The organism is Nocardiopsis alba DSM 43377 (assembly GCF_000341225.1).
GTDB lineage: Bacteria > Actinomycetota > Actinomycetes > Streptosporangiales > Streptosporangiaceae > Nocardiopsis > Nocardiopsis alba.
This window is the reverse complement of record NZ_ANAC01000002.1, coordinates 114,306-162,969: the sequence shown is the minus strand read 5'-3', so window position 1 is coordinate 162,969 and position 48,664 is coordinate 114,306. Positions and strand designations below refer to the sequence as shown.

Here is a 48,664-nt window from a genome sequence, read left to right as displayed (position 1 = left end):
CCACGCCGCCGCCCGTCCCCCCGGCCCGCCGGTCTCCTTCGGGGACCGGCGGGTCCGTGCGTTCCTTCGTCGGGAAAGGGAGACCCGGACGTGACCGTCGACACAGAGCACGGCGATAGGATCGGCCCGTGTCGTATCGGTGGCTGTCGTGGTTCTCCCCCTCCCGACGCCCCACGACGTCGGAGCACCGGGCGAGTGTGGAATTGATGCGTCAGATCCACGCCCTGGGAGCCGACCTTCGTGACGGGTTGCACGGCCGCGGTGTCGGCGCGGCCGCCCGACGCCTGCGCCGCCTCCTGTCCGTGGACGGGGTCCTCCTGGCCGACCTCGACGGACCCGTCACCTCGAACGGGACACGGCCGGACGCGGCCGAGATCGACGGCGTCCTCGCCCAGGTCTTCGAATACGGCGGTGGCGTACGCGCCCGTACGGCCGACGGCTCCTCGATGTGCGCCGTGCCGCTCCACGTCGCCGACGAGCTCGACGGCGCCCTGGTGGCGATCGGCGATCCCGTCGACGCCGACGTCGAGGCCGCCGCCGCCCTGGTGTCGGACAACCTGGACCACGCGGCGCTGCGACGGGCGCGGGCCCGGATCGCCGCCGCCGACCTGCGCACCCTGCGCGCCCAGATCTCCCCGCACTTCGTGCACAACGCCCTCGCCGTGATCGCGGCCCTGGTCCGCACCGATCCGGACCGGTCCCGCCGGCTGCTCTCGGACTTCGCCGACTACCTGCGGTACGGCTTCTCCGACAAGGGCGACTACGCGACGGTCGCCGACGAATTGGAGGCCACCCAGACCTACCTCGAACTCCAGCGGGCCCGTTTCCACGACCGGCTGGACATCACCGTGCGGATGGCCCCGGAGGTGCTGCCCGTGGCCGTCCCCTTCCTGGTGGTGCAGCCGATCGTGGAGAACGCGATCCGGCACGGACTGGAGCGCAAGGAGGGGCGCGGGCACATCAGCGTGTCCGGCTTCGGCGAGGGACCCCTGTGCGTGATCGAGATCGAGGACGACGGGGTGGGGATGCACCCCGAGCTCGCGCGGGCCCTGCTCGCCGGGACCGGGCCGGAGTCGCGCGGCGTCGGTCTGGCCAACGTCGACCAGCGTCTGCGGGCGGTCTACGGACCGGAGTACGGTCTGGTGATCGAGACCGCGCTGGGAGAAGGGACGAAGGTGACCGTGCGCGTACCGAGATTCGCCCCCGGAGTGGTGGTCGGATGAGACCCGAACTCCGTGTCCTGGTGGTGGAGGACGAGTCCTCCACCCGCCAGGAGATGGCGGCCCTGCTGGAGGACATGCCCGAGGTGTCGGAGGTCCTGGTGGCCCCCAACGGGGCCACCGCGGTGCGTCTGCTGGGCACGCGGACCATCGACGCCGCCTTCCTCGACATCCTCATGCCCGGGCTGGACGGCATGGACGTGGCCCGGGTCCTGACCGTCATGTCGGACCCCCCGTCGATCGTGTTCGTGACCGCCTCGGAGGCGCACGCCGTGGAGGCCTTCGGGATCGGGGCGGTGGACTACCTGCTCAAGCCGATCCGACCCGAGCGGCTGGCCGAGGCGGTGGGACGGATCGCCCAGTTGCGCAACCCGAGCGGGCACTCCTCCCCCGCCGAGGACCTGCACGTGGTCCAGATCGACACCGGCCGACGCACCGTGTTCGTCAAACGCGACGACGTGCAGTTCGTGGAGGCCCAGGGCGACTACGTGCGGCTGCACACCGCCGACGGCACCCACCTGATCCGGTTGTCTCTGTCGTACCTGGAGGAGGTGTGGGCCGCCGCCGGGTTCGTCCGGGTCCACCGCGGTTTCCTCATCGCCATCCCCTGGGTCCGGGACCTGCGCGTGACCTCATCCTCCGGGCTGGTCGCCGGGACCCCCGCCGGGGACGTCCCGGTGAGCCGCAGGCACGGACGGCATCTGCGCGCCCGTCTGTTGGAGGCGGCCAAGCGGGACCAGCTCGGCCGTTCGGCGACCGCGCGTCCGTCGGGGACGGCCAAGGAGCAACCGTGAGCCCGCGCCGGGAGAAGCTCACGAGCCCGCAGACGAGGATCGCCCTGGCCCGGGGCAACCGGCCGGTCCAGCACCTGCAACCGGTGCCCGGACCGGTGGACACCCTGGCGGCGCGCACCCTCTTCAAGGCCCAGCGCCGCGCCGCGATACGCACGGTGGTGGCGTTGGGGACCCTGTTGTTCGGGTTGAGCGGGGCCTTCGCCCTGTTCCCGGCGCTCGGCGAGCTCAGGTGGTCGGGGGTCCCGGTCTCCTGGCTGCTGTTGACGGTGGCGATCTATCCGGCCCTGCTCGCCCTGGCCCTGTGGCACGTGCGGTCGGCCGAGGGTCTGGAACGCAGGGCCGAGGAGGAGAAGGGCGACGTCCGACCGGGCGAGGACCCCTCGTACGGGTCGCGCGAGGCCGGGGACGCCGAGGTCGCCTCATGACGGCTGCGGTACCGGCCATCGGTCTGGTGCTCGTCACGAGTCTGATCATCGGGGTCTACGGGGTGCGGGCCGCCCGGTCCACGTCGGACTTCCTGGTGGCCTCCCGTCGGGTGTCCCCCAACTGGAACGCCCTGGCGATCGCGGGCGAGTACCTGTCGGCCGCCTCCGTGCTGGGGTTGGCGGGGCTGCTGCTCAAGAACGGTCTGGGCACCATGTGGTACGCGGTGGGGTTCACCGCCGGCTACGTCGCCGTGGTCGCCCTGGTGGCGGGGCCGATGCGACGTTCGGGCGCCTTCACTGTCCCGGACTTCGCCGAGTACCGCCTGGGCGCGCCCCGGCTGCGCAAGCTGTGCGGCTGCGTGGTCCTGGTGATCATGCTGTTGTACCTGGTGCCCCAGTTCAAGGGCGCGGGTGTGGTGCTGAGCCTGGTCAGCGACACCCCCTACTGGGTGGGCGTGGTGCTGGCGGGGCTGGTGGTGAGCGGATCCATCGCGGCGGGCGGCATGCGCTCGGCCACCTACGTGCAGGCCTTCCACTACGTCGTCAAGCTGATCTTCCTCGCCGTCCCCGCGATCTACCTGGTGGTACAGGCCGGGGCCGACACCCGGGCCGAGGCCCTGCACCCGGAGTGGGGCACCCACTTCCCCGCCGACACCCGGGTCGAGTTCTCCGTCCCCACCGACTTCACCCTCGACGAGCCGGTCACCGTCGTCACGGCCGATGGCGGGGAGCGGGAACTGTCCGCGGGGGCGCACACGGTCGCGCCGGGCACCGAGTACGTCTTCCCCGAGGGCACCGGGATCCCGCACCCGGAGGGACTACCGGAACTGGGCGGGGAACAGTGGAGCACCCCGTTGTTGAGCGTGGGCGGGCGACCTCTGTTCGAGACCTGGTCGACACTGCTGGCCATCACCCTGGGCTGTATGGGCCTTCCGCACGTGATCATGCGCTTCCACACCAGCCCGACCGCGCGTACCGCCCGCCGCGTCGCGGTCGGCGTGATCGCCCTGTTGGGGCTGTTCTACCTCTTCCCCGCCGTCTACGGACTGCTCGGCCGGGTGCTCACCCCCCAACTGGTGATGCTCCAGGGCACCGACACCGTGGCGGTGGTCCTGCCCGCCCAGGCCGCCCCGGGCGCGGTGGGCACCCTCCTGACCGCGCTGGTCGCCGCGGGCGCCTTCGGAGCGTTCCTGTCGACCTCCTCCGGACTGTTGCTGGCCCTGGCCGGAGGGCTCTCGCACGACCTCTTCCAGGGCAGTGTGCCCCGGCTACGGCTGGCGGTGGTGATCGGCGCCTGTGTCTCGGTGCTCCTGGCGCTGCCCGCCCGGACCATCGACATCAACGTCCTGGTGGTGTGGGCGTTCACCGTGGCCGCGTCGACCTTCTGCCCCCTCTTGGTGCTGGGCATCTGGTGGCGTCGTCTGACCCTGCCGGGGGCCGCCGCCGGCCTGATCGTGGGCGGGGTGACCGCCACGGGCGCCGTGGGCTGGTCGATCCTGTTCTCCACCCCGCCCGGATGGGTCACGGTGCTGTTGGCCCAGCCCGCCGCCTGGACCATTCCACTGGCCTTTCTGACGATGATGGTCGTCTCCCGTCTCACCCGTCCCCCGGAGTGGGCCGAGCACGCGGTCCTGCGCCTGCACTCCCCCTAGGACCGGCTCGATTCCGTCTTGGGGGAGCGCCCCCGCCCCGTAGCATCACCGTGTGAACAGACAGAAGCACGAGGAGTCACGACCCCCCTCCTCTCCCCCCGCATCGCACCGGAACCGCCCCTTGAGGAAACGGACCCCCGCCACCCGCCGTCGCGTCTCGGCCCTCGTCTGCCTGGCGGCGGGAGCGCTCGCGATCACGGCCGGCCCCGTGTCGGCCTTCGTCGAACGGGCCGCCCCCGCCACGCGGGTCATGCCGTCGGAGACGGACACCGACGCCGGCGCCTCACAGGTGGACGTGGACCCCTCCGGCACCCAGGTGGAGACCCCGAACGCGTACGTCGACATCCGGCCCGGCCCGCACGTCGTGGTGTGCGCCAACGGCACCCACGTGGTCATCCACACGGATCGGGCTCCGATGTGCACGCCACCGCCTCCGCCGCCCCCGTCTCCAGAGCCGCCCGCCCCGGAGGAGCCGCCCCGGGAGGAGCCCGTGCCGGAGGAACCGGCGCCGCCGCCCGACTCGGAGGCGCCGCGTGTGCCCCCCGGCGAGCCGGAGGAGCCCGAGGCGGACGAGCCCGGCCCGGAGGTCTCGGAGGCACCGCCCGAGTCGGCCCCGCCCTCCGAAGAGGACCCGTTCGAGACGCCGGCGGAGGAGCCCGAAGCGCCCGCGGACCTTCCGCCCCCGGTCCAGGAGGCGCTCCTTCCGGACACCGGTACGTCCGCTTCGGCCGAGTCCTCCGAGGCGTTCACCCCGATGCGCACGATGGTCGTCGTCGCGATCGTCGCCGTGGGCGCGGCCGTCGGCGGCGGTCGCGCCGTGGCGGCCGGCGCGGTCGGATGACGAAGGGCCCGTCCCGCCGTGGCACGGCGGGACGGGCCCGGGTCACGCGGCGACGATCACGGTCGCTCCAAGGTCAGGTCGGCGCGATCGAACCCCTCCACGGCGTCCTCGATCGCCCCCGGATCATTGGCCAGGACCCCGTTGTAGGGGTTGCCCATGAACAGCAGCAGCACGACCGTTCCGAACAGGAACGCCAGGTTCACCCCGGCCCAGAAGTAGGCGGTCCTGGTCCCCTTCTGGATCATGGCGAACGGCAGTACCGCGATGACCACGGCCGACAGCACGGTGATGGCCATCAGGGCCACGGGGATCCCGTCCTCGGCCGCGTCGGCGCGCTGGGCGCGCGCGTCGCTGAGCTTGGTGAGCTCCTGGCGGGCGGTCAACCGGTCCAGCCCGTCGCCGGTGTCGGAGACCGAGAGGGTCCGCACCGAGGCGGACAGCATGGCGAGGTCGTCGTCGCCACCGGGGCTCAGCTCCCCGCTCGACTCCATCAGCGGCCAGTCGTCCTCCACCACCGTCGACAGGTAGGCGCGCAGGTGACCGCGGACGGCCTCGCCCTCCTCGCCGGGGAACGCGGTGCTGCTCCAGTACAGGGCCTGGGCCGCGCCGGCCTCGGCGATCATGTCGTCCTCGGCCGACTTGTAGTCCTCCCATCCGATGACCACGGCCATGGCCGCGGCCACGAGGTACAGGGACAGGACGCAGGGCGCGATGACGACGCCCACGGCACCACCGGAGAGGTCTCCGGAGATCCGGTGGCGCCGGGCGACCAGCACGGCACCACCGACCATGGCTACCAGGACGGCGATGACGACGAACGACGTGAGCATGAGGGTTTCCCGGGGGTTCTCGGCAGAGGACGGACCATCCTTAGCACGCCGTACGGCACCGCCCGGGTGGAAAAGGGGAAAGCGTCATCGGGCCGTGCCCACGCTCGGACCTGCGGTTTCCCCCATGTCATGATCTGCCCGGACACATCACCCGATGCCCCGGGGGAGCGCCGAGCACCGGCCGGACACACGAACGGGGCGCGGACACCGTGCGGTGTCCGCGCCCCGTGGTCGGTCGGCCCCGTGCGCGGAAGCGGGGCCGATCATGGAGGCGCTACTTCTCCAGACGGTCGAGCAGCGCGTGGTACTCGTCCCACAGCTCGGCGGGAAGGTGGTCGCCGAAGGTCTTGAAGAACTCGGGGACCAGGGCGGCCTCCTGCTTCCAGATCTCACGGTCGACGTCGAGGACGAAGCGCATGTCCTCGTCCGAGATGTCCAGACCCTCGGTGTCGATGGCGTCGGCGGTCGGAACGTACCCGATGGGGGTCTCCACGGCGGAGGCCTTGCCCTCGAGGCGCTCGATGATCCACTTGATGACGCGGCTGTTCTCACCGAAGCCGGGCCACACGATCCGACCGTCGGTGTCCTTCTTGAACCAGTTGACGTAGAAGATCTTCGGCAGTTTGGTCTCGTCGGCGCTCTGGCCCAGCTTCACCCAGTGGGCGAAGTAGTCGCCCATGTTGTAGCCGCAGAACGGCAGCATCGCGAAGGGGTCGCGGCGCAGCTCGCCGACGGAACCCTCCTGGGCGGCGGTCTTCTCGGAGGAGACGTTGGCGCCCATGTAGACGCCGTGCTGCCAGCTGAAGGACTCGTTGACCAGCGGGACCGCGGTGGCGCGACGGCCGCCGAAGAGGATGGCCGAGATCGGCACGCCCGCCGGGTCCTCCCACTCGTCGGCGATGGTCGGAGCCTGACCGGCCGGGGTGGTGAAGCGGGAGTTCGGGTGCGCGGCGGGCTCACCGGACTCGGGGGTCCAGGGGCGGCCCTTCCAGTCGGTGAGACCGGCCGGGGCCTCCTCGGTGAGGCCCTCCCACCACACGTCGCCGTCCTCGGTCAGCGCGACGTTGGTGAAGATGCTGTTGCCCCACAGCGTCTCGATCGCGTTGGCGTTGGTCTTCTCGCCGGTGCCGGGGGCGACGCCGAAGAAGCCGGCCTCCGGGTTGATGGCGCGCAGACGGCCCTCGGAGTCGAAGCGCATCCAGGCGATGTCGTCGCCGACGGTCTCGACCTTCCAGCCGGGGATGGTCGGCTGGAGCATGGCCAGGTTGGTCTTGCCGCAGGCGCTCGGGAAGGCGGCGGCGACGTAGTGCGAGGCGCCCTCGGGCGAGGTGACCTTGAGGATCAGCATGTGCTCGGCGAGCCAGCCCTCGTCGCGGGCCATGACCGAGGCGATGCGCAGCGCGTAGCACTTCTTGCCCAGCAGGGCGTTGCCGCCGTAGCCGGAGCCGTAGGACCAGATCTCACGGGTCTCGGGGAAGTGCGAGATGTACTTGGTGGAGTTGCAGGGCCAGGCGACGTCCTCCTGGCCGGGCTCCAGCGGGGCGCCGACGGAGTGGACGGCCTTGACGAAGTCGCCGCGCTCCTCGATCAGACGCAGGGCGGCCTCGCCCATGCGGGCCATGATGCGCATGGAGACGACGACGTAGGGGGAGTCGGTGATCTCGACGCCGAGCTGGGAGATGTCGCCGCCGAGGGGGCCCATGCAGAACGGCACCACGTACATGGTGCGGCCGCGCATCGAGCCCTTGAAGACCTCGCCGAAGGTGGCGCGCATCTCGTCGGGGGCGATCCAGTTGTTGGTGGGACCCGCGTCCTCTTCACGCTCGGAGCAGATGAAGGTGCGGTCCTCGACACGGGCGACGTCCGTCGGGTCGGACGTGCAGTAGAAGCTGTTGGGGCGCTTCTCCGGGTTGAGGCGGGTGAACGTGCCCTGCTCGACGAGCAGGTCCGTCAGTCGCGTCCACTCCTCCTCGGACCCGTCACACCACACGACCTCGTCCGGCCTGGTGAGCTCGGCGACCTCGCGAACCCAGGCGACGAGCTCCTCGTTCTTGGTCGGGACTACGCCCAGATCGATACCCACGTCAGCGGTCACAACGACTCCTCTTCGAATTACGAGATCCCTCGCATCATGAACGACGAGTGGCAACACTGACCAATTGGTCTAGGCCAGTGGTCTAAACTTGGGTCGCGAAAACCCCCGATCCCACTGCACAGCAGGCGATTCGGTCACGCGAGTCCGTGCACCGAAGCAGGGACGAACGCTCCCCTCTCGATGCTGATCGGAGGCGGTTTCCCCCACCACACGGGGAAAACGCCCGGTCGACACCGACACTCGGTGCTGTTCGTCACATACCCGATCTCACCCGCCGGCATCGCGAATAGACCTGTGCGACGGCCCCGGCGCGACACCCTGCGACGTCGCGCCCGGCCCCCTGACCGCGAACGACGCCGGGGACGGGCTCAGCGCAATATGGCGACCGGACCCCGCGCCCCGTGCAGGACGGCGTGGCTCACCGACCCCAGGAGCAGGCCGCGGAACCCGCCACGCCCCCGGGAGCCCACCACGATCAGATCCGCCGGAGTGGCCTCCTCCAGCAGGGCGACCACCGGATGGGCCCGCACCACGCGCGTGCTCACCCGGACGTTCGGCCGGAGCAGGCTCGGCTCCGCGAGTTCCTCTTCCAAGGCCTGGCGCGCCGCCTCGGCCGCGGTGGCGTCGTCGAACAACTCGGGCGGGATCGGCCCGGTCGCCGCGGCGAAGGCCACCAGCGGCTGCCAGGCGCTGACCGCCACCAGCTCGGTGTCGGCGAACTCCGCCTGGGCGAACGCGAACTCCAACGCCCGACGGCCGGGTTCGGACCCGTCCACACCCACGATGACCCGGCTGCGCACCCCGTAGGCGGCGGCGTGGTCCCGGGGCAGCACGATCACGGGGACCGGAGCGCGGGCCGCGAGCTCGATCCCCACCGACCCCACGAACGCGGCGGCGATCCCGCTCAACCCTCGCGAACCCACCACGACCGCGGCCACCCCGGGTTCGGAGGCGGCCGAGACCAGGGCACGGGCCGGACGGTCGAACGACAATCGGGTCCGCACGGCCAGTTCGGGGAAGAGCCGCGAGACCCAGTCCTGGGCGTGGTCGAGCAACCGCCCGGCCCCGGCCCCCTCGTCCCCGCCCTCGGGCGGTTCCGTCTCGGGCCAGACCTCGAACCCGTCGGTCGTCAACGGGCGCGCCGCGGCCACGATCAGCACCCCCAGACCGCGGAGCGAGGCCTGGTGGGCCGACCACTCCAGCGCGTGTCTGCTGGAATCGCTGCCGTCCACCCCCACGACCATCCATCGTGTCGTGGATGCGCCGTTCATCCCATGCGCCCTTCCGTCGGTCGTCGATGGCCTTCTCCGGTTCCGGCCCGACCGGTGTTCCCGTGATGTTCCACGATGATGCCGCTCGAACACGCACCCGTGGGTAACGGTGCCGCCGCGAGTCGGGTGACGTAGGGTCCCAGAACGGCCGGTGTCCGCACGGGGATGGAACCGTACGGGTGTTTCGAAGCGTCCGAGAGGTATAGAAGAGTCATCGGCGGATTGGGGACGCGATGCCTTACTCGAACACCAGCACCCTGCACTGGGACTACCGGGACGGGCGAGTGGCCGCGGTCATGGCCGCCCTCGTCTACAGCCTGTGGACACTGGAGATCGTCTTCGTCGGGAGCCCGGACTCCACGAGCGGGGCGCTCGCCGATCCCGATTCCTCCTTCGGCCGTTTCCTGGACAGCGCGCATCGGACCGCCGCGATCCTGGTGATGCTCGCCGCGGGCCTGGGCCTGACCCTGGGGGCCACGCGCCCCCGCCGACTCCTGACGATCGCCTGGTGGTCGATGGCCGTGTTCGGCGCGGCCTCGCTGGCCGCCTCCCTGCTGCCCGGACGGTGCGTGGTCTCCACGGACGCGGCGTGCGCCGTGGAGACCCTGGTCGAGGGGGTCGACGGCGCGACGGCCGTCCAGCCCCCGATCGCCGTGATCTCCATCCTCGCGGCGCTGGTGTCGGCGATCGCGCTCACCCTGGACCGGCGTCGGGCCGGGGAGCGCGCCTGGCCGGTCCTGGCGCTGATCACCGCTGCGCAGGCCGTGGCGGTGGTGGTCGTGCTGGTACTCGCGTCCCTGCTGTACGCCTCGGCCGGAGACGGTTCCCCCGGCGTCGCGCTCGGTCTCGCCGAACGTCTCCACCTGGTGACGGTCGCCCTGTGGCTGTTGGCGGTGGGCCTGGTGCCCGGACAGTGGAAGCGGACCCGCCGGGCCCGCCGGATCCCCGAACGCGCGGCCTAGACCGGTCACGCGGGGCGCCGCTCCGGCCGCTCCGGGGCCCCCTCTCTACCGACGACGAACCCCAGCCACTCGGTGTAGGCCTCCAGGGCCGCCCGGGTGCCGGGGGCGTCGGTCCCCAGCGCCCGTACGCACCCGTGGTACAGCTCGCCGAGCTCCTCGAGCGCGGTGGGCTCGTCCTCGTCCATGGTGATGAGCAGCGCCCGGAACATCACCGTCAGCCCGTGGTCGGGCCCCAGCGACCGGGCGAACTCCTCGTACAGCCCGTCGAGGCGCCCTCGGTCGGGCTCCCCCGACGACTCCTCCGCGGTGGCCAGCCGCAACCGGACCACCAGGGTGTTGGGGTGGGTCGGCCCCAACAGCCTCTCCCATTCACGGAGCAGCTCCCGTTGGACGTCGAGCGCGGCGGGATCGCCCCGGCCCTCCATGACCTGCGAGCGGACGAACAGGGTCGCGTAGTGGCGGTCGCCGTGACGGCGACTCAGCCTCGGCAGGAGCGCCTCCGCCTCGTCGAGGGCCTCCCCCGCGTCGCCGGTGGTGACGCGCGAGGCCACCAGGAGGAAGCCGGCCTCCAGCACGTGTTCGTGATCCTCCCCCACCACCCGCTCCAGGTCGGGGAGGATCGCGGTCAGCTCCGCCCCGGTCGTCTCGGTCTCCCCGAGGAGGAAGAGCAGACGCGCGCGGCCGAACCGGGTGAGCAGGGTGATCCGGTGATCCGCGGGCAGAAGACGGGCCAGGTCGGTGAGCAGTTCCTCGTAGTCCCGTTCGGCGCGCAACGGGTCGCCCGAGGAGACACGGTGGTGGGCGAGCGTCCGACGGGTGTTGAGGACCTCGCGCTCGTCGGGACCCTGGGTCATCAGCCGGGCCCGGAGCAGCCCCTCACAGGCCCGGACGGCGCCCGCCGGGTCGTGGGCCGCCTCATAGGAACGCACCAGCCGCGACCGAGCGGCCAGGGTGTCGGGGTGGCCCGCGCCCCGCACCCGTTCGTAGGCGGCCACCTCGTCCTCGCCGCACCGGGCCGCCCCGACCGGGTCCCCCGCCGCCAGACGCCACCGCACGAGCTCGGTCCGGGTCTCCAACACCTCGGGGTGGTTGGGCCCCAGGGCCCGACGTCGCCGGTCGAGCAGGTCGTCGTAGGCCTCCGCCGTCGCCTCGGGGCGGTCGGTCTTCCCCGTCCACCAGGCGAAGCGCTCACGGGCGGCGAGCGTCCCCGGGTCGTCGGCGCCGCGCGCCTGCTCGAGCAGGCGGGCCAGTCGCTCGTAGCTGTCCGCGGCCAGGTCGACGAGATCGGACTCGCCCCACAGGCGGGCGATCTCCGCGCGCAACGCCAGCATGTGCGGGTGCAGGGGACCGATGTCCTCCGACAGCTCCCCCACCAGACCGCTGAGGTCGATGGCGGCGCCCACCGGGTCGTCCTTGCGTTCCAGACACAACGCCATGTGGACACGGACCGTCAGCGCCTCGGGGTGGCCGGCCCCCACCCGTTCCACCACCTCCCGGTGCAGGTCGCGCAGGTCCTCGACGGCCCGTTCGGGATCGATGGTCCCCACGCCCTCCATCGCCCGCCACAGTCGCCGGTCCAGCCCCGGGTCCCCCGTACCGGAGGGCCTCCTGAGATCGTCGAGGACCACGCCCCTCATACCGTTCCCCCTTCTCGCGTGTCCGTCGCACCCGGTCCGACGTGGAAAACCGCTGTGAGGTTTCATACGATTCTCCGGCGAGCGCGCCGGACCCCCCGAAAGAGGCCAGACGTGTCCGGGGGGATCGGTCAGACGAGCTGCTCCGGGAGGGGGCGGGCGTGGACCACGTGCAGGGAACCCACCGCGCGGGTGAGCACCACGTACAGCCGGTTGGCCCCGCGTTCCTCGGCCTCGACGATCTCGGCGGGTTCGGAGACCACCACCGCGTCGAACTCCAGACCCTTGGCCAGGCTCGCGGGGACGGCGACCAGACGGGCGCCGTCCAGACCGACCTCGCCGATCGGGGGTGCCTCCACCCCCTCCGCCGCCAAGGCCTCGCACAGCGCGGGGAGTCGGTCGTCGGCGGCGATCAGCCCCACCGAGCCGTCGCCTTCGAGCGCCTCACGACAGGCCCGGGCCAGGTCGGCGGTCCGCTCCTCCTCGGTGGTCGGTACGACCCGCAACGAGCCGGGAGAGCGGCGCACCGCGACGGGGGCGCCGAGGCCCGGGGCGATGGTCGGCAGCAGCCCGGCAGCGAAGTCGATGATCTGAGCGGGGACCCGGTAGCCCCGGTCCAGGACGTGCAGGTGTCCATCGGGCCTGCCCAGGTGCTCCAGCAGGGTCGACCAGTGACGCGCCGCCGACGGGTCGGTCCCCTGGGCGATGTCGCCCAGCACCGTGAACGAACCGGAACCACCGCGCCGGCCGACCGCCCGACACCGCATCGGGCTCAGGTCCTGTGCCTCGTCCACGACCACGTGCCCCATACCGGAGGGCCGTTCGATCAGTGAGGCGGCCTCGTCCACCAGGGTCAGGTCCTCCTCCGACCATCGGGCGGACTTGGGCCCCCGGGGTTTGCCCGGCAGCAGTAGAGCGGCCTGTTCCTCGGGGGCGAGCAGCCCCTCGGCCGCCCGGGCCAGCCGTTCGGGGTCGGTGAGCAGACCGAAGACCATCCTGAGCGGGTCGACCTTGGGCCACAGGGCGGTGACCGCCGCACGCACCGCCGGATCCCGACGGACCCTGGTGTGGGTGCGGTCGTCGCAGACCTCCCCCTCGGCCTCCATCAGGGTGAGGAGTACGTGCGCCATGCGGTGCGAGAGCAGTTCGCGGCCGGAACCGTAGGAGATCCCTCGTTCGGCCAGTTCGGTGAGGAGCGGACGCACGTCCTCGGGGTAGAGGCGCCATCGGCGCGCTCCCCTGCGGACCACGATCGTCTCCTCCGGTGAGCGCAGGTGGGACCACAGGTCGCGACGGAGGATCTCGGCCATCACCGCCGAACCCTTGATCCGCGCCGCGCTCGGGGTCTCCGTGCGTCCGACCCACCCCTTGGCGGGACGGGAGCGTTCGGGAAGATCCCGGGTGATGAGCTCCAGGACGGTGGTCTGGTGGACGTCCACCTCGCCCAGGGCGGGGAGCACGTCGCGGATGTAGGAGAGGAAGGAGCGGTTGGGTCCGATGATCGCCACCCCGGAACGGGACAGGCGCGCGCGTTCGGTGTAGAGCAGGTACGCGATGCGGTGCAGGCCCACGGCGGTCTTACCGGTGCCCGGAGCGCCCTGGACGCACAGGGTGGTCTCCAGCGGGGCGCGGACCAGGTCGTCCTGCTCGGGCTGGATGGTGGCGACGATGTCGCGCATGGGACCGGTGCGGGGGCGTTCGATCTCCGCGTCGAGGAGCGTTCCGCCGACGCCGTCGCCCTGCCCTCCCCCGAGGAGGTCCTCGTCCTCGAAGGCGGTCAGGTGGCTCTCGGGCTCTCCGCCGGGGCCGGTCGTGGTGGTGAAGCCGTAGCGACGCCGGGAACGCGTGAGCATCCGGTCGGCGGGGGTGGCCCGGTAGTAGGCGATGCTGATCGGCGCCCGCCAGTCCAGGACCATGGGGCGGCCCTCGGGGTCGTGCACGTGGCGGCGGCCGATGTGGATCCGGTCGTACTCCTCGTCCGGCCTCACGTCCTCCTCCAGGAAGACGGTGCCCTGGTCGAAGTCCAGGCGACCGAAGTACAGGGGCGCGTCGGGGATGTCGGACAGCGCGGCGAGGCGGCGTTCCCGACCGCGGCGCAGGGCGGCGTCGGTGACCTTGTCCTTGACGACGTCGCCGAAGAGCAGCTCGGTGGCGTCGACCTCCTCGCGCATACGGCGAAGGGCGGCTCGCGCGGCGGCCAGATGACGGCGTTCGGCGACGAGTTCGGGGTTTTCGGGCGCGATCGTGGGATCGGTGGCGGTCATGAAGGACCTCGGATGTCGGCGGGACAGGACGCGGCTTCGCGCGTACGCGCGGTCCCGCCCCGGTCGCCGTGAAGGCCCGGTTCGTTCCGATCCATGAGCGCGTACAAGACCCCGTGGGGTGACGAGGCCGAAGGAGGAAGCCTACCCGAACGGGCGGGGGCCGCCCGTTTCGTCGCCTTCGTCGCCCTCTGGTCAGGTCTTGCGCAGACGGACCCGGCTGACCCGGTGGTCCTCCCCCTTGAACAGGACCAGTGTGGCCCGGCCCCGGGTGGGTCGGATGTTCTCCACGAGGTTGACCTCGTTGATGGTGCGCCAGGTATCGGAGGCGAACCCCAGCGCCTCCTCCTCGCCGATCGTCGTGGCCATGTGGTGGAAGTAGGAGCGGGGGTCGGAGAAGGCGGTGCGGCGGAGTTCGAGGAAGCGGTCCAGGTACCAGTTGCGGACGTTCTCGACCTTGGCGTCGACGTAGATGGAGTAGTCGAAGAAGTCGGCGACGGCCAGGCGTCCGGCCGTCGCGGGCTGGAGGACGTTGATGCCCTCGACGATGAGGATGTCGGGGCGGTGCACGGTCTGACGCTCGTCGGGGACGATGTCGTAGTGCAGATGGGAGTAGACGGGGATGTCCATCCGGTCGGCGCCGGCCTTCATCTCCGAGACGAAGCGGACCAGGGCCCGCCGGTCGTAGCTCTCGGGGAAGCCCTTGCGGCGCATGAGGCCGCGCGACTTCAGGACCGCGTTGGGGTACAGGAAGTTGTCGGTGCTGACCAGCTCGACGTCGGGGTGGTTGGGCCACTGGGCGAGCAGTGAGCGCAGGAGCCGGGCCGTGGTCGACTTGCCCACGGCGACACTGCCCGCGACCCCGATGATGAACGGGGAGGGCCGCCCGGTCTCCCCGAGGAAGGCGCGCACGGCGGCGTGTCGCTGTTGGGTGGCGCCCACGTAGAGGTTGAGCAGCCGTGACAGCGGCAGGTAGATGTCCCTCACCTCCTCCAGGGAGGTGGGGTCCTTGGTCCCGCGAAGCTCGTTGAGGTCGGCTTCGGTGAGGGATAGGGGCGTGGAGGCGCGGAGCGCGGCCCAGGCTGTGCGGTCCAACTCCACGTAGGGCGAGGAGAAGCCGTTCTTCGTCGCGTGAGACACGGTTGACCACCCTAGACGAGCCGCCCTCCCACTCCGGGCGGACGGTCCCCCATTTTCCCGACTGAAGCCGGAACGTGCCCGAAACCACATGTTCGTCCGCATGTCGGCGAAGGTTTTTTCGCCCGCGCCGAGCCGGGTAGAACCGGTTCCACTCGTGGTCTCGACCAGCGGCCCCACCTGCGTGGTCTACCCCCCATACACCAAATGGTCTATACCGTTACCTGGGAAAACAAGCAGTGGTATGACACGCTGGTTGGTCGATTCGCCCACCCTTTTCGCTTACGCTGTCGGCCATGTGCGGAATCGTTGGCTACGTCGGGCCGCAACCGGCGCTCGAGGTCGTCGTGGACGGCCTGGCAAGGTTGGAGTACCGCGGATATGACTCCGCGGGTGTGGCCGTCCTGGGCGACGGCGCCCTGAGCACCGAGAAGAGGGCGGGCAAGCTCGCCAACCTTCGGAAGGCCCTGGAAGAGAACCCCGTGACCGGCGAGGGCGCCGGCATCGGGCATACCCGTTGGGCCACCCACGGTGCCCCCAACGACGTGAACGCCCATCCTCACGTCGACAACGGCAACCGTGTGGCGATCGTCCACAACGGCATCATCGAGAACTTCGCCGCCCTCCGGCAGGAGCTGGAGGAGGAAGGCTGCAAGTTCCTCTCCGACACCGACACCGAGGTCGCCTCGCACCTGCTCTCCGTGGAGCTGGGACGCCGGGGCGACGGTGACCTGGCCGGCGCCATGCGCGATGTGTGCAAGCGTCTGGAGGGCGCCTTCACCCTGGTCGCCGTCTCCACCGACGACCCCGACCTGGTGGTCGCCGCCCGCCGCAACTCGCCGCTGGTCGTCGGCCGAGGCCAGGGTGAGAACTTCCTGGCCAGCGACGTCGCCGCGTTCATCGCCCATACCCGCGACGCCATCGAACTGGGCCAGGACCAGGTCGTGGAGCTGCGCGCCGACTCCGTGGTCGTCACCGACTACGACGGCACGCCCGTCGAGGTGAACGAGTACCACGTCGACTGGGACGCCTCCGCCGCCGAGAAGGGCGGCTACGACTACTTCATGCTCAAGGAGATCGTCGAGCAGCCGCGCGCGGTCGCCGACACCCTCCTGGGCCGCGTCTCGACCGACGGCCGGCTCACCCTCGACGAGATGCGTCTGACCCCGGAGGAGCTGCGCACGGTCGAGAAGATCGTCATCATCGCGTGCGGCACCTCCTACCACGCGGGCCTGATCGCCAAGTACGCGATCGAGCACTGGTGCCGGGTCCCGTGCGAGGTGGAGGTAGCCAGCGAGTTCCGCTACCGCGACCCGATCCTGGACCAGCAGACCCTGGTCATCGCGATCTCCCAGTCCGGCGAGAGCATGGACACCCTGATGGCGGTCCGCTACGCCCGGGAGCAGCGCGCCAAGGTCCTGTCCATCTGCAACGTCAACGGTTCGACCATCCCGCGCGAGTCCGACGGTGTGCTGTACACGCACGCCGGCCCGGAGGTCGGGGTGGCCGCCACCAAGACGTTCCTCACCCAGCTCGCCGCCTGCTACCTCGTCGGCCTCTACCTGGCCCAGGTCCGCGGGCTGAAGTTCGGCGACGAGATCAACGCCGTCATCGCCCAGCTCGCCACCATGCCCGAGCAGATCGAGAAGGTCCTGGACACGGTCGAGCCCGTCCGTGAACTGGCCCGTTCCCTCGCCGACGCGAGCACGGTGCTCTTCCTCGGACGCCACGTGGGCCACCCGGTCGCCATGGAGGGCGCGCTCAAGCTCAAGGAGCTGGCGTACATGCACGCCGAGGCGTTCGCGGCCGGCGAGCTCAAGCACGGTCCGATCGCGCTGATCGAGGACGACCTCCCGGTCGTCGTCGTGGTCCCCTCCCCGAAGGGGCGCGGGGTGCTGCACGACAAGATCGTGTCGAACATCCAGGAGGTGCGCGCCCGCGGCGCCCGCACCATCGTGATCGCGGAGGAGGGCGACGAGGCGGTGCGTCCGTACTCCGACGTGCTCATCGAGATCCCGGCGGTGCCGACCCTGCTCCAGCCGATCGTCGCGACGATCCCGATGCAGGTGTTCGCCTGTGAACTGGCCCTGGCCAAGGGCAACGACGTGGACCAGCCGCGCAACCTCGCCAAGAGCGTGACCGTGGAGTAGGGCTCACGTCCTCGAGGGGGCGGGGCGTGTCGGGCGGTACTCCGCCGGGCGCGCCCCGTCGTCGTTCGGCCCCTCTCGGAAGGCCGTTCAGGACAGCGCGTGGGTGACGTGCGTGGCCCGGGCGGCCTCGGCGTCGGGGTGGGTCGGTAGGAGGTCGTTGAGGTCGAGGACGTCCAGGATCCGACGGAGCTGCCCGGGAGGTCCGGCCACGAGGAGGTGACGACCCAGGCCGGTGGCCAGACGCGTCGCCCCGACCAGGGCGTTGACCCCGGAGGCGTCGATGAACCCGACCTCGGACAGGTCGACGACCGTACAGCTCTCCAGGACCGCCTCGCGCAGACGGACGTAGGCGTCCTCGGCCGTGGCGATGTCGATCTCGCCCTCCAAGCGCACGACGGCGAGACCATCGCACGGGAAGCGCTCCCGGTCCGAGTCCAGTACGGCCACGCCTTACTCCCGCTGTTCGGGGTCTGTGGGGATCCTCTGTCGCTGTCGGGCAAATACCGACATGCACCGACAGCCTACTCGGGTCGAAGGCCCGAGCCGTGGATCCCCGCCCCCGAGCGCGCTCCGTTCCCTGGGGAGGGGTGTTCCCGGTCAGCGTGGTTCGGAACCGCAGATCGCCCAGACGACCTTGCCCTGTCCCGCGACGGTGCTCCAACCCCATTCTCGACTGAACGCGGCGACCAGGCCGAGCCCTCGTCCGGATTCGGCGAACCGGTCCGTCGGCGCCTGGGCGGGCCCTCGGGTCTCGGGGTCGGAGACCATGCAAACGACGGCGTCGATGGAGGGGAGCGGACGGAGCTGGAGGAGGACGCGTGTGCGTGAGGGGATCCGGCCGGTGACCGCGTGGCGGCAGGCGTTGCCGACGAGTTCGGAGACGATGAGGCCGAGGTCGTCGGCGGCCGCGGGCATCCCCCATTCGGCCAGACAGGCGACCGCGAAGCGACGGGCCCGGCTCACCGAGGTCGGGACCGCGGCGTAGGCGTGACCGGCCATGCCGACCCCGAGGGTGCCCTCGTCGATCCGCAGGTTCCCGAGTGAGGGATCCCACCAACCTCCCGGGACCGCCTTGGAGGCCTCCGCCGGGGAGGGGGGGTCCCAGGATGCCCCGGCGGCCGGTTCCAGGGGCATCAGCTCTACGTTCATCACTGTCCTCACGGGTGATGTCGGTTCACGCGTCCACCGCCTCCGTGCCCCTGCGTGCCTTACAGACGTAAGACACAGATGCACGTGCAGCTCAACGTTCGGCAACCCTATAGGACGAACTCCCCCCATCGGTAGGGGGCGACTCGAAGAATTCACCTCCGTTACCGGAGATGCGAAGAAGGGGACCTTGGACCTTCGGTGAAACGGGTCCGAGTACCGTTCGAGAGGGAACTCCGTAGGTATACTGAGCCGCCGCTCACGCCAATACCGCTCTAGGGAGGCGAAGTGGTAGCCGATCCGATACAGAACCACCAGGTCACACAGGATTTTCTGGCCAATTCCAGTGGTGGCCCGACCGTTCTGCGCATTCTGCTGGGCACCCAGCTCAGGCGGTTGCGCCAGGAGAAGGGTATTTCCCGGCACGACGCCGGTTACGCGATCCGCGCCTCCCACGCCAAGATCAGTCGAATGGAGTTGGGCCAGGTCAGTTTCAAACATCGCGATGTCGATGACCTGCTGAAACTCTATGGAGTGGATGATCGCGAACAGCGAGAGGCACTTCTCGGGCTGATCTCCAGCGCCAATGCCCAGGGCTGGTGGCACCAGTACGGCGACGTACTGCCCCACTGGTTCGGGGTCTACGTCGGCCTGGAGGAGGCCGCCTCGATGATCCGCACCTACGAGGTGCAGTTCGTCCCCGGCCTGCTCCAGAGCGAGGACTACGCGCGCGCCGTCATACGGCTCTCCCGCACGGCCACCTCCGACGAGGACGTCGACAGTCGAGTGCACATGCGCATGCATCGCCAGCGCCGCCTGACGATCGAGAACGACGCCGAGAACACCGCCCCTCGGCTGTGGGCCGTGATCGACGAGGCGGTCCTGCACCGCCCCTACGGGAACGCCCGGGTGATGCGCGGCCAGATCGAGCACCTCATCGAGATGTCCCGCCGCCCCAACGTCACGATCCAGATCGCCACCTTCGCCATGGGCGGCCACCCGGCGGCCGGCGGCCCCTTCAGCATCCTGCGCTTCCCCACACCGCAGCTCCCCGACGTGGTCTATCTGGAGCAGTTGAACAGCGCGCTGTACTTCGACAAGTTCGACGACACCAGCGGCTACGCGCAGACCATGGACCACCTCGCCACCCAGGCCCCGCGCCCCTCCGACACCCAGGGCATCCTCGAGCGCTTCCTGGAGCTCCACCGGGACTGATCCTCCCGACACCGCGATCCCCACGGCCCCGGCTCCGACCGGGGCCTTTCGTCGCACAGAGGTCGACACCTTCTGTGATCGTTCGATCACCCTGAGCTCTGGACATCGACTTTCACCGTGTCCACCTTTGGCCACGAGTGGAGAACGATCCGAGAACACCCGGCCATTCTCGCAACACGAAAACCCGCGATGACCTGGCCTTTCACCCTGTCTCCCCTTATGGGGTGCACATGAGTTTTTACTGATGCAATCACGGATGCACGTGCATGAGCTACGCTGTGGGCTCGGAAGGAGACAGAGGACCACCCTGGAAGAAGCGGACCGATTCTCGGACGAGACGTCCGGCCATGGTGGCCCGGCCCTGACGGGCACGGCGTGCTGGAGCCATCGTGGACACCCGCTCACCAGTCCCCCGAAGTTCCAGGAGGTTGAGGATGCACCCGATCTACAACGGCGTTCCCGCCGACCGGCTGCAGGTCACATGGACCAAGAGCAGTTGGAGCAACCCGGACGGGAACTGCGTCGAGATCGCCACCCTCCCCGACGGGGACATCGCGGTCCGAAACTCCCGCGACCCCGAGGGCCCCGCGCTCGTCTACACCTCCGCCGAGATAGAGGCCTTCGTACGAGGGGCCAAGACGGGCGACTTCGACGCCCTCCTGGGCTGACCTCGTACGAACCACAGACCACAACGGAAAAAACGTGTGTGCGCCGCCGGCCGCGCGGTCCACTCCCGTCCTGCGACGGCCACCTTCCGTCCACGGCGCTCACACGCAACGGGGCCCGGCACCAACCAGGTGCCGGGCCCCGTCTGTTCTCCATGGCCCGCGCCCAAGGGGCGGCGCGGGAACGGCCCCGGCCGCCGTAAGGGGCGGCGGACGGGACCTCGGACCCGGCCTACAGGCGAGTGGGGTCCACCAGGCCGTTGTCTCCGACCGGGGCGTTCTCCCACGGGAAGTGGGTGGCGCCCAGGGCCGGCTGAAGGTCGAACAGCCAGGCCGCCTTCTCGTCGTACTTGGCGAAGAAGGGCTTACCCACCAGCTCCGGGTCGCGCGCCTGGATGAAGTGGAGGACGAAGACCTTCTCTCCCGCGATCTCCGTCACGCCGTCCACGCACACCTTGCCCGGGGTCGCCGACATCGACGGGCCTCGGACGGTCCGGGCCAGGCCCGAGACCTTCTGGTAGGCACCGCGGAAGATGTCGTAGGCCTCGGCCAGCGGCACCGCGAAGTAGTCCTGCGGGCCGGTGTCGCGCTCCACGAACATGTAGTAGGGCACCATGCCGTGACGCAGGTGCGTGCGCCACATGCTCTCCCAGGTCGCCGAGTCGTCGTTGATCGTACGGATCAGCGGCGCCTGGGTGCGGATGACGGCGCCCGTGGCGCGGATCCGACGCACGGCCTCCTGCACGAGCTCCGGACGCATCTCGTTCGGGTGCGAGAAGTGGGCCATGAACGCGAGGTTCTTGCCCGACGCCACGACCTTCTCGAACAGACGGAGCGTGTCCTCCGCGTCCGGGTCGGTCGTGAAGCGCTGCGGCCAGTAGGCCAGCGCCTTGGTCCCGATACGGATGGCCTCGAGGTGCTCGATCTCCAGCAGCGGCTCGATGTAGCGGGAGATGACCCCCTCGCCCATGATCATCGGGTCGCCACCGGTGAACAGAACACTGGTGACCTCGGGGTGCGAACGCACGTACTCGACCATCTGGTCGATCTCGCCCGACGCGAACTTCAGGTCGGCGTCGCCGACGAACTGCGCCCAGCGGAAGCAGTAGGTGCAGTACGCGTGACACGTCTGCCCCTGCTTCGGGAAGAAGAGCACCGTCTCCTTGTACTTGTGCTGGATCCCCGGGATGGGCTCCTCGTTGCCCAGCGTGGGCACGTTGAGGTCCATCTGGCCCGCGGGGTGCGGGTTCAGCTTGGCGCGCACCTGGTTGGCGGCCTCGTTGAGCTCCTTGCGCCCGGCGCCGGAGGTCAGCAGGTCGGCGATCCTGGAGACGTCCTCGTGGGGCAGCATGTCCGCCTGCGGGAAGACCAGGCGGTAGATCGGGTCGTCCGGAGCGGCGTCCCAGTCGATGAGCTCGTCGATGACGTAGCTGTTGACGCGGAACGGCAGCACATGCGCCACCGCCTTGACCGCGAGCCGCTCATCGGCGGGGAGCCCGGCTCGCGCCGTGAACTCGTCGAGGTGTTTCGTCGTGTAGGCACGAAACCGACGTCCGGCGGACGGGCCCTGTGCCACGTCTGGCGTAACGCTCACGCCTCTCCTCTCCTGCGGTAGACAGGGGCCCTCCGGAGAAGGAGGGCAGCCCTGATCCGGGGACGCCGGCATACGGGTACCGGGCCACCCGGGGATGGAAATTCGGTTATGTCCTGTGCACGGAGTAGCCCGAACACCGGAACCAGCGAGCGGATATACCCCGACTAGGGGATTTGTACCCATCTCACGCAAAGTCCAGCTCTGACCTGGACATACTGGAAGTATCCTCGCATGAGTGTACGAACGCGCCACACACGGACGTGACGAGGGCGACGCGATAACGTGGCGACACCCCACTCGAAGGCACCCTGGAAAGGGAGCGCGCGGCCCGTGCCCACGCCCCCTCCGAGCCGCGTGAACGGGTGTCCCGTCACCTTCCCCGGACCACCGATCCACCCTGTGAGAAAGCGACCGAGATGAGTGGCACATCCGACCCGGACCTCCCCGCTCCGCTCACGTCGTCGCCGATCATCGCGGTGGACGCCATGGGCGGCGACAACGCGCCCGACGAGATCGTGCGGGGGGCCGTGACCGCCGTCCGCGAACACGGCCTGAAGGTCCTGCTGGTGGGCAGACGCACCGAGATCGCCGCCCTGCTCGCCGAGGAGGGCGCCCTGCGCGACGTCCCGGTGGTGCACGCCGAGGACGAGCTCGCGATGCACGAGGGGGCCCTGGCGAGCTGGAGACGCCCCCGTTCCAGCGCCGCGGTCGCCTGTCGTCTCATCCGACGCGGCGACGCCGACGCCCTGGTCTCGGCCGGGTCCACCGGGGGCATCGTGGCCACCTCGACGGTGCGCCTGCGGACCCTGCCCGGCGTACTGCGCCCCGCCCTCGCGGTGACCCTTCCCACCCTCCCCACCCCCACGATCCTGGTGGACGCCGGCGCCAACGCCGACGCCAAACCGGAGATGCTCGTCCAGTTCGCCCACCTGGGCTGCGCCTACGCGCGGACCGCTTTCGGGATCGACGCCCCCCGTGTGGGCGTGCTGACCATCGGCTCGGAACCCGGCAAGGGCAACAAGCTGATCCGACGCACCGTCGAACTGCTCTCCGCCGCCGCCGAGGGGCCGGAGGGCATGGACTTCCGGGGCAACGTCGAGGGACACGACCTGCTCGCCGGACGCGTGGACGTGGTGGTGACCGACGGGCACACCGGCAACGTGGCGCTCAAGACCGTCGAGGGCACCGCCGAGTTCACCCTGAACGCCGTGAAGGAGGCGCTGACCTCCTCCCCCCTGGCCAAGGCGGGGACGGTCCTCCAGCGCGGCGCCCTGCGCAGGATGCGCGACCGCTTCGACAGCGAGACCTACGGCGGAGCCGCCCTGCTGGGCCTGAACGGCACGGTGGTGATCGCCCACGGGGACAGCCACCCCACCGGTATCGCCCAGGCCTGCCGGCTCGCCCACGACCTGGCGCGGGGCCGGGTCGACGAACAGGTCCGCCGGCGTGTGCAGCACCGCGCCCCGAACTGGCTCCACCGCCGCGGCCAGTCGGAGTGACCACCGACCGTTCCGGCCCGCCTCAGCCCTCGAAGGCCCTCACGTAGGCCTCCTGCTCGGGGGTCTCCACGGCCGCCGCCGAGTAGTGTTCGCGCACGTAGGCGACCGCCTCCTCCGCGGGCACTCCGTCGAGGACGGCCAGGTGGGCCAGCGCCGTACCGGTACGCCCCCTCCCGCCCAGGCAGGCCACCTCGACGCGCTCCGTGCCCGCCCGCTCCAGGGCCTCCCGGAATCGGGCCGCGGCGTCACGATCGTCGAAGGGCAGTCCGAAGTCCTCCCAGCGCACCCACCGGGACACCCAGGGGACCGTCGGCGGTTCCTGGTCCAGCAGATACAGCGCGAACCCCGGGCGCGGCCCCTCGGGGAGCGGGAGGGCCAACGCCCGACCTCGCACCAGCCGCCCCGAGGGCAACGTCATCACCCCGGGAGCGTCCGGATCCCAGTGTTCCTCCATGGACTCTCCCTTCTTCGGCCCTCCCCTGTTCCGGGGCGGGGGATCGCGGCCTCCATCCCTCGTGGAGTCCGCATCGTGTCCTCCCTCATATCAGTAGGGACAGGTGTTGCCGGTCGGTAGGCTTAGAGGTATGGCCGACCCGCAGGAAGTACTCTCGCGACGGGTCCAGTCCGCCCTCGGCGCCGCCTTCGGCCCCGAGTTCGCCGACACCGACCCCGTCATCCGCCCGTCCCAGTTCGCCGACTATCAGGCGAACGCGGCACTCGCGCTCGCCAAGCGCCTGGGCCGTAAGCCCCGCGAGGTCTCCGCGGCGATCATGGAACATCTGGACGTGTCCGACGTCTGCCGTGACGTCGAGGTCAGCGGTCCGGGTTTCATCAACCTGACGCTCCGCGAGGACTGGATCGCCGAGCAGGCCGGTCGCCTCCTCACCGACGACCGTCTCGGCGTGCCCGAGCAGGAGCGCCTGAACATCCCGATCGACTACTCCGCGCCCAACGTGGCCAAGGAGATGCACGTCGGTCACCTGCGCACCACCGTGGTCGGCGACTCCCTCGCCCGTACCCTGGAGTTCCTGGGCCACAACGTCGTCCGGCAGAACCACATCGGTGACTGGGGCACCCCCTTCGGCATGCTCATCGAGCACCTGTTGGAGGTCGGCGAGGCCTCCGACGAGGCCGACCTGCTCACCACCGACCCCAACGCCTTCTACCAGGCGGCCCGCAACAAGTTCGACGCCTCGGGCGAGGGCCAGGACGACTTCGCCGCCCGTGCCCGGCGCCGGGTGGTCGCCCTCCAGGGCGGCGACGAGGAGACGCTGCGTCTGTGGCGCAAGCTCGTGGGTCTGTCCAAGGTCTACTTCAACCGGGTCTACACGAAGCTGGGCGTGACCCTCACCGACGAGGACCTCGCCGGTGAGAGCGGCTACAACGCCATGCTCGCCGACGTGTGCGACGAGTTGGAGAGCAAGGGCATCGCCGAGATCAGCGACGGCGCCCTGTGCGTGTTCCTCGACGGCTTCACCGGCCGTGAGGACAAGCCGGTGCCGCTGATCATCCGCAAGAGCGACGGCGGCTACGGCTACGCGACCACGGACCTGGCCACCGTCCGCTATCGGGTGGACGACCTCAAGGCCGACCGCATCCTGTACGTGGTGGGCGCCCCGCAGGCCATGCACTTCAAGATGGTCTGGGCCACGGCCCGCAAGGCCGGCTGGCTGCCCGAGAGCGTGGAGACCACGCACGTGCAGATCGGCAACGTGCTCGGGAGCGACGGCAAGATCCTGCGTACCCGCAGCGGCGCCCCGGTCCGGCTCATGCAGCTCTTGGAGGAGGCGGTCGAGCGGGCCGCCGCGGTGGTCGCCGAGAACCGTCCCGACCTGGACGCCGAGAGCCGGGCGGAGATCGCCCGCAAGGTCGGCATCGGCGCGGTGAAGTACGCGGACCTGTCGGTCTCGCACGACACCGAGTACGTGTTCGACTTCGACCGGATGCTGGCGCTGACCGGCAACACCGGCCCCTACCTTCAGTACGCCCAGGCCCGGATCCGTTCCATCTTCCGTAAGGGAGAGGTGGACCCGGCCCGGATCGAGGGTCCGATCACGGTCTCCGAGCGCGCCGAGCGCGACCTGGCCCTCAAGCTGCTGGGCTTCGGCGCCGTGGTGGAGCAGGTCGGCGACCTCCTCCAGCCGCACCGCCTGTCCACGTACCTGTTCGAGCTGGCGCAGACGCTCACCGCGTTCTACGAGCACTGCCCGGTGCTGACCGCCGAGACCGACGCCGAGCGGGAGTCGCGGCTGGCCCTGGTCGCCGTGGCCCTGCGGGTGCTGGTCCGGGGTCTGGACCTGCTCGGTGTGGAGGCCCCCGAGTACATGTGACCGAGGTCACCATTGGAAGGGTCGGGGCGTTCGCTCCGGCCCTTCCGGCCGTCCGGAGAGGCTCCGGAGGGTGTTCGAGGCGAGTCGAATGTCTCGCGAACGACCGGTCGGAACCAGATCGACCGGTGGGACATCGCACCTAAGGTATGTGGACGAAACACGCATACCAGACAAATAGGGAGCATTCGCCAATGGCATCCACCCCTGCGGCCTTCGGCCCCGGACCGGGTACGTGGTACCTGGACCCGTTGCACTCCAGCCTCATCTTCGTCGCCCACTACCTGCGCTTCGGCCGGGTCCAGGGGACCTTCGGACAGGCTCACGGACGGATCCACGTGGCCGACGACCCCACGCTGTCCTCCGTCGAGGTCGAGATCGAGACCGCCAGTCTCAACACCGGGGTGAACGCCCGCGACGCGCACCTGCGCTCCGCCGACTTCCTCGACGTGGAGAACCACCCGAGCCTGTACTTCACCTCCACCGGGGTGGAGCCGGACCGCCGCCGCAACTCCTTCCGCCTCCACGGGGACCTGGAACTGCACGGCGTGGTCCGCCCCGTCACCCTGAGCACCGAATGGGTCGGCGAGGCCCCCGACTACGGCGACCCCGAGGGCACCTACGGCCACTTCTTCTCGGCCACCACCCGGCTCTCCCTCTCCGACTTCGAGGTCGGAGACGGCGGACCGCTCCCCTGGGGCGGCCGGATGGTCGGCGACAACGTGGACATCGTGCTGGAGGTCCGGATCCAGGACCAGGACCCCGACGACTTCCTGCGTCAGATCGGGCACATCTCCTGAGCCGTTCCGGGTGCCGTCCCCACCCGGAGCCGTAGGAATCCCCGCCCGAAACGAACGAGGCCCCGAAGGGCCCCGTCGTCATCCGCGCAGCAGCGCCTCGACCTCGTCCCGCGACGCCATCGAGGCACCGGCTCCGCGCCGGCCCACCGAGATCGCGGCCGCCGCCGCGGCGAACTCCATCGCCTCACGCGGGGAACGTCCCTCCGCGCGCGCGATCGCGAAGGAACCACAGAAGGTGTCGCCCGCGGCCGTGGTGTCCACCGCCGTCACCCGACGCGCCGGAACCGCCACCGGCTCCTCCCCGCGACGGCCGTAGAGGGAACCGTCCTCGCCCAACGTCAACAACACCTCGGGCACCCGCTCCAGCAGCGCGGCCAGCGCCGCGCGCGGTTCGTCGTACCCGGTGATCGCGGCGGCCTCGTGCTGGTTGGGCACCAGGACGTCCACGTGCGCCAGCAGCTCGTCCGGCAGCTCCCGCGCCGGAGCCGGCGTCAGGTAGACCGGCACACCCTTCTCACGGCCGAGCCGCGCGCCCGCCGTCACCGCCTCCATCGGCAGTTCGAGCTGGAGCAACAGGGCGTCGACCCCCTCCAACAGCGACCGGTGCTCCTCGGGGACCCCGGTGACCTCGCCGTTGGCCCCGGGGACCACGATGATGCGGTTGCCGCCGCGCCCGTCCACGACGATGTGCGCCACCCCCGACACCCCGGGCACGGTGCGCAGACCCGTGACGTCGATGTCCTTCTCCCTCAGATCGGCGCGCAGCTCCGCGCCGAAGAGGTCGTCGCCCACCGCGCCGAGGAAGGCCACCCGGGCGCCCGCCCGCGCGGCCGCCACCGCCTGGTTGGCGCCCTTGCCCCCGGGGACCTGACGGAAGTCGGTCCCGGTGACGGTCTCGCCGCCGCCCGGCACCTCGTCCACGTAGGCGACCAGGTCCATGTTGACGCTGCCGAGCACCGCCACCGCGGGCGTTCTCGACTCCGTGTTCGCGTTCACCGTCGTCCTCACTACTTCTTCTGCCGGTCGACCGGCCGGTCATCGGCCCCGTCGAGGGCCACGATGACGGGGGCGTGGTCGGAGGCCCCCTTGCCCTTGCGCTCCTCGCGGTCGATGGAGGCCCCGGTCACCCGGGCCCGCAGCGCGGGCGAGGCGAGCACGAAGTCGATCCGCATGCCCCTGCGCTTGGGGAAGGCCAACCCCTTGTAGTCCCAATAGGTGTACACGCCCGGACCCGGCGTGTGCTCGCGCACGACCTCGTCGAACCCCGCGTCGATCAGGGCCTGGAAGGCCGACCGCTCCGGCTCGGTGATGTGGGTGAGGCCCTCGAAGGCGGCCATGTCCCACACGTCGTCGTCCTGAGGGGCGATGTTGAAGTCGCCGACGTAGGCGATCTGCGCCTCGGGGTCCTCCGCCAACCGGGCGACGCCCGCCTCGCGCAGAGCCTCCAACCAGCGCAGTTTGTAGGCGTAGTGGGGGTGGTCGACCTCACGCCCGTTGGGCACGTACAGGCTCCACACCTGGACGCCCGCGCAGGTGGCGGCGATGGCCCGGGCCTCGCGCTCCTCGGGGTCGCCGTAACCGGGCTGGCCGGGGAACCCGATCCGCACGTCGTCGAGCCCCACCCGCGAGGCGATCGCGACCCCGTTCCACTGCGAGAGCCCGTGGTGGGCGACCTCATAGCCGCGGTCGGTGAAGACCGAGGCGGGGAACTGGTCGTCACGGGCCTTGGTCTCCTGGATGGCGACGACGTCGATGTCGCTCCGGTCCAGCCAGTCGCCGATCCGTTCGGCCCTGGCGCGGGCACTGTTCACATTCCATGTCGCGATACGCACAGCCAAAGGCTAGATCATCGCGCCGACGTCCCGCTCTGACCTGCGCTCGGACCTCCGCGACGGCGTCATCGAGCGTTGCTCGGTGGGCGGATACGGAAAGACCCCGGTGCGGCCGTCCTCCGCACCGGGGTCACGCGACTCCCGGCACATGATCGGTCCGTTTCCGTCGCGTTGCGTTGGACGGGCCCTCGCCCCCTCCGGTTCGCATCGTGCACAAGGTTTTTTCGAGGAAGTGGAGGAATCCGACGTCATAGCGACTTCCCAACCCCCCTTGGTGGGGATTCAGCCTTCCAGAGCCCCCTTTCGGACACCCTAAATGGAGAAAAGCTCTCTTCCGTAGAGAGGTGCCGAGAAATGTCGTCGGCACGGACTAGGTTGACGGCATGGCCGAACCCCATCCTCGTCGCGACGCCGAACTCTCCCTGCCCCAGGCCCGACGGATCGCCCTGGCCGCCCAGGGCTTCGCCGACCCGCGCCCCAGGGCGGAACCGACCCTCGCCCACCTGGCCCGGGTCCTGGGCCGGATCGGGATCCTCCAGATCGACAGCGTGAACGTCCTGGCCCGCAGCCAGTACCTGCCGATCTTCGCCAGACTCGGCGGCTACGACACCGCCCTGCTGGACCGGGCCGCCACCTCCACCGTCGGTTCCGGTCGGGCCCGCCTGGTCGAGTGCTGGGCCCACGAGGCGAGCCTGGTACCGCCCTCGACCCACCTGCTGATGCGCCACCGGATGGAACGCAACCGCGCCCAGGAACGGGTCGGGTGGTTGAACGGGATCCGCGAGGAGCGGCCGGAACTGCTCACCGCGGTGCGCGAGGAGGTCGCCCGGATCGGTCCGGCCACCGCCCGCGAGGTCGAGGCGGCCCTGGCGCACGACGCCCCGCGCCGCAAGGACCACTGGGGCTGGAACTGGTCCGAGGTGAAGAAGTGCCTGGAGTACCTGTTCTGGATCGGCGATCTCACCTCCAATGGACGCAACATCCAGTTCGAACGCCGCTACGACCTGCCCGAACGCGCGCTCCCCGCCGAGATCCACACCGCGCCCCTCCCCACCCCGGAGGAGTCCCATCGTGGGCTGGTCTCCATCGCGGCCCGCGCGCACGGCGTGGCCACCGAGCCCGACCTGCGCGACTACTTCCGACTCAAGGCGGTCGAGTCCCGCAAGGCCGTCGCCGACCTGGTGGACGCCGGAGAGCTGATCCCGGTCACCGTCCAGGGCTGGGAGCGCCCCGCCTACCTGCATCGGGACGCCCGCGTACCCCGCAAGGTGGAGGCCCGTGCGCTGCTGAGCCCGTTCGACTCACTGGTGTGGACCCGCGATCGGGCCGAGGAGTTGTTCGGCTTCCGCTACCGGCTGGAGATCTACGTGCCGGCCGCCAAGCGGGTGCACGGCTACTACGTCCTGCCGTTCCTGCTGGGCGACGATCTGGTGGCCCGGGTGGACCTCAAGGCCGACCGCGCCTCGGGCACCCTGCTCGCCCGCCGGGTCACCCTGGAGCCGGACGCCCCCGCCGACACCATGCCCGAGCTGGTGGAACAGTTGAAGGAGATGGCCGTCTGGCTCGGTCTGGAGAACGGCGTGGCCGGGGAGGGCCTTTCCTCTCCGGCATCGATGCGGTGAAGGTCGGGGGTCCCTGGCAGGATTCGTCACCTGACCACCGGGGGCGCCGTGGACGACAGGGAGTACTCACCGGTCCCGGCCGATGGCGACTACGCCTGGTACGTACCCGACGAGATCCCCGAGTGGTCGGCCCGCGAGCCCGGCGACGACTCGCAGGGCTTCCAGTTCAACGGTTGCAGTGTCACGCTCGCCCACACCGAGGGGCAGGCCGCCCGGTTCGACTCCGAGGAGGAGGCCGCCGGGTACTGGACGGACATGGTGGCCGTACAGATCGGCGGGAACGTCGCCGACGCCACCGTCACCACGATCGATCCGGTCGAGCTCGCGACCGACACCGGCGAGACCGTCGAGCTCACCAGCATGGAGGTCTTCGACGAGGCCCAGGACGCCGGCGCCCGGGTCGGGGTCCACTGGCAGGGCGATGACGAGTTGCACTACGTCTTCAAGTGCTCCGAACCCTTCGGCTCCTGGTCGGAGGGTGAAGGAGAGCTGGAGGCCTTCTTCGAGAACATCAAGGTGGTCCTGCCCTGAACCGGCGGACGGGGCCGCGTCCCGGGATGGGAGGCGGCCCCGTCGAGGCGTGGGGTCAGACCCGTTCGATGATGGTGACGTTGGCCTGGCCACCGCCCTCGCACATGGTCTGGAGGCCGTAACGGCCGCCGGTGCGGTGCAGTTCGTTGACCAGCTTGGTCATGAGGATCGAACCGGTGGCGCCCAGCGGGTGGCCCAGGGCGATGGCGCCGCCGTTGGGGTTCACCTTGGCCGGGTCGGCGCCCAGCTCGTCGATCCACGACATCGGGACCGGGGCGAAGGCCTCGTTGATCTCGGTGACGTCGATGTCGTCGATGCCCAGACCCGCCTTCTCCAAGGCGATCCTGGTCGCCGGGATCGGAGCGGTGAGCATGTAGACCGGGTCGTCGCCGACCAGCGAGAGCTGGACGATCCGGGCCAGCGGGGTCAGACCGTGCCGCTCGACGGCCCGCTCGGAGGCGATGAGCAGGGCGCCGGCGCCGACGGAGATCTGGCTGGCCACGGCGGCGGTCAGCTCCCAGCCCTCGCGCAGCGGCTTGAGGCCGGCCATCTTCTCCATGGTGGTGTCGGCACGCACGCCCTCGTCCCGGGAGACCCCGGCGATCGGGGCGATCTGGGAGTCGAAGCGGCCCTCCTCCAAGGCGACGGCGGCGCGTCGGTGGCTCTCCAGGGCGAAGCGCTCCAGCTGTTCGCGCTTGTAGCCCCACTTCTCGCACATGAGCTGGGCGCCGCGGAACTGGGAGATCTCCTGGAAGCCGTAACGCTCGATCCACCCCTCGCCGTACAGCGGGAGGTCGTTGTCGATGGCGAACTGGACGTTGGCGCCCATGGGCACCATGCCCATGTTCTCCACTCCACTCGCCACGACGAGGTCCTGGGTGCCGGACATGACGCCCTGGGCGGCGAAGTGGACGGCCTGCTGGGAGGAGCCGCACTGGCGGTCCAGGGTGACGCCGGGGACGGTCTCGGGCAGCCCGGCCGACAGCCAGGCGGTACGGGCCAGATCGAGGGCCTGGGGGCCGGCCTGACTGACGACGCCCATGATGACGTCCTCGACGGCGGACGGGTCGACCCCGGTGCGCTCGACGAGTTCCTTGAGGACGTGGGCTCCCAGGTCGGCCGGGTGCACGGCTGCCAGCGCGCCCTTCCTGGTGCCGACGGGGGTACGTACTGCGCCGACGATGTATGCCTCGGCCACGGGGTCCTCCAAAGGGCGTGGATGTGACGTCCTGATAAACCGAACTGTATTCGGTTTCACCGGGCCGGCAAGACCCCGCCCCCCGCTTTCCATCCGATCCGACCGCGTGAGGCCGTCCGCGTCAGGAGGACTCCCCCGAACGCCCCAGGCCACCGATGTCGTTCTCGGCGCTCAGAGTGCCCCCGGTGACCCGTTCCAGGACCTCGAACACGTCGGGATGTTCGTCCGGCCCGAAGTCGGCGAGCAGGGAACGCAGAGCCGTGCGCTGCGCCTCGTACAGGCTTCGGACCGCGTCCTCCCCGCGCCAGTTCAACTCCCACGGCTCCTCCTCGGACACCAGGTATCCGGCCTCCAGCAGCTCTCGATGCGCGACCTCCCACCGGGAATCGTGCAGTCCGGACATCCGGGCCAGCTCGGCAGCGGTCATCGGCCCCTTGACGCCCAGATGGCTGAGCGCCCAGCAGGCCTCGATGGAGAGGTCCAGCCCCGCGGCCTCGCGCAGACGCCCGTACATCGTCTCGGCGCCCTCCGCCCCGCAGGCCCGGTAGATCTCGTTCTCGACCTGTTCGATCGCCGTGCGACTCGGGGTGGCGACCGGGGCGACGGTCTCGTCCAGGTCCGGGGTGCCGATCGTGGTCCGCAGCGGGATCTGCTTCAGGAAGATCGCCAGGACGAACCCGACCAGGGCCACCGGGACCGCGCAGAGGAAGACGGTGTCGATGGCGTCGGCGTAGGCCTCCAGGAAACCGGCCTGGGTCGCCGGGGAGAGGGAGTCCAGCGCCCTCGGGTCGCTCTCCAGACGAGCGGGGTCCACCCCCGGCGGAAGGTCGAGCGCGCCGGCCCGTGCCGCCAGATTCCCGGCGAGCTGTCCGGCGAAGACCGCGCCGAACACCGCCGTGCCGAACGAGCCGCCGATCGAGCGGAAGAAGGTCGCGGCGGAGGTGGAGACCCCCAGGTTGTCGTAGGAGGCGGCGTTCTGCACGACCACGACCACCACCTGCATCACCAGTCCCAGACCGGCGCCCAGGACGAAGAAGTACAGCCCCATCTCCACCAGGGAGGTCTCCGGGCCCATCCGGGACATCAGGAACAGGCCGAGCGAGGTGAGCGCCATGCCCGCGATCGGGTACGGCTTGTACACGCCGGTACGGGTGACCAGGCGTCCACTGGTGATCGAGGTGAGGAACATGCCCAGCACCATGGGCAGCAGGTGCAGCCCGGAGGCCGTGGGCGACAGACCGTGGACGATCTGGAGGAACAGCGGCAGGAACGCCATCGAACCCATCATGGCGAAGCCCACGCACAGGCTGATGCCCATGGAGACGACGATGGTGGGGTCGCGGAACAGGCCGAGCGGCATGACCGGGTCCGGGGCCCTTCGGGCCGTGAACCACCATCCGATCCCGAAGATCACTCCGGCCGCGGACAGGCCGATGATCTGCCACGACAGCCAGGAGTGGACACTGCCGCCCCAGGAGGCGACGAGGGTGAGGCACACGGCGGTCGCCGCGATCAGGACGATGCCCGCGTAGTCGATGTTCTGCCGTCCGACGGGGCTCCGGCTCGGCAGCACCCACAGCACCGTCAGGAAGGCCAGCAGCCCCAGCGGCAGGTTGATGTAGAAGACCCAGCGCCAGGACAGGTGGTCGACGAACAGGCCACCGAGCAACGGCCCGGCGACGCTGGAGACCCCGAAGACCGCGCCGAAGAGTCCCTGGTACTTGCCCCGTTCGCGCGGAGAGACCACGTCGCCGATGATCGCGGAGGCCAGCACCATCAACCCGCCGCCGCCGATGCCCTGGAAGCCGCGGGCCAGCACCAGTTGCAGCATGTCCTGGGCGGCCCCGCACAACGCCGACCCGGCGAGGAACACCGCGATACAGGTCAGGAACAGGCGTTTGCGGCCGAACTGGTCGCCGAGCTTGCCCCACAGCGGGGTGCAGGCGGTGACGGCGAGGAGATAGGCCGTGATCACCCAGGACAGGTGGTTGAGCCCGCCCAACTCGGACACGATGGTCGGCAGCGCGGTGGAGACGATGGTCTGGTCCAGCGCGGAGAGCAGGACGGTGAGCATCAGGGAGGTCATGATCAGCGCGATGCGACCGCCGCGCCGGCCGTCCCGTTCCCCTCGGTCGGCGGTGCCGGCGCGTGCCATCGAATCGTCTCCCCCGGTCCGGCGGGCCGCCCCGGACGGCGGCCCCGCTGCGGCCAGAGTAGGAACCCGTTCCTCCCCTTCTCAGGGGAACCGCCCACGCGGACGGGAACTTTGCCCCGGCTTGCCTCTCGCACTTCAAAACCGAATCTGATTCGGTTAACGTGTGGGAACAACGTGACCCCCGACACCCTCTGGAGCAGAGCATGAAACGGGAACTCTTCGACGCCGACCACGACCTCTTCCGAGAAACCGTCGCCGAGTTCCTCAAGAGGGAGGTCGTCCCGTTCCACGACCAGTGGGAGAAGGACGGCATCGTGCCCCGATCCGTATGGGTCAGGGCCGGTGAGGTCGGGCTGCTCGGGCACGGGGTCCCCGAGGAGTACGGGGGCACCGGCCTCGACGACTTCCGGTACAACCAGATCGTCAACGAGGAGATCTGTCGAGCCCACGCCAGCGGCCTCGGCATCACCTTGCAGAACGACGTCATGGCCCCGTACATGGTGGGCCTGACCACCGAGGAGCAGAAGCGCCGCTGGCTCCCCGGATTCGCCTCCGGAGAGCTGATCACCGCCATCGCGATGACCGAGCCCGGCACCGGCAGCGACCTCCAGGGGATCACCACCTCCGCCGTACGCGACGGGGACGACTTCGTCCTCAACGGCGGCAAGACCTTCATCACCAACGGCATCAACGCGGACCTGGTCATCGTGGTCGCCCAGACCGATCCGGAGGCGGGGGCCCAGGGTTTCTCCCTGATCGCCGTCGAACGCGACATGCCCGGCTTCACCCGGGGTCGCAACCTCGACAAGATCGGCATGAAGGCGCAGGACACCGCCGAGCTGTCCTTCGACGACGTACGGGTCCCCGTCTCGAACCTGATCGGGACCGAGGGGCAGGGGTTCATCCACCTGATGGAGAACCTCCCTCAGGAGCGGCTCTCCATCGCCACCTGCGCGGTGGCCTCCGCCGACTTCGTACTGAGGCATACGATCGAGTACTGCCGGGACCGCACCGCCTTCGGCCGCCCGATCGGACGCTTCCAGAACTCACGTTTCGTCCTGGCCGAGTCGGCCACCGAGGTGGATCTGGCCCGAACCTACGTGGACCGCGGGGTCGAGCTGCTCAACCGGGGTGAACTGACCGTCGAGGACGCCGCCAAGGCCAAGTGGTGGACCACCGAGATGTGCAACCGGGTCATCGACCGGTGCCTTCAGCTTCACGGCGGGTACGGGTACATGATGGAATACCCCGTGGCACGGGCCTGGCAGGACGCGCGAGTCCAGACGATCTACGGTGGCACCACCGAGATCATGAAGGAGATCGTCGGCCGAGGCCTGGGCCTGTAGAACCCCCGTCCGAAAGGGTCCCGGTCATGAGCGGAGCGTGGGACGGCCTCATCGTGATGGGGCTGTTGGCAGTACTGCTGATCATCGGCGTCCGCAGGCTTCGCAGGAAGGTCCACGTCCCCTGGTCGACCCCCGGGATCGTGGTGGTCTTCATGTTCGTCTGCCTGCTGCTGTGGGCCTGGTCCTGGCGCTGAGCCGCACCCCTCACCCGACATCGAACGATCCGTGGACCCGCCACCCGAGGGTGGCGGGTCCACGGCGTTCGGACGACCGGCGAGGCACGAACGGACGATCCCGTAGGCGGGTGGGGACCGGCCGCCCGGGCCTCGGTCTCGATGGCGTCGACGTGTGCTCCGGCGAGACCCCCTCAGACGACGGCCACGACCGTGTCCTCCCTCGGGGAGGGGCCACCGAGAGGGGGCCTCTCCCTTCGGGAGAAGGGGGCCGCGCTTTCGACCGCGCCCATGGGACCAGGTCCCGAATGGCGCGCGACCACATCCCCGAGAGTCCGGGGATTCTCGCGACGAGAACGGTTCGAGACCCCTTCGACGGTGGAACGGGTCGACGGTGCGATGACCTTCGGGGAAATGGGAGAGCCCCCGAAACCCTTCGACCGACACCCGACAAACCCTGCGACATAGCCGATTCGGGAAACCGAGAAGGTCCCGCGACCCCGGCGGGACCGGGAACCCGAGCCCTCTCCAGAGAAGCGGCGACCACTTTCGAACGACCGAATGACAATGCCTCCAGGGCCTTTCCAGGGCACACGACAACCGTTTACCACTGAATAAAGTAACCAGACGACTACGGATAAACAAGGTCGCGCGGGTCATTTTTTGGTGGCCTGAAAAAGGTTTAGGGCGCCAGGTGTCCCGACCAGCGGGAGCGAACGGTTTCAAACCCCCGCCGCACAGAAAGCCACTGGAAGGACACCGTACGCGCCCGAGGGTGCCCCCGCCGAGAACGCGAAAGGGGGACCGGAGAGTCCTCCGGTCCCCCTCGCGACACGTCGGTCACCTCTCGGCGGCCCGCTCCGGTTCCTCTCGGGCGTCCCCGTCGGTGCCCTCGGAGCCGTCGGCGTGCATGGGCATCTCGAACCACACGGCCTTGCCGTCCGGGGTCGGACGCGAACCCCATCGGCTGGCGAGCTGCTCCACCAGGTACAGTCCTCGACCGCCCTCGTCATCGGCGGCCGCGCTACGGATCCGGGGCAGCCTCAGGTCGTGGTCGAAGACCTCCACCCAGATCGCGTTGGCCCCCCGGCGCAGTCGGAGCAGGAACTCCTTCTCGGCCGGATCCTCGCTGGACTCGTCCTCCTCGGCGACGGCCTCCAGAAGGTCGCTCCAGTCCTCGTCGAACTCGTCGGCCCCACCGCCGTTCGAGGACAGGGGACTCTCCGAGTCCAGCACCCCGGCGCCGGTGAACTCCCGGTGTACCGGGTGCGGGGTGGCGTGGATGACCACGTTGGTGACGATCTCCGAGACCAGCAGACAGGCCAGCTCGGCCTGGTCCCGGTCCACGCCCCATTCCTTGAAGGTGTCGGCCGCCAGATGACGGGCGGCGCCCACCGTGGAGGCCTCCGAGGGGAACCAGCCCTCGCGCAGCGCCAGCTCCTCCGAGTGCGTGCGCACGACCAGCAGCGCGGTGTCGTCCTCCAGTTCGCCCGGCACGCTGTACACGGCCGCCTCGGCGATCTGTTCCACGTCCTTGTCGGCGACCTCGGAGACCCGCTCCTTCAGCCGCACAAGAGCGCCCTCGGGGTCGGGTTCCCCGCCGACGGGTCTGCGGTCCACCAGACCATCGGTGTACATGACCAGGGTCGCGCCGATGGGCAGCCGCAGATCGGCCTGGTGGTAGACGATGTCCTCGCCAGAACCGCCCTTGGCCCGCACGCCCAGCATGCGGTCGGTGACCTCCAGGTCCAGGGTCTCCACGGAGTCGGAGGTGACGAGCAGTGGCGGAGCGTGCCCGGCGTTGGCGTAGGACAGCTCCCGGGACCAGGCGTCGTAGACCATGTACAGGCAGCTGACGCTGGGGATCCAGACCCCGCCGTTACCGTCGGGGACGCCCAGTCGACGCACCCACTCGTCCAGCTCGCGCAGGATGTCGGCGGGCTCCCGGTCGGCCTGGGCGAAGGCGCGCAGGGCGGCCCTCAGCTGCCCCATGACGGCCGCCGCGTGCGGGCCCCGTCCCTCCACGTCGCCGATGACCAGGCCCACGCGCCCGGCCGACAGCGGAATGGCGTCGTAGAAGTCGCCGCCCACCTGGGCCTGGAGACCGCGACCGTTGATCGGTCCGGCCGGCAGGTAGCGGTGGGCGAGGGTCAACCCGTCCAGGGTCGGAAAGTCGCTGGGGAGCAGGCTCTTCTGGAAGGCCAGAGCGGTGCCGCGCTCCTCCTCGTACAGGCGGGCGTTGTCGATGGCCAGGGCGACGCGGGAGGCGATGGCGCCGACCAGATCCCGATCGAAACCGCCGTAGCTGCTCTTCTGTCTCGGGGACAGTCCGGACAGGGCCAGGGTCAGCACGCCCAGGACCTCGCCCCGGGCGCGCAGGGGGGCGGCGATGGCGGAGGTGACCCCGACCTGGCGGGACACCCGGTCGGAACGGTCGTTGGGAGAGCTCTCGTAGAGGTGTTCGCTGCTGACCACGGTCTCCAGTCGACGCAGCGACTGAGTGACGAAGTGGCGTTCGGGGTAGCGGACCTCGTCGCCGACCTCGTACCAGGTACGGGGCGGGGGCTCCCACCCTTCGGCGTGCACCGACACCTGTCTGACCAGGCGTTCGTGGTCATAGAGGTCGATGAAGCAGTGGTCGGCGAACTGGGGCACCAGGATGCCCGCCACGCCCTTGACCGTGGAGTCCAGTTCGAGGGAGCCGGCCAACCGGCTCCCGATCCGCTCCAGCAGTCCGTACTGCTCCTCGACCCGGCCGCTGCGCAACGCCTCGCGGGCGATGAGGGCGATGCCGTCGACCTCGCCCGCCTCGTCGAGCATGGGCACCGCCTGGGCACGGACGTGGATCCAGGTCGCGTCGCCCTTGAGCACGGCGAACGTGCCCTCCCAGGGCTCTCCGCGCAGGACGCGGCGCGCCAGCTGGGAGGCGTGTTCGCGGTCGGACTCGTGGATGCCGATGTCGAGCAGGGACATGCCGACGTAGTCGCGCCCGTCGACGAATCCGAAGAGTTCGCGCGCGTAGGGATTCCAGTACCGCAGGAGACTGAACCGGTCGATGACGACGATGGCGATCTGCGCCTGGTCGACGACTTCGGCCGTGGCGAGCGCATCGCTCTCCCGGAAGGGCTCACCCCACCGTGTCATCTAGCCGCCACCTCGCCGTCATGAGCTGCATACATGCCCGCTCCGGGTACCCCGAACGACCGCACCTTGGGGCGAGCGTAGCAACACCGTCAACGTTCCCGCAGCGCAATGGGACAATCCCGATGAGCAACCGATCAACGTGTACGAACGTTTCACGGCTTGGCGACGAAGATGTGTCCGGCGACGCCCTCGGGCAGGTCGGTGTGCCCGTTCTCGCCGATGACGCGCACCCCGCCGTCCGCGGCACGAAGCACCACTTCCTGTCCCGGTTGTACCCCGGATTCGCGCAAAGTGAGCATGATGTCGGCGTCCGGCTGAAGCTGCTCACTGATGCGACGCACGGTGACGGTGATGTCGGTGTTGGAAACGACGTCCGCCATCGGGACGATGGAGTCGTCGGTGAACGGCTCGGGGGCGTAACCCTCGAGGCCCAGTTCGTCCAGGCCGGGGATGGGGTTGCCGTGCGGACACACCGAGGGGGCGTTGAGCAGCGTCACCAGGCGCTCCTCCACCGCCTCGGAGATGACGTGCTCCCAGCGGCAGGCCTCGATGTGGACGTCCTCCCAGGGGAGGCCGATCACGTCGACGAGCAGGCGCTCGGCGAGGCGGTGCTTGCGCATGACGTGGGTGGCCAGTCGGCGTCCCTCGGCGGTCATCACGAGGTGCCGGTCGTTCTCGACCCGGAGGAGACCGTCACGCTCCATGCGGGCGACCGTCTGGCTCACCGTGGGTCCGCTCTGGCGCAGGCGCTCGGCGATGCGGGCCCGAAGCGGGACGATGCCCTCCTCCTCGAGCTCGAAGACCGTACGGAGGTACATCTCCGTGGTGTCGATCAGCCCGTGTGCGGTCAAGACTCCCCTCCCAAGGCTCTGCGCCCGACGCACGGTCACGGCGGGTACGGCGGGTCTGGCACAACACGGGCCGGGACCGAGTGATTCCCAAGGGGCCGAGTGGGGACCGGGACGTCCGCAGGACCGCGCGAGCGACCACCGATGATTCCAGCATATCGTGACGTGCCGAGCATGGTTTTCGACGATGTCTCACGATGCGGACACGGTCGTTCCATGTGATCTCCGCCTCGCAAGGGCCTGAGGTCACAGGTGTGCAGAGTACCCCGTCCCCGGCCCGAGCGGTCCTTCGACCCCGCCGATCTCCGAACCCGTGTACGAAGCGACCGACATCACGCCCGACGGCCCCTCGGCCTAGGGGGCAAGGCGATCGATGCCCCAGGCACCGTTCTCGTGGAGCAGGTAACGGAAACGGTCGTGCATACGGTCCTGTCCGCCCTGCCAGAACTCCACCTCGTGGGGGACGAGGCGGTAGCCGCCCCAGTAGGCGGGTCTGGGGATCGGGTCGTCCAGACCCCACACCGTGTCGAAGCCGTGGAAGAGCCGATCGAGTTCCTCACGGTCGTCCACCGGCTGAGACTGACGTTCGCTCGCCCAGGCCCCCAGGCGGGAACCGCGAGGCCGCGAGGCGAAGTAGCGGTCGTTCTCCTCGTCGTCGAGACGCTCCACCGTGCCCGCGAACAGCACCTGACGGCGGATCGCGTGCCAGGGGAAGACCACCGACGCCCGCGGGTCGGCGTCCAGTGCCCGCCCTTTGCGCGAGGTGTAGTTGGTGAAGAAACGCAGCCCGGAACCGTCGTAGCCCTTCATCAGGACGGTGCGGGACCGGGGGAAGCCGGACGGCTCCACCGACGACAACACCATCGCGTTGGGTTCGGCCAGGCCCGACTCATAGGCCTCGCCGAACCACAGGTGGAACTGGGTCATCGGCAGTTCGGCCAGGTCGGATCGGCGCAAGGGTTCACCCATGTACGGTTTCCGCAGTTCGGCGGGGTTCTGGTCGTCCACAGAAGGCATGATCTCGCGCCGGGGCCTCTGGGAGCCAATCGCCCCCGCGGCCCGGCGCGCGCCCCTTACACCACACGGCGCTCAGTCGCCCCTCTGAAGCTCCACAGGCACGCACTGCTCACCCTCTTCGGGTTTGTCGGCGTTGCGCAGACCGCATCTTTGGATCACGTGCTGGCGCTGCCCACGTTCGGTGTCCTCGTTGTACCTCTCCGCGCCGGCCAGCACCAACTGCACCATCCGCCCGCCGAGCCAGTTCCCCCTGTTGCCCTCTTCACCCCCTTCATCTCCTTCATCCTCTTGGCCCGAACCGAACGCGATGTAGCCGGAGACCCCGGTGAACTCGGTGCCCCGGATCTCTCTGTAAAGTTCGTTCCGTTCCTTCTCGTATCCCTCGTCGGAGTTCAGGAAGGCGGAGCGATCCATCCCTACTCCTCTCAGGAGTTTTCGGGCCCATGACACGTTTCCTTCGGAACCCACCGACGACAGAGACCATTTGACCACGTTCAGGGCGTCGTAGCCCACGACGGCGTGTGCGTAAGAGGGCGCCTTCTTGTTGCCCCCTCCTCCTTGGCGCTCGCCTTCGGATCCTCTTCGGTGGTCTCCTCTTCGCCCTCCTCCGGCTCCTTCTTCACTCCCTGGGACTCTGCAACCAGCCCCCGGACCTCGTCGTAGAACTCCTCGTCATCGGTCCCGGCGTTCTCATCACCGTTCTCGACGCTCTCATCATCGGCCCCGGAGCCCTCCTCAGCCTGGACGCCCCAGGAATCACTGGGCGCCAACGGCGTGTAGAACACCCGATGACGCTCGGAATTGCCCTCGATCAGCACTTCCTCATCGGAAATGAACTTGGAGACGTCGTCGCCCCCCAGGATGGTCATCTCCCCTCTATGACAGGCCTCCCACGCGGACTTCCGGAACTCCTCGTAGAACGCTTTGAAGTCCTGAGCACGCCCCGCGTAGTAGAGCAGTTCCGGTGGCTCCTTCGGGGCGCATACCTTCTTCACCACCTCACGAAGTGTGGGCCCGTCCCCCTCACGCTCCTCCTGGTAGAGCAGAACGCCCGCCTGCTCGGACTCGCCCAAGCCCTCGGAACCCCTCCACGGCTCTCCGTCGAAGCCCTCGAAGAAGTCCATGAACCTCTCGGCCAGGTGTGGGCCGTACTGCTCGTGTTCCTTCTCGCCCCCCGGGGGAGGCGGGTTGTGGGCGATGGCCACCGCGGTCGCGTGGGCGGGCAGGCCCTCCTCCGAGTCGCCGTCCTTCCAGGAGGCCCCGTGCCGGGCCCAGTAGGCGGCCTGCTCGGCGATCCGGCTGTTGGAGGGCGCGATCGGGAAGTAGAACCCGCTGTGCCCCCAGGGCTCGGACAAGGCCACGTCGTCGTAGGTCGCGGTGGTCCCCACGATCGGGATGAAGGCCTCCGAGATCTTCTGTATGGCGGTGCCGTTGGGGACCAGGCTCTGCCCGAAACCGACCGCCGCGATGGGACGGTCCATACCCGACCGTTCGTTCCTCGCCCTTCTGACGATCTCCTCCGCCGTGGTCTCGGCGTGTGCCCAACCCTCACCCGCGTTGCCCAGGAGCAGCTTGATCATGGGCCTGTCCCCGGGGTCCTCGTTGTGCTCTCTCTGCGCCAGGGCCATCCCGAAAAGTTCCCCTTGGACCCCGGCGAGGGCGTAGTCTTCCTTGCCTTCCTTGCCTTCCTTGGTCGAAGCGCTCATGTCCGCCATGTGAGCGATCGTGACGTAGGATTCTCCGCTCTTGTCGACCTCCTCGTTCTGCTCCCGGATGAGTTCGATGACACCGTCCAGCCGACCATGGAACCTGACTTCGCCATAGGTCACCCCGACGCATTCCTTGGCGCCCGGACCACCCGATGAACGGTCGACCCTGAAGATGCCCCGTGGTTTGGTCACCCCTTCACCGACGCAGAATCCCATCTTCGTCTGAAGGGGGTTCACGACCTCCTGAGAGAAGAGCACGAGCGCGACGACCACGGCACATCCTCCGAGCGCACGGGTCGCCCAGGCGGATCGGGTCGGGACCCAGGCGGGCGGGGTGTGCCATCTCCGCTCCCGGGCCTCCCGGGCCAGAGGCGCGACCTTCGTCGTCAGAACCCGGGAGACACCGAGCGTTCCGGCCAGATGGCGATCGCGAAGCCACGCGCGGACCTCTCGTGAGGTCTTGGCGGACCCGTCGTACTCGGGCAGGTGACCGTACCTGGCACTCTCGATCGACTCCGAGACCAGCGCGGGGCGCTCACCGTCACGGATCTGGACCAGCAGTAGAGGGTCGGGAAGCGCACGCCGCAGACGCTCGTCCTCGATCAGGCGGACGAGGTAACGACCGACCGGGCCGAGCTCACGCTGGTCGTAGATCAGCACCGGACGCGCGTCCCGCGCACCACCTCGCCACAGCGATGAGGCCCCGTAGAGGCGGTGAAGGTCGTCGAGCAGAGCACTCACGGCGATCCGGTGGGCGGGGGGAGGAAGCGTCCCCTTCTCCCCCCTGCCGGCTCCGAGCCTTCCCGTATCACGGTCGGGGTGGTGAAGTTCGTTGAAGAGGTGAAGGCCCAGGACCCGGGAACGGCCGAGACGACCCGTCCCGGTTCCGTCCGAGCTCTTGCGCGCCCCCTCGTCCAACGTGCTCCGGTAGTCGCCGAGCCACAGGTAGGGGCGCCAGGGGAGGAAGAAGAAGAACACGGTGAGCAGGTACACGGCGGCCAGGAGGAACCCGGACGCCAGGGAGACGAGGTCGTTGAACCGCTGGGCGACTTCGTTGAGCCGCTGGGCCGCCAGGCCGAGGAAGGCGAAGGGGGTGGCGGCCACGATGAGGGAGACCAGGAACGAGAGTGGGGTGAGGAGCTTCTCGTCGAGCAGGCCGAAGGTCGCCTTCTCGGACACCCGTGTCACCCACCGGGAGACGGCCGTGGCGCTCCACGCCGCCCTGCGCCAGTGCACCAGGGCGCGTTTGTACAGGAGCGTCCAACGTCGCCCCCTCCCGTCGTCGGTGGACGAGGAGGCCTCCTCCAAGGCCCGGTCCCGCTGTTCGACGGCGGCCTCCAGGCGCGTCTCGCGCAGCCTGCCGATCACCTCGATCTGTGAGCGGCTGTCATTCTCCAACCGACGGTCCGGGACTCCCCGGCCACCGTCGTCCTCGTTCGAGCCGAGGCCGCAACGGTGCAGCCACAGGAGGGAGTGCAGCCGGGGCAGCCGGGGTGAGGGCGGGAAACGACGGCGCCGTGGCGGGACGAGCTCCTTCCGGCCCTCCTCGCTCCGCGTCCAGGCGAAGCCGCCGTCCACCAGGCTCCCGATCAGCTCGTAGAGCTGGTCGGTGGTGACGTCGGCCTCGGGACCCTCCCTCTCTCCGGGAGGAGGGGCGAGGGCCGGACGAACGACCTCGTCCGGCGCGGGTCGAGACCACCGGGACAGCAGACGCGACCGCCGGAGGGAGGCTCTCTTCGCGGGTCGAGACCGGGAGGGGTTCTCCGCGCCCTCTTCGTCCTTCTCCTCGACCTCGGTGTCGGCGGTCGGACCCCCCAGGGGCAGGGTCCAGACCGGACCGACCGCACAGCTCTCCACGAGCATGCTCTGGACCCTCGCGCGGTCGGAGTCCCGGTCGAGGACCAGGTCGAGCACGGGAGGGGGCTCGGCGAGGTCGCCGCGTTGGAGGGCGCCACGCTCCGGAACGTGACGACGGGTCGCGCGGGAGGCCATCCTGCGCAGGGCCCGGTCGCGGCTCCGGGACGGACGCCTGCGCAGTTCGTCGAAGATCTGAAGGAAACGAGGCCTGTCCTTCGAGGCCCCCAGGGTCCTCACGGGACTCCGCTCATCGGACTTCCGGTCGGTCACGTCACACCCCCTCCTCCGCGATCGTGGCGCTCGTCACCTTCAGCGGAGGCCTTATTAGACAGCAGGGGTGCCCGATTCGCACCTAATGGACATGAATAACCATTGGCCTATATCGGCCAGAGCCATCGATTGTGACGATCCCTTACATCGGTCACGTTTTCTCACGCCCCTGATCCCCGCCCTGACCGGCGGTATCACCCGCCCCACCACTACCCTGATCGGTGTGACCGAGATTCAGATTCCCGCGAACCTGCTGCCCGCCGACGGCCGTTTCGGGAGCGGCCCCTCCAAAGTCCGCGCCGCCCAACTCGATGCCCTCGCCTCCTCCGGAACCCACTACCTGGGCACCTCTCACCGGCAGAAGCCGGTGAAGTCCCTCGTGGGTCGGGTCCGCGCCGGCGTGCGCGACCTCTTCTCCCTCCCCGACGGCTACGAGGTGGTGCTCGGCAACGGCGGCACCACCGCCTTCTGGGACATCGCCGCCCACGGCCTACTGCGGTCCAGGTCCCAGCACCTGGCCTTCGGCGAGTTCTCCTCCAAGTTCGCGAAGGTCGCCGGAGGCGCCCCCTGGCTGGAGGAGCCCACGGTCATCTCCACCGACCCCGGCAGCCACGGCGAGGCCGTCGCCGAGGCCGGTGTGGACGTGTACGCGCTCACCCACAACGAGACCTCCACCGGTGTGGCCGCGCCCATCAAGCGGGTCGCCGGCGCCGACGAGGACGCCCTCGTGCTCGTGGACGCCACCAGTGGCGCGGGCGGTCTGCCCGTCGACATCACCGAGACCGACGTCTACTACTTCGCCCCGCAGAAGAGCTTCGCCGCCGACGGCGGCCTGTGGATCGCGATCATGTCGCCCAAGGCGCTGGCCCGGGTCGAGGAGATCGCCGCGAGCGGTCGCTACATCCCCGAGTTCTTCTCGCTGACCACGGCGGTCGCCAACTCCGCCAAGGACCAGACCTACAACACCCCGGCCGTGGCCACCCTGCTGCTCCTGGCCGAGCAGCTGGAGTGGATGAACGACCAGGGCGGGCTGAAGTGGACCGTGGCGCGCACCCACGAGTCCTCCTCCATCCTCTACAACTGGGCCGACCGCACCCCGGTCACGTCGCCGTTCGTCACCGACCCGGCCAAGCGTTCCCAGGTGGTCGGCACCATCGACTTCTCCGACGAGGTCGACGCCGCCGAGATCGCGCGGGTCCTGCGCGCCAACGGCGTCGTGGACACCGAGCCCTACCGCAAGCTGGGCCGCAACCAGCTGCGCGTGGCCATGTTCCCGGCGGTCGAGCCCAGTGACGTCAACGCCCTCACCGAGTGCGTCGACCACGTCCTGACCAGGCTGTCCTGAACCGGTCCCACACCATTGGAGAATGGAGGCCGACCCGCCGCACGTGGGTCGGCCTCCTCATCTCACTTCCGCTCATCGCTTGTCTGGACGGTTCGACTGTGCGCAGGAACAAGAAGGAACCCCCCATCAAGATCATCTCCCACCGGGGCGCCTCGGGTCATCGGCCCGAGCACACCCTGGCCTCCTACGAACTGGGGGCGAGGCACGGTGGCGACTTCATCGAGATGGACCTGGTGGCCACCAAGGACGGTCACCTGATCTGCCGCCACGAGCAGGAGATCGGCGACACCACGGACGTGGCCGACCGTCCCGAGTTCGCCGACCGGCGCACCACCCGGACCATCGACGGCCACACGGTGGAGGGTTTCTTCGCCCAGGACTTCACCCTCGCGGAGATCAAGACCCTGCGCGCGATCGAGCGCATGGGGAAGATCCGCCCCGAGAACGCGGTCATGAACGGCGTCTACGAGATCCCGACGCTCCAAGAGGTCATCGAGCTGGCCTTCTCCCTCACCAAGGAGCTGGGGCGCCCGATCGGGATCTACCCCGAGACCAAGCACCCCGCCTACCACGTGTCCCAGGGCCTGGACCTGGAGCCGCCGCTGATCGCGGCGCTGCGCGAGGCGGAGCTGGTCGGCGAGGAGCCGAAGGTGCCGGTCTTCCTCCAGTCCTTCGAGGCCGAGAGCCTGCGCCGGCTCGCCGAGACCGGGGTCCCCCTCGTGTACCTGATGGGCACCGAGGAGCACTGGCTGCACTACACGACGCCGGACGGTCTGGCCGAGGTGGCGACCTTCGCGCACGCCATCGGCCCGCACAAGAGCCTGATCGTCCCCACCGACGAGGAGGGCGCTCTGGGCGAGCCCACCGACCTGGTGGAGAACGCCCACGCGGCCGGTCTGCTGGTGCACCCCTACACCTTCCGCAGCGAGAACCACTTCCTGCCCACCGACCTGCGCTCGGACGGCGACCCCAAGGACTACGGGGGTTTCGCCGCCGAGTACGAGATCTTCTTCGAGGTCGGCGTGGACGGGGTGTTCACCGACTTCTCCCGGCACGCCTTCCTGTGCCGCGAACACTTCCTGGACCCCCAGCCCGTCGACTAGCTCGCCCGGGGAGGTCCCCCGGGGCCGGAGTCGGCCCCGGGGGACCTCATCGGGCGTCACTGCACGTCGAACTCGTTGCCCTCGGGGTCCCGCATGGTCACGTGCGAGGCCCCGGGCTCCTCGACCTCGGCGACCACGGTGGCGCCCAACGCCTCCAACCGGGCCACCTCCTCCGCGCGCCGTTCCGGCCCCACGCGCAGGTCCAGGTGCACGCGATTCTTCACCGTCTTGGGCTCCGGCACGCGCTGGAAGAGGACGCGTCGCCCCAGCCCGGCCCCGGTGAACCCGTGCACCGGGTCGTCCGGGTGCCGGATCACCGAGATCGCGACCCAGGCCTTGCGCCCGTCGAGGAGCGTGTAGTCGTCCTCCCCGGCCAGCCCTTGGGCCACCACGTGGTCGATGAGGGCGCTGTTGTCCTCGCGTTCGTAGCCGAGAGCCTCGGCCCAGAACCCCGCGAGCGCGATCGGGTCGGCGCAGTCCATGACGATCTGGTAGTCGAGTGCCATCGTTTCTCCCGCGATACGTGAGCGACGGATGCGCCGCTCCCTCGCCCCCGTCCTACCCGGAGGCACCGACGTTCCGGGCTCAGCCGCGCCGGGCCAGCACCACGATGCCGCCGATCAGCACGACGGCCACGGCCGCGCCGCCCAGGATGAGCGGAAGGGCCCCGATCGAGGTCCCGGCCCCGGCGCTCTCCGGCTCCTCGGCCTCGTCGCTCGCGGCGGCCTCCTCCTCGACGGCGACCATCTCGGGGAGCTTTCTCCCTTCCAAGGGCACCCGCCAGACCGGGGAGTTCATCCCTTCGGTACCCGCCATCAGCGCCGTCCCGTCCGGGGTGAAGGCCACCGACTCGCCCTGTTCCATCTCCGGCAGGTCGAAGGAGCCCAGGGAGGACCCAGGGACCCCGTCGGAGGCGTCGTAGATCGTCACGCCCCAGTAGGTGCGGATCGCGTAGCGGGTGCCGTCGGGGCTGAACGCGGCGTCGGTGGCGAACAGCGGGGCCGAGTCGATCCGGGACAGGACGTTCCCACCCTCGGGGTCCAGGTTCTCGGGTGCCGCGTACACACCGCCCGCGAACTCCTTGGACACCACGTAGAGCCGGCCGTCGCGCGGGTCGATCATCATCCCCTCGGCGTCGCGGCCGCCGTCCTCGTAGGTGAAGGTCAGCACCGACGGGTCCAGGGTCACGTCGGCCAGGACCTCGGGTTCGACGAAGTGGTACACGCGGACCTCGGTCCAGCCGCCCGCGAAGTTGTCGCCGATGTCGCCCACGAACACCTCGGGCTCCCCGCCCGGGCCTTGGGCCAGACTGATCGCCTCCCAGTCCCGCAACTCCACGTTCAGGGTGACGGTGGCGAGGGTCTCCCCCTCCTCGTTCACCGCGAACACCTCGGGCAGGAAGTCCCCGCTGTCGTTGTGGGTCCACCACACGCCCTCATGGCGAAGCGAGGGGGCGATCCCACTGGACTCGGCGATGCGCTCGTCCTGGAACTCGAAGGCGATCTCCGACCCCTCCGGGCCCTCGCCTCCACGCGGGTAGTCCAGGCCGCCGGTCCCGTCGTCGGGGGCCTCCGGATCGGCCGAGGCGGGGGCTGCGGGCGCGAGGGCGAACAGGGCCGCCGCGGCGAGGGCGAGAGGTCTTCTCATGCCCGCCATCCTGCCAGGGGATCCGACGGGGGGCTTGTACCCGGGTGCGAACGGGCACATTCGCTTACAGAGCACCGTAAGGAGAGACTCCATGAGGATCGTCGCCTGTCTCAACGGTGATCGCCGGCCGGGCGCCCACCCCTCGCTGCCCGTGTCCGTCGACCAGATCGTGGCCGACGCCCACGCCGTGGTGGAGGCGGGCGCGACCGCGATCCACGTCCATCCGCGCGATCCCGAAGGGGCCGAGTCACTGGAACCATCGGTGGTGTCCGCGCTGATGGAGCGGCTGCGCGCCGACGGTCCGGACGTCCCGGTGTCGTTGACCACGGCGTTGTCGGCCGAATCGGAC

General features: G+C 69.7%; 40 protein-coding genes (1 of these 40 running past the window's edge). 19 read left to right on the top strand and 21 right to left on the bottom strand.

Features of this window, described 5'->3' with window-relative positions:
- Positions 1–206 precede the first annotated feature (206 nt).
- The 5 genes from D451_RS0102350 (at position 207) to D451_RS27655 (ending at position 4,932) form a co-directional block, all read left to right on the top strand.
- Positions 207–1,223: a sensor histidine kinase gene (locus tag D451_RS0102350; protein WP_026124762.1), complete on the top strand. Its 1,017-nt coding sequence runs from the start codon at positions 207–209 to the stop codon at positions 1,221–1,223.
- Positions 1,220–2,014: a LytR/AlgR family response regulator transcription factor gene (locus D451_RS0102345; protein ID WP_017533280.1), complete on the top strand. Its 795-nt coding sequence runs from the start codon at positions 1,220–1,222 to the stop codon at positions 2,012–2,014. Before D451_RS0102350 ends, D451_RS0102345 begins: the two co-directional genes overlap by 4 nt.
- Entirely contained in the window at positions 2,011–2,439 is a 429-nt protein-coding gene (locus D451_RS0102340; RefSeq protein WP_017533279.1) for a hypothetical protein, read from the top strand. The genes D451_RS0102345 and D451_RS0102340 overlap by 4 nt, the downstream gene beginning before the upstream one ends.
- Positions 2,436–4,091 carry a sodium/solute symporter gene (locus D451_RS0102335; RefSeq protein WP_017533278.1) on the top strand — a complete coding sequence of 552 codons (1,656 nt, stop codon included), beginning with the start codon at positions 2,436–2,438 and terminating at the stop codon, positions 4,089–4,091. Before D451_RS0102340 ends, D451_RS0102335 begins: the two co-directional genes overlap by 4 nt.
- 121 nt (positions 4,092–4,212) lie before the next feature.
- A complete protein-coding gene (locus D451_RS27655) occupies positions 4,213–4,932 on the top strand; it encodes a hypothetical protein (protein ID WP_026124761.1) in 720 nt (239 codons plus the stop codon).
- 56 nt (positions 4,933–4,988) lie between these two features.
- On the opposite strand, the gene D451_RS0102325 is transcribed toward D451_RS27655, so the two are convergent.
- The 3 genes from D451_RS0102325 to D451_RS0102315 all read right to left on the bottom strand — a co-directional run bounded on the left by D451_RS0102325 (position 4,989) and on the right by D451_RS0102315 (position 9,128).
- Positions 4,989–5,762 carry a bestrophin-like domain gene (locus D451_RS0102325; RefSeq protein WP_017533277.1) on the bottom strand — a complete coding sequence of 258 codons (774 nt, stop codon included), beginning with the start codon at positions 5,760–5,762 and terminating at the stop codon, positions 4,989–4,991.
- A gap of 274 nt (positions 5,763–6,036) precedes the next feature.
- Positions 6,037–7,833, bottom strand: coding sequence for a phosphoenolpyruvate carboxykinase (GTP) (locus D451_RS0102320; protein ID WP_026124760.1), 1,797 nt, complete (start codon positions 7,831–7,833; stop codon positions 6,037–6,039).
- A 392-nt stretch (positions 7,834–8,225) separates the two neighbouring features.
- The gene (locus D451_RS0102315) at positions 8,226–9,128 is read right to left on the bottom strand and encodes a universal stress protein (RefSeq protein WP_014909643.1); all 903 of its coding nucleotides are present in this window, start codon (positions 9,126–9,128) and stop codon (positions 8,226–8,228) included.
- A 233-nt stretch (positions 9,129–9,361) separates the two neighbouring features.
- On the opposite strand from D451_RS0102315, the gene D451_RS0102310 reads away from it, so the two are divergent.
- Positions 9,362–10,090, top strand: a complete 729-nt coding sequence (locus tag D451_RS0102310; protein ID WP_017533275.1) for a DUF998 domain-containing protein — start codon at positions 9,362–9,364, stop codon at positions 10,088–10,090.
- Positions 10,091–10,095: 5 nt separating this feature from the next.
- Here D451_RS0102310 and D451_RS0102305 read toward each other — a convergent pair whose 3' ends face one another.
- The 3 genes from D451_RS0102305 to coaA form a co-directional block, all read right to left on the bottom strand.
- The gene (locus D451_RS0102305; RefSeq protein WP_017533274.1) at positions 10,096–11,727 is read right to left on the bottom strand and encodes a tetratricopeptide repeat protein; all 1,632 of its coding nucleotides are present in this window, start codon (positions 11,725–11,727) and stop codon (positions 10,096–10,098) included.
- 128 nt (positions 11,728–11,855) lie between these two features.
- Positions 11,856–13,988, bottom strand: coding sequence for a HelD family protein (locus D451_RS0102300; protein WP_017533273.1), 2,133 nt, complete (start codon positions 13,986–13,988; stop codon positions 11,856–11,858).
- A 192-nt stretch (positions 13,989–14,180) separates the two neighbouring features.
- Positions 14,181–15,086: a type I pantothenate kinase gene (gene coaA, locus D451_RS0102295; RefSeq protein ID WP_026124759.1), complete on the bottom strand. Its 906-nt coding sequence runs from the start codon at positions 15,084–15,086 to the stop codon at positions 14,181–14,183.
- 332 nt (positions 15,087–15,418) lie between these two features.
- On the opposite strand from coaA, the gene glmS reads away from it, so the two are divergent.
- Positions 15,419–17,272 (top strand): glutamine--fructose-6-phosphate transaminase (isomerizing), encoded by a 1,854-nt coding sequence (gene glmS, locus D451_RS0102290; RefSeq protein WP_081536471.1) that lies wholly within the window; start codon positions 15,419–15,421, stop codon positions 17,270–17,272.
- A gap of 87 nt (positions 17,273–17,359) precedes the next feature.
- On the opposite strand, the gene D451_RS0102285 is transcribed toward glmS, so the two are convergent.
- A complete protein-coding gene (locus D451_RS0102285) occupies positions 17,360–17,719 on the bottom strand; it encodes an STAS domain-containing protein (RefSeq protein ID WP_014908948.1) in 360 nt (119 codons plus the stop codon).
- Positions 17,720–17,869: 150 nt separating this feature from the next.
- Positions 17,870–18,421, bottom strand: coding sequence for an ATP-binding protein (locus D451_RS0102280; RefSeq protein ID WP_017533271.1), 552 nt, complete (start codon positions 18,419–18,421; stop codon positions 17,870–17,872).
- Between the two features lie 285 nt (positions 18,422–18,706).
- Between D451_RS0102280 and D451_RS0102275 the strand changes: the two genes are divergently transcribed.
- On the top strand, positions 18,707–19,633 hold the full coding sequence (locus D451_RS0102275) for a helix-turn-helix domain-containing protein (protein WP_014908428.1): 927 nt from the start codon (positions 18,707–18,709) through the stop codon (positions 19,631–19,633).
- 434 nt (positions 19,634–20,067) lie between these two features.
- Positions 20,068–20,301 carry a DUF397 domain-containing protein gene (locus tag D451_RS0102270; RefSeq protein WP_014912955.1) on the top strand — a complete coding sequence of 78 codons (234 nt, stop codon included), beginning with the start codon at positions 20,068–20,070 and terminating at the stop codon, positions 20,299–20,301.
- Positions 20,302–20,530: 229 nt separating this feature from the next.
- Here D451_RS0102270 and D451_RS0102265 read toward each other — a convergent pair whose 3' ends face one another.
- Positions 20,531–21,874, bottom strand: coding sequence for a KamA family radical SAM protein (locus D451_RS0102265; RefSeq protein WP_017533270.1), 1,344 nt, complete (start codon positions 21,872–21,874; stop codon positions 20,531–20,533).
- Between the two features lie 434 nt (positions 21,875–22,308).
- Between D451_RS0102265 and plsX the strand changes: the two genes are divergently transcribed.
- Positions 22,309–23,391, top strand: a complete 1,083-nt coding sequence (gene plsX, locus D451_RS0102260) for a phosphate acyltransferase PlsX (protein WP_017533269.1) — start codon at positions 22,309–22,311, stop codon at positions 23,389–23,391.
- Positions 23,392–23,413: 22 nt separating this feature from the next.
- Here plsX and D451_RS0102255 read toward each other — a convergent pair whose 3' ends face one another.
- Entirely contained in the window at positions 23,414–23,845 is a 432-nt protein-coding gene (locus D451_RS0102255; RefSeq protein ID WP_017533268.1) for a protein-tyrosine phosphatase family protein, read from the bottom strand.
- A 130-nt stretch (positions 23,846–23,975) separates the two neighbouring features.
- Here D451_RS0102255 and argS point away from each other — a divergent pair, with 130 nt between their 5' ends.
- Positions 23,976–25,721: an arginine--tRNA ligase gene (gene argS, locus D451_RS0102250; RefSeq protein ID WP_014910098.1), complete on the top strand. Its 1,746-nt coding sequence runs from the start codon at positions 23,976–23,978 to the stop codon at positions 25,719–25,721.
- Positions 25,722–25,912: 191 nt separating this feature from the next.
- Entirely contained in the window at positions 25,913–26,518 is a 606-nt protein-coding gene (locus D451_RS0102245) for a YceI family protein (RefSeq protein WP_017533267.1), read from the top strand.
- A 78-nt stretch (positions 26,519–26,596) separates the two neighbouring features.
- Here the strand turns inward: D451_RS0102245 and D451_RS0102240 are convergent, their stop codons facing one another.
- Complete coding sequence (locus D451_RS0102240; RefSeq protein WP_026124758.1) at positions 26,597–27,514, bottom strand: ribokinase; 918 nt, start codon at positions 27,512–27,514, stop codon at positions 26,597–26,599.
- A gap of 11 nt (positions 27,515–27,525) precedes the next feature.
- Positions 27,526–28,350, bottom strand: a complete 825-nt coding sequence (locus D451_RS0102235; RefSeq protein ID WP_193789585.1) for an exodeoxyribonuclease III — start codon at positions 28,348–28,350, stop codon at positions 27,526–27,528.
- A 383-nt stretch (positions 28,351–28,733) separates the two neighbouring features.
- Between D451_RS0102235 and D451_RS0102230 the strand changes: the two genes are divergently transcribed.
- Both D451_RS0102230 and D451_RS0102225 read left to right on the top strand, forming a co-directional pair.
- Positions 28,734–29,972, top strand: a complete 1,239-nt coding sequence (locus D451_RS0102230; protein ID WP_017533264.1) for a winged helix-turn-helix domain-containing protein — start codon at positions 28,734–28,736, stop codon at positions 29,970–29,972.
- 48 nt (positions 29,973–30,020) lie between these two features.
- Positions 30,021–30,503, top strand: coding sequence for a hypothetical protein (locus D451_RS0102225; RefSeq protein ID WP_017533263.1), 483 nt, complete (start codon positions 30,021–30,023; stop codon positions 30,501–30,503).
- A 55-nt stretch (positions 30,504–30,558) separates the two neighbouring features.
- On the opposite strand, the gene D451_RS0102220 is transcribed toward D451_RS0102225, so the two are convergent.
- Positions 30,559–31,701 carry an acetyl-CoA C-acetyltransferase gene (locus tag D451_RS0102220; RefSeq protein WP_014909548.1) on the bottom strand — a complete coding sequence of 381 codons (1,143 nt, stop codon included), beginning with the start codon at positions 31,699–31,701 and terminating at the stop codon, positions 30,559–30,561.
- Positions 31,702–31,822: 121 nt separating this feature from the next.
- On the bottom strand, positions 31,823–33,856 hold the full coding sequence (locus D451_RS0102215) for an MDR family MFS transporter (RefSeq protein ID WP_017533262.1): 2,034 nt from the start codon (positions 33,854–33,856) through the stop codon (positions 31,823–31,825).
- A 203-nt stretch (positions 33,857–34,059) separates the two neighbouring features.
- Here D451_RS0102215 and D451_RS0102210 point away from each other — a divergent pair, with 203 nt between their 5' ends.
- The gene (locus tag D451_RS0102210; protein ID WP_014911201.1) at positions 34,060–35,202 is read left to right on the top strand and encodes an acyl-CoA dehydrogenase family protein; all 1,143 of its coding nucleotides are present in this window, start codon (positions 34,060–34,062) and stop codon (positions 35,200–35,202) included.
- A gap of 26 nt (positions 35,203–35,228) precedes the next feature.
- Positions 35,229–35,396, top strand: coding sequence for a hypothetical protein (locus D451_RS28200; protein WP_014910921.1), 168 nt, complete (start codon positions 35,229–35,231; stop codon positions 35,394–35,396).
- A gap of 819 nt (positions 35,397–36,215) precedes the next feature.
- Here the strand turns inward: D451_RS28200 and D451_RS0102200 are convergent.
- The 5 genes from D451_RS0102200 to D451_RS0102180 form a co-directional block, all read right to left on the bottom strand.
- Entirely contained in the window at positions 36,216–38,519 is a 2,304-nt protein-coding gene (locus D451_RS0102200; protein ID WP_017533261.1) for a SpoIIE family protein phosphatase, read from the bottom strand.
- Positions 38,520–38,671: 152 nt separating this feature from the next.
- Entirely contained in the window at positions 38,672–39,370 is a 699-nt protein-coding gene (locus tag D451_RS0102195; protein WP_017533260.1) for a metal-dependent transcriptional regulator, read from the bottom strand.
- 351 nt (positions 39,371–39,721) lie between these two features.
- Positions 39,722–40,375, bottom strand: coding sequence for a pyridoxamine 5'-phosphate oxidase (gene pdxH, locus D451_RS0102190; RefSeq protein ID WP_014908713.1), 654 nt, complete (start codon positions 40,373–40,375; stop codon positions 39,722–39,724).
- 81 nt (positions 40,376–40,456) lie between these two features.
- Positions 40,457–40,798, bottom strand: coding sequence for a hypothetical protein (locus tag D451_RS28485; protein WP_017533259.1), 342 nt, complete (start codon positions 40,796–40,798; stop codon positions 40,457–40,459).
- 80 nt (positions 40,799–40,878) lie between these two features.
- Positions 40,879–44,220: a hypothetical protein gene (locus D451_RS0102180; protein WP_017533258.1), complete on the bottom strand. Its 3,342-nt coding sequence runs from the start codon at positions 44,218–44,220 to the stop codon at positions 40,879–40,881.
- Positions 44,221–44,443: 223 nt separating this feature from the next.
- Between D451_RS0102180 and serC the strand changes: the two genes are divergently transcribed.
- A complete protein-coding gene (gene serC, locus D451_RS0102175) occupies positions 44,444–45,565 on the top strand; it encodes a phosphoserine transaminase (RefSeq protein WP_014913366.1) in 1,122 nt (373 codons plus the stop codon).
- 98 nt (positions 45,566–45,663) lie between these two features.
- Complete coding sequence (locus D451_RS0102170) at positions 45,664–46,668, top strand: glycerophosphodiester phosphodiesterase family protein (protein WP_014910194.1); 1,005 nt, start codon at positions 45,664–45,666, stop codon at positions 46,666–46,668.
- Positions 46,669–46,724: 56 nt separating this feature from the next.
- On the opposite strand, the gene D451_RS0102165 is transcribed toward D451_RS0102170, so the two are convergent.
- Both D451_RS0102165 and D451_RS0102160 read right to left on the bottom strand, forming a co-directional pair.
- Positions 46,725–47,174 (bottom strand): VOC family protein, encoded by a 450-nt coding sequence (locus tag D451_RS0102165; RefSeq protein WP_014911579.1) that lies wholly within the window; start codon positions 47,172–47,174, stop codon positions 46,725–46,727.
- A 79-nt stretch (positions 47,175–47,253) separates the two neighbouring features.
- Positions 47,254–48,315 (bottom strand): hypothetical protein, encoded by a 1,062-nt coding sequence (locus tag D451_RS0102160; protein WP_014913157.1) that lies wholly within the window; start codon positions 48,313–48,315, stop codon positions 47,254–47,256.
- Between the two features lie 91 nt (positions 48,316–48,406).
- Here D451_RS0102160 and D451_RS0102155 point away from each other — a divergent pair, with 91 nt between their 5' ends.
- Positions 48,407–48,664: the beginning of a 3-keto-5-aminohexanoate cleavage protein gene (locus D451_RS0102155; RefSeq protein ID WP_014908185.1), read on the top strand. Its footprint extends 468 nt past the window's final position; only the first 258 of its 726 coding nucleotides appear in the window; it begins with the start codon at positions 48,407–48,409; its stop codon lies off the right edge, out of view.

Excerpts from the sequence above, each read along its gene's own strand:
- D451_RS0102160 (WP_014913157.1), bottom strand. The coding sequence starts at position 48,315 with ATGAGAAGACCTCTCGCCCTCGCCGCGGCGGCCCTGTTCGCCCTCGCG.
- D451_RS0102210 (WP_014911201.1), top strand. The coding sequence starts at position 34,060 with ATGAAACGGGAACTCTTCGACGCCGACCACGACCTCTTCCGAGAAACC.
- D451_RS0102255 (WP_017533268.1), bottom strand. The coding sequence starts at position 23,845 with ATGGAGGAACACTGGGATCCGGACGCTCCCGGGGTGATGACGTTGCCC.
- D451_RS0102165 (WP_014911579.1), bottom strand. The coding sequence starts at position 47,174 with ATGGCACTCGACTACCAGATCGTCATGGACTGCGCCGACCCGATCGCG.
- D451_RS0102215 (WP_017533262.1), bottom strand. The coding sequence starts at position 33,856 with ATGGCACGCGCCGGCACCGCCGACCGAGGGGAACGGGACGGCCGGCGC.
- D451_RS28200 (WP_014910921.1), top strand. The coding sequence starts at position 35,229 with ATGAGCGGAGCGTGGGACGGCCTCATCGTGATGGGGCTGTTGGCAGTA.
- glmS (WP_081536471.1), top strand. The coding sequence starts at position 15,419 with ATGTGCGGAATCGTTGGCTACGTCGGGCCGCAACCGGCGCTCGAGGTC.
- D451_RS0102270 (WP_014912955.1), top strand. The coding sequence starts at position 20,068 with ATGCACCCGATCTACAACGGCGTTCCCGCCGACCGGCTGCAGGTCACA.
- D451_RS0102345 (WP_017533280.1), top strand. The coding sequence starts at position 1,220 with ATGAGACCCGAACTCCGTGTCCTGGTGGTGGAGGACGAGTCCTCCACC.
- D451_RS0102230 (WP_017533264.1), top strand. The coding sequence starts at position 28,734 with ATGGCCGAACCCCATCCTCGTCGCGACGCCGAACTCTCCCTGCCCCAG.
- D451_RS0102305 (WP_017533274.1), bottom strand. The coding sequence starts at position 11,727 with ATGAGGGGCGTGGTCCTCGACGATCTCAGGAGGCCCTCCGGTACGGGG.
- D451_RS0102325 (WP_017533277.1), bottom strand. The coding sequence starts at position 5,762 with ATGCTCACGTCGTTCGTCGTCATCGCCGTCCTGGTAGCCATGGTCGGT.
- D451_RS0102335 (WP_017533278.1), top strand. The coding sequence starts at position 2,436 with ATGACGGCTGCGGTACCGGCCATCGGTCTGGTGCTCGTCACGAGTCTG.
- argS (WP_014910098.1), top strand. The coding sequence starts at position 23,976 with ATGGCCGACCCGCAGGAAGTACTCTCGCGACGGGTCCAGTCCGCCCTC.
- D451_RS0102315 (WP_014909643.1), bottom strand. The coding sequence starts at position 9,128 with ATGAACGGCGCATCCACGACACGATGGATGGTCGTGGGGGTGGACGGC.
- plsX (WP_017533269.1), top strand. The coding sequence starts at position 22,309 with ATGAGTGGCACATCCGACCCGGACCTCCCCGCTCCGCTCACGTCGTCG.
- D451_RS28485 (WP_017533259.1), bottom strand. The coding sequence starts at position 40,798 with ATGGATCGCTCCGCCTTCCTGAACTCCGACGAGGGATACGAGAAGGAA.
- D451_RS0102245 (WP_017533267.1), top strand. The coding sequence starts at position 25,913 with ATGGCATCCACCCCTGCGGCCTTCGGCCCCGGACCGGGTACGTGGTAC.
- D451_RS0102350 (WP_026124762.1), top strand. The coding sequence starts at position 207 with ATGCGTCAGATCCACGCCCTGGGAGCCGACCTTCGTGACGGGTTGCAC.
- D451_RS0102200 (WP_017533261.1), bottom strand. The coding sequence starts at position 38,519 with ATGACACGGTGGGGTGAGCCCTTCCGGGAGAGCGATGCGCTCGCCACG.
- D451_RS0102310 (WP_017533275.1), top strand. The coding sequence starts at position 9,362 with ATGCCTTACTCGAACACCAGCACCCTGCACTGGGACTACCGGGACGGG.
- D451_RS0102280 (WP_017533271.1), bottom strand. The coding sequence starts at position 18,421 with ATGAACGTAGAGCTGATGCCCCTGGAACCGGCCGCCGGGGCATCCTGG.
- D451_RS0102300 (WP_017533273.1), bottom strand. The coding sequence starts at position 13,988 with ATGACCGCCACCGATCCCACGATCGCGCCCGAAAACCCCGAACTCGTC.